The 52803-nt window shown below is 69.4% G+C and carries 61 protein-coding genes (1 of these 61 only partly in view); 29 read left to right on the top strand and 32 right to left on the bottom strand.

The genetic code is table 11. The features are described from left to right. The 11 genes from H531_RS0109715 to H531_RS0109665 all read left to right on the top strand — a co-directional run. Positions 1-35: the 3' end of an ABC transporter permease gene (locus H531_RS0109715; RefSeq protein WP_022799157.1), read on the top strand. Its footprint begins 949 nt before the window's first position; only the last 35 of its 984 coding nucleotides appear in the window; its start codon lies beyond the left edge, outside the window; its stop codon occupies positions 33-35. Between the two features lie 13 nt (positions 36-48). Further along, complete coding sequence (locus tag H531_RS0109710) at positions 49-1404, top strand: ABC transporter permease (RefSeq protein WP_028490786.1); 1356 nt, start codon at positions 49-51, stop codon at positions 1402-1404. Positions 1405-1476: 72 nt separating this feature from the next. Further along, positions 1477-2496 carry an ABC transporter ATP-binding protein gene (locus H531_RS0109705; protein WP_028490785.1) on the top strand — a complete coding sequence of 340 codons (1020 nt, stop codon included), beginning with the start codon at positions 1477-1479 and terminating at the stop codon, positions 2494-2496. After that, positions 2493-3476, top strand: coding sequence for an ABC transporter ATP-binding protein (locus H531_RS0109700; protein ID WP_022799154.1), 984 nt, complete (start codon positions 2493-2495; stop codon positions 3474-3476). Before H531_RS0109705 ends, H531_RS0109700 begins: the two co-directional genes overlap by 4 nt. Positions 3477-3521: 45 nt before the next feature. After that, positions 3522-4148 (top strand): acetoin utilization AcuB family protein, encoded by a 627-nt coding sequence (locus H531_RS0109695; protein ID WP_022799153.1) that lies wholly within the window; start codon positions 3522-3524, stop codon positions 4146-4148. Next, positions 4142-5269 carry an acetoin utilization protein AcuC gene (locus tag H531_RS0109690; RefSeq protein WP_022799152.1) on the top strand — a complete coding sequence of 376 codons (1128 nt, stop codon included), beginning with the start codon at positions 4142-4144 and terminating at the stop codon, positions 5267-5269. The genes H531_RS0109695 and H531_RS0109690 overlap by 7 nt, the downstream gene beginning before the upstream one ends. A 4-nt stretch (positions 5270-5273) precedes the next feature. Beyond that, positions 5274-5471: a sulfur carrier protein TtuB gene (ttuB, locus tag H531_RS0109685; protein WP_022799151.1), complete on the top strand. Its 198-nt coding sequence runs from the start codon at positions 5274-5276 to the stop codon at positions 5469-5471. Next, on the top strand, positions 5472-6437 hold the full coding sequence (gene ttuA, locus H531_RS0109680) for a tRNA-5-methyluridine(54) 2-sulfurtransferase (protein ID WP_022799150.1): 966 nt from the start codon (positions 5472-5474) through the stop codon (positions 6435-6437). A 46-nt stretch (positions 6438-6483) separates the two neighbouring features. Continuing rightward, positions 6484-8070 (top strand): alpha-amylase family glycosyl hydrolase, encoded by a 1587-nt coding sequence (locus tag H531_RS0109675; protein WP_022799149.1) that lies wholly within the window; start codon positions 6484-6486, stop codon positions 8068-8070. 4 nt (positions 8071-8074) lie between these two features. Further along, complete coding sequence (locus H531_RS0109670) at positions 8075-8713, top strand: class I SAM-dependent methyltransferase (protein WP_022799148.1); 639 nt, start codon at positions 8075-8077, stop codon at positions 8711-8713. Beyond that, positions 8704-9453: a class I SAM-dependent methyltransferase gene (locus H531_RS0109665; protein WP_022799147.1), complete on the top strand. Its 750-nt coding sequence runs from the start codon at positions 8704-8706 to the stop codon at positions 9451-9453. The genes H531_RS0109670 and H531_RS0109665 overlap by 10 nt, the downstream gene beginning before the upstream one ends. Here the strand turns inward: H531_RS0109665 and glyA are convergent. Then, positions 9450-10673 carry a serine hydroxymethyltransferase gene (gene glyA, locus H531_RS0109660; protein WP_022799146.1) on the bottom strand — a complete coding sequence of 408 codons (1224 nt, stop codon included), beginning with the start codon at positions 10671-10673 and terminating at the stop codon, positions 9450-9452. The two genes, H531_RS0109665 and glyA, sit on opposite strands and share 4 nt — an antisense overlap. A 46-nt stretch (positions 10674-10719) precedes the next feature. Here glyA and H531_RS0109655 point away from each other — a divergent pair, with 46 nt between their 5' ends. Together H531_RS0109655 and H531_RS15120 are read left to right on the top strand one after the other, a co-directional pair. Further along, the gene (locus H531_RS0109655) at positions 10720-10989 is read left to right on the top strand and encodes a hypothetical protein (RefSeq protein ID WP_022799145.1); all 270 of its coding nucleotides are present in this window, start codon (positions 10720-10722) and stop codon (positions 10987-10989) included. Beyond that, positions 10976-12577, top strand: a complete 1602-nt coding sequence (locus H531_RS15120; RefSeq protein ID WP_022799144.1) for a dynamin family protein — start codon at positions 10976-10978, stop codon at positions 12575-12577. Before H531_RS0109655 ends, H531_RS15120 begins: the two co-directional genes overlap by 14 nt. On the opposite strand, the gene purF is transcribed toward H531_RS15120, so the two are convergent. The 9 genes from purF to H531_RS0109605 all read right to left on the bottom strand — a co-directional run bounded on the left by purF (position 12574) and on the right by H531_RS0109605 (position 21126). Then, positions 12574-13965 (bottom strand): amidophosphoribosyltransferase, encoded by a 1392-nt coding sequence (purF, locus tag H531_RS0109645; protein ID WP_022799143.1) that lies wholly within the window; start codon positions 13963-13965, stop codon positions 12574-12576. The two genes, H531_RS15120 and purF, sit on opposite strands and share 4 nt — an antisense overlap. Further along, complete coding sequence (purL, locus tag H531_RS0109640) at positions 13958-16135, bottom strand: phosphoribosylformylglycinamidine synthase subunit PurL (RefSeq protein WP_022799142.1); 2178 nt, start codon at positions 16133-16135, stop codon at positions 13958-13960. The genes purF and purL overlap by 8 nt, the downstream gene beginning before the upstream one ends. Then, positions 16135-16848, bottom strand: coding sequence for an HAD family hydrolase (locus H531_RS0109635; RefSeq protein WP_022799141.1), 714 nt, complete (start codon positions 16846-16848; stop codon positions 16135-16137). Before H531_RS0109635 ends, purL begins: the two co-directional genes overlap by 1 nt. Next, positions 16845-17528: a phosphoribosylformylglycinamidine synthase subunit PurQ gene (purQ, locus tag H531_RS0109630; protein ID WP_022799140.1), complete on the bottom strand. Its 684-nt coding sequence runs from the start codon at positions 17526-17528 to the stop codon at positions 16845-16847. Before purQ ends, H531_RS0109635 begins: the two co-directional genes overlap by 4 nt. Next, complete coding sequence (purS, locus tag H531_RS0109625) at positions 17525-17779, bottom strand: phosphoribosylformylglycinamidine synthase subunit PurS (protein WP_022799139.1); 255 nt, start codon at positions 17777-17779, stop codon at positions 17525-17527. The genes purQ and purS overlap by 4 nt, the downstream gene beginning before the upstream one ends. Positions 17780-17789: 10 nt before the next feature. Further along, a complete protein-coding gene (purC, locus tag H531_RS0109620) occupies positions 17790-18497 on the bottom strand; it encodes a phosphoribosylaminoimidazolesuccinocarboxamide synthase (RefSeq protein WP_028490784.1) in 708 nt (235 codons plus the stop codon). A 165-nt stretch (positions 18498-18662) separates the two neighbouring features. Next, entirely contained in the window at positions 18663-19973 is a 1311-nt protein-coding gene (gene purB, locus H531_RS0109615) for an adenylosuccinate lyase (RefSeq protein WP_022799137.1), read from the bottom strand. Positions 19974-19987: 14 nt separating this feature from the next. After that, entirely contained in the window at positions 19988-20569 is a 582-nt protein-coding gene (locus tag H531_RS0109610) for an intradiol ring-cleavage dioxygenase (protein ID WP_022799136.1), read from the bottom strand. Further along, complete coding sequence (locus H531_RS0109605; RefSeq protein ID WP_022799135.1) at positions 20566-21126, bottom strand: YceI family protein; 561 nt, start codon at positions 21124-21126, stop codon at positions 20566-20568. The genes H531_RS0109610 and H531_RS0109605 overlap by 4 nt, the downstream gene beginning before the upstream one ends. A 78-nt stretch (positions 21127-21204) precedes the next feature. Between H531_RS0109605 and H531_RS0109600 the strand changes: the two genes are divergently transcribed. The 9 genes from H531_RS0109600 to H531_RS0109560 all read left to right on the top strand — a co-directional run bounded on the left by H531_RS0109600 (position 21205) and on the right by H531_RS0109560 (position 26116). Then, complete coding sequence (locus tag H531_RS0109600) at positions 21205-21864, top strand: HAD family hydrolase (RefSeq protein ID WP_022799134.1); 660 nt, start codon at positions 21205-21207, stop codon at positions 21862-21864. Continuing rightward, entirely contained in the window at positions 21861-22226 is a 366-nt protein-coding gene (locus tag H531_RS0109595; protein ID WP_022799133.1) for a carboxymuconolactone decarboxylase family protein, read from the top strand. The genes H531_RS0109600 and H531_RS0109595 overlap by 4 nt, the downstream gene beginning before the upstream one ends. Next, positions 22198-22878: a uroporphyrinogen-III synthase gene (locus H531_RS0109590; RefSeq protein WP_022799132.1), complete on the top strand. Its 681-nt coding sequence runs from the start codon at positions 22198-22200 to the stop codon at positions 22876-22878. Before H531_RS0109595 ends, H531_RS0109590 begins: the two co-directional genes overlap by 29 nt. Positions 22879-22920: 42 nt before the next feature. After that, positions 22921-24099 (top strand): glutamyl-tRNA reductase, encoded by a 1179-nt coding sequence (hemA, locus tag H531_RS0109585; protein WP_022799131.1) that lies wholly within the window; start codon positions 22921-22923, stop codon positions 24097-24099. Further along, positions 24096-24848 carry a cytochrome c biogenesis protein CcsA gene (gene ccsA, locus H531_RS0109580; RefSeq protein WP_022799130.1) on the top strand — a complete coding sequence of 251 codons (753 nt, stop codon included), beginning with the start codon at positions 24096-24098 and terminating at the stop codon, positions 24846-24848. Before hemA ends, ccsA begins: the two co-directional genes overlap by 4 nt. Before the next feature lie 62 nt (positions 24849-24910). Further along, positions 24911-25111: a hypothetical protein gene (locus tag H531_RS0109575; RefSeq protein WP_022799129.1), complete on the top strand. Its 201-nt coding sequence runs from the start codon at positions 24911-24913 to the stop codon at positions 25109-25111. Continuing rightward, positions 25111-25482: an SHOCT-like domain-containing protein gene (locus tag H531_RS0109570; protein WP_022799128.1), complete on the top strand. Its 372-nt coding sequence runs from the start codon at positions 25111-25113 to the stop codon at positions 25480-25482. Before H531_RS0109575 ends, H531_RS0109570 begins: the two co-directional genes overlap by 1 nt. Before the next feature lie 17 nt (positions 25483-25499). Beyond that, on the top strand, positions 25500-25751 hold the full coding sequence (locus H531_RS0109565) for a hypothetical protein (protein WP_022799127.1): 252 nt from the start codon (positions 25500-25502) through the stop codon (positions 25749-25751). Then, positions 25745-26116 (top strand): DUF2089 domain-containing protein, encoded by a 372-nt coding sequence (locus tag H531_RS0109560; RefSeq protein ID WP_022799126.1) that lies wholly within the window; start codon positions 25745-25747, stop codon positions 26114-26116. Before H531_RS0109565 ends, H531_RS0109560 begins: the two co-directional genes overlap by 7 nt. Here H531_RS0109560 and H531_RS0109555 read toward each other — a convergent pair. The 4 genes from H531_RS0109555 to H531_RS0109540 all read right to left on the bottom strand — a co-directional run bounded on the left by H531_RS0109555 (position 26070) and on the right by H531_RS0109540 (position 31170). Then, positions 26070-27476, bottom strand: coding sequence for a sensor histidine kinase (locus tag H531_RS0109555; protein ID WP_022799125.1), 1407 nt, complete (start codon positions 27474-27476; stop codon positions 26070-26072). The two genes, H531_RS0109560 and H531_RS0109555, sit on opposite strands and share 47 nt — an antisense overlap. Positions 27477-27568: 92 nt before the next feature. Further along, positions 27569-28243: a response regulator transcription factor gene (locus tag H531_RS0109550; RefSeq protein WP_022799124.1), complete on the bottom strand. Its 675-nt coding sequence runs from the start codon at positions 28241-28243 to the stop codon at positions 27569-27571. Positions 28244-28300: 57 nt separating this feature from the next. After that, positions 28301-29185 (bottom strand): AAA family ATPase, encoded by an 885-nt coding sequence (locus H531_RS0109545; protein WP_028490782.1) that lies wholly within the window; start codon positions 29183-29185, stop codon positions 28301-28303. Between the two features lie 8 nt (positions 29186-29193). Then, positions 29194-31170 (bottom strand): elongation factor G, encoded by a 1977-nt coding sequence (locus H531_RS0109540; RefSeq protein WP_022799122.1) that lies wholly within the window; start codon positions 31168-31170, stop codon positions 29194-29196. Between the two features lie 47 nt (positions 31171-31217). On the opposite strand from H531_RS0109540, the gene H531_RS0109535 reads away from it, so the two are divergent. Further along, complete coding sequence (locus H531_RS0109535; RefSeq protein ID WP_022799121.1) at positions 31218-31610, top strand: M67 family metallopeptidase; 393 nt, start codon at positions 31218-31220, stop codon at positions 31608-31610. On the opposite strand, the gene H531_RS0109530 is transcribed toward H531_RS0109535, so the two are convergent. Genes H531_RS0109530 through H531_RS0109515 form a run of 4 tightly spaced genes read right to left on the bottom strand, consistent with a single transcriptional unit; the run spans position 31598 to position 40139 of the window. Beyond that, complete coding sequence (locus H531_RS0109530) at positions 31598-32077, bottom strand: flavin reductase family protein (RefSeq protein ID WP_022799120.1); 480 nt, start codon at positions 32075-32077, stop codon at positions 31598-31600. The genes H531_RS0109535 and H531_RS0109530 overlap by 13 nt on opposite strands. Positions 32078-32081: 4 nt before the next feature. Further along, entirely contained in the window at positions 32082-32879 is a 798-nt protein-coding gene (locus tag H531_RS0109525; RefSeq protein ID WP_022799119.1) for an inositol monophosphatase family protein, read from the bottom strand. After that, positions 32876-33478 carry a phosphoribosylanthranilate isomerase gene (locus H531_RS0109520; RefSeq protein WP_022799118.1) on the bottom strand — a complete coding sequence of 201 codons (603 nt, stop codon included), beginning with the start codon at positions 33476-33478 and terminating at the stop codon, positions 32876-32878. Before H531_RS0109520 ends, H531_RS0109525 begins: the two co-directional genes overlap by 4 nt. A 43-nt stretch (positions 33479-33521) precedes the next feature. Then, the gene (locus tag H531_RS0109515) at positions 33522-40139 is read right to left on the bottom strand and encodes an intein-containing adenosylcobalamin-dependent ribonucleoside-diphosphate reductase (RefSeq protein WP_022799117.1); all 6618 of its coding nucleotides are present in this window, start codon (positions 40137-40139) and stop codon (positions 33522-33524) included. Positions 40140-40266: 127 nt separating this feature from the next. Between H531_RS0109515 and H531_RS0109510 the strand changes: the two genes are divergently transcribed. After that, on the top strand, positions 40267-41577 hold the full coding sequence (locus H531_RS0109510; protein WP_028490781.1) for a MiaB/RimO family radical SAM methylthiotransferase: 1311 nt from the start codon (positions 40267-40269) through the stop codon (positions 41575-41577). A gap of 10 nt (positions 41578-41587) precedes the next feature. Next, positions 41588-41911: a histidine triad nucleotide-binding protein gene (locus tag H531_RS0109505; RefSeq protein WP_022799115.1), complete on the top strand. Its 324-nt coding sequence runs from the start codon at positions 41588-41590 to the stop codon at positions 41909-41911. On the opposite strand, the gene H531_RS0109500 is transcribed toward H531_RS0109505, so the two are convergent. Together H531_RS0109500 and H531_RS0109495 are read right to left on the bottom strand one after the other, a co-directional pair. Continuing rightward, entirely contained in the window at positions 41892-42653 is a 762-nt protein-coding gene (locus H531_RS0109500; RefSeq protein WP_022799114.1) for a metallophosphoesterase, read from the bottom strand. The two genes, H531_RS0109505 and H531_RS0109500, sit on opposite strands and share 20 nt — an antisense overlap. 3 nt (positions 42654-42656) lie before the next feature. Next, positions 42657-43085: a bifunctional nuclease family protein gene (locus H531_RS0109495; protein ID WP_022799113.1), complete on the bottom strand. Its 429-nt coding sequence runs from the start codon at positions 43083-43085 to the stop codon at positions 42657-42659. 22 nt (positions 43086-43107) lie between these two features. Here H531_RS0109495 and H531_RS0109490 point away from each other — a divergent pair, with 22 nt between their 5' ends. Both H531_RS0109490 and H531_RS0109485 read left to right on the top strand, forming a co-directional pair. Further along, positions 43108-43644, top strand: coding sequence for a phosphoribosyltransferase family protein (locus H531_RS0109490; RefSeq protein ID WP_022799112.1), 537 nt, complete (start codon positions 43108-43110; stop codon positions 43642-43644). Positions 43645-43654: 10 nt separating this feature from the next. Then, complete coding sequence (locus H531_RS0109485; RefSeq protein WP_022799111.1) at positions 43655-44182, top strand: type I phosphoribosyltransferase; 528 nt, start codon at positions 43655-43657, stop codon at positions 44180-44182. On the opposite strand, the gene H531_RS0109480 is transcribed toward H531_RS0109485, so the two are convergent. Both H531_RS0109480 and H531_RS0109475 read right to left on the bottom strand, forming a co-directional pair. Beyond that, positions 44154-44765 carry an HAD family hydrolase gene (locus H531_RS0109480; protein WP_022799110.1) on the bottom strand — a complete coding sequence of 204 codons (612 nt, stop codon included), beginning with the start codon at positions 44763-44765 and terminating at the stop codon, positions 44154-44156. The two genes, H531_RS0109485 and H531_RS0109480, sit on opposite strands and share 29 nt — an antisense overlap. Before the next feature lie 27 nt (positions 44766-44792). After that, positions 44793-45314: a 5-formyltetrahydrofolate cyclo-ligase gene (locus H531_RS0109475; RefSeq protein WP_028490780.1), complete on the bottom strand. Its 522-nt coding sequence runs from the start codon at positions 45312-45314 to the stop codon at positions 44793-44795. A gap of 75 nt (positions 45315-45389) precedes the next feature. Here H531_RS0109475 and H531_RS0109470 point away from each other — a divergent pair, with 75 nt between their 5' ends. Next, a complete protein-coding gene (locus tag H531_RS0109470) occupies positions 45390-45617 on the top strand; it encodes an FmdB family zinc ribbon protein (protein ID WP_022799109.1) in 228 nt (75 codons plus the stop codon). 415 nt (positions 45618-46032) lie between these two features. Here the strand turns inward: H531_RS0109470 and H531_RS13015 are convergent, their stop codons facing one another. The 4 genes from H531_RS13015 to H531_RS0109450 are packed head-to-tail and all read right to left on the bottom strand — an operon-like array spanning position 46033 to position 48297. Then, complete coding sequence (locus H531_RS13015) at positions 46033-46512, bottom strand: DUF192 domain-containing protein (RefSeq protein ID WP_022799108.1); 480 nt, start codon at positions 46510-46512, stop codon at positions 46033-46035. After that, positions 46485-46964 (bottom strand): DUF192 domain-containing protein, encoded by a 480-nt coding sequence (locus H531_RS0109460; protein ID WP_022799107.1) that lies wholly within the window; start codon positions 46962-46964, stop codon positions 46485-46487. The genes H531_RS13015 and H531_RS0109460 overlap by 28 nt, the downstream gene beginning before the upstream one ends. A gap of 7 nt (positions 46965-46971) precedes the next feature. Further along, entirely contained in the window at positions 46972-47568 is a 597-nt protein-coding gene (tmk, locus tag H531_RS0109455; RefSeq protein ID WP_022799106.1) for a dTMP kinase, read from the bottom strand. Beyond that, positions 47569-48297 carry a Nif3-like dinuclear metal center hexameric protein gene (locus H531_RS0109450; protein ID WP_022799105.1) on the bottom strand — a complete coding sequence of 243 codons (729 nt, stop codon included), beginning with the start codon at positions 48295-48297 and terminating at the stop codon, positions 47569-47571. It lies immediately after the preceding gene. A gap of 91 nt (positions 48298-48388) precedes the next feature. Between H531_RS0109450 and H531_RS0109445 the strand changes: the two genes are divergently transcribed. After that, positions 48389-50194, top strand: coding sequence for a S9 family peptidase (locus H531_RS0109445; protein WP_022799104.1), 1806 nt, complete (start codon positions 48389-48391; stop codon positions 50192-50194). A 2-nt stretch (positions 50195-50196) separates the two neighbouring features. Here the strand turns inward: H531_RS0109445 and H531_RS0109440 are convergent, their stop codons facing one another. The 6 genes from H531_RS0109440 to H531_RS0109410 all read right to left on the bottom strand — a co-directional run. Beyond that, positions 50197-50463, bottom strand: a complete 267-nt coding sequence (locus tag H531_RS0109440) for a DUF3467 domain-containing protein (RefSeq protein WP_022799103.1) — start codon at positions 50461-50463, stop codon at positions 50197-50199. Further along, positions 50460-50807 carry a roadblock/LC7 domain-containing protein gene (locus tag H531_RS0109435; RefSeq protein ID WP_022799102.1) on the bottom strand — a complete coding sequence of 116 codons (348 nt, stop codon included), beginning with the start codon at positions 50805-50807 and terminating at the stop codon, positions 50460-50462. The genes H531_RS0109440 and H531_RS0109435 overlap by 4 nt, the downstream gene beginning before the upstream one ends. 8 nt (positions 50808-50815) lie before the next feature. Continuing rightward, on the bottom strand, positions 50816-51145 hold the full coding sequence (locus H531_RS0109430; protein ID WP_022799101.1) for a roadblock/LC7 domain-containing protein: 330 nt from the start codon (positions 51143-51145) through the stop codon (positions 50816-50818). Positions 51146-51424: 279 nt separating this feature from the next. Beyond that, complete coding sequence (gene recR, locus H531_RS0109420) at positions 51425-52009, bottom strand: recombination mediator RecR (protein ID WP_022799100.1); 585 nt, start codon at positions 52007-52009, stop codon at positions 51425-51427. A gap of 3 nt (positions 52010-52012) precedes the next feature. Then, entirely contained in the window at positions 52013-52330 is a 318-nt protein-coding gene (locus H531_RS0109415; protein ID WP_022799099.1) for a YbaB/EbfC family nucleoid-associated protein, read from the bottom strand. 97 nt (positions 52331-52427) lie between these two features. After that, positions 52428-52803, bottom strand: a 376-nt coding sequence (locus H531_RS0109410) for a DUF5602 domain-containing protein (RefSeq protein WP_022799098.1), incomplete at its 5' end; no start/stop codon positions are given.

The raw sequence follows: 52803 nt of genomic DNA, 5'->3' as shown, positions 1-52803 counted from the left end.
TTGCCTGGGTGGACCCCAGGATCCGCTACGAGTAGGGGGTGGAACGTGGTGCCCGCTTCGGCTTCCCCCACCCGGACCCGCCTGGTCCTGCGCCAGTTCCGCAAGCACCGCCTGGCGGTCTGGGGCGGGCGCATCCTAATGGTGCTCTACCTGATGGCCGCTTTCGCCGGCTTCTTTAGCCCCTACGACCCCAACTTCTACGAGCTCTACCCGCCCAAGGGCAACCACCCGCCCACCCCCATCCACTTCGTGGACCCGGAGACGGGAAGGCTTACCCGCCCCTTCGTCTACGCCACCAAGCGCACCATAGACCCCGTCTCCCTCCAGCCCAAGTACGAGGAGGACCCCAGCCAGGGGAAGTTCTACGTCCGCTTTTTCGTGCGGACCCCCGAACACCCCTACACCCTCTTCAAGGTCTTCCGTTCGGACCTCCGCCTCTTCGGCGTGGACCCGCCCGGGCGCATCTTCCTCATGGGCACGGATAACTTTGGCCGGGACCTCTTCAGCCGGGTGGTCTACGGGGGCCAGGTGTCCCTCACCATCGGCATCCTTTCCGCCCTGGTCTCCTTCGCCCTGGGGCTTCTTCTGGGCGGGATCGCGGGCTACTTCTCGGGCCGCCCCTTTCGCCTCTCCCTGCCCCCTTCCCGGTGGCGGGGCCTGGGCCTGGTCCTAGGCCCCTTGAGCCTCCTCCTCTGGCTCGGGGTGGCCGCCCTGGCCCTCTTCCTCGCCTTCTCCTTCGCCCGCTTAAGCCCGGGCAAGGACCCCTTCTCCTTGGGGATAGACGCCCTGGTGGTCCTCCTGGGGGCCCTGGCGGCGGGGGCCATCCTCTATAGGCTCTTCCGGGAGCCCATCCGCCTGGACCCCGACGACCTCATCATGCGCACGGTGGAGATCATCGCCGCCATCCCCTCCCTCTTCCTCCTCATCTCCTTGCGGGCGGTCTTCCCCGCCAACATGGACCCCCTCCTCACCTTCTACCTGGTGGTGGGGCTTCTGGGCTTCATCGGCTGGGGAGGGCTCGCCCGGGTGGTGCGGGGGATTGTGCTTTCCGTGCGGGAGATGGACTACGTGCAGGCGGCCAGGGCCCTCGGGGCCTCGGACGGGCGCATCATCGCCCGGCACGTGCTTCCCGCCACCGCCAGTTACGTGATCGTGAGCCTCTCCCTCACCATCCCCGGCTTCATCCTGGGGGAGAGCGGCCTTTCCTTCCTGGGCCTCGGGGTTACCGAGCCCTACACCAGCTGGGGGCTCCTCCTGCAGGCGGCCCAGCAGGGGGGGTTCGCCTCCTTCACCGACCGGCCCTGGGTCCTTTGGCCGGGGTTTTTCATCTTTCTTGCGGTGCTCTCGTGGAACTTCCTCGGGGATGGCCTGCGCGACGCCCTGGACCCCAGGCGAAAGGCTTAGGCCCTTCTCTTTTGACCGGGTATGGCGTATAACGGGTGAGGTGTTTTTGGGGTGGTGCCCGAAGGAGTGCCCATGGACGAGAAGCGGCTTTTGGAGGTGAGGGACCTCAAGGTCCACTTCTTCACCGACGACGGGGTGGTGAAGGCGGTGGACGGGGTTTCCTTCCACGTGGAGAAGGGGGAGACCCTAGCGGTGGTGGGGGAGTCGGGGAGCGGGAAGAGCGTGACCTCCCTGGCCATCATGCGGCTGATCCCCACCCCCCCTGGGCGCATCGTGGGGGGGCAGGTTCTCTTTCGGGGGAAGGACGGGCAGGTGAAGGACCTCACGCGGCTCTCCGAGGCGGAGATGCGCCGGGTGCGGGGGAACGACATCGCCATGATTTTCCAGGAGCCCATGACCTCCCTGAACCCGGTGTACACGGTGGGGGACCAGATCGCCGAGGCCATCATGCTCCACCAGGGGAAAAGCCGCAAGGAGGCCATGGAGCTCGCGGCCCACATGCTGGAGCTGGTGGGGATTCCCGAGCCCAAGAAGCGGCTTAGCAACTACCCGCACCAGATGTCGGGGGGGATGCGGCAGCGGGTGATGATCGCCATGGCGCTTTCCTGCAACCCTTCGCTTCTCATCGCCGACGAGCCCACCACGGCCTTGGACGTGACGATTCAGGCGCAGATCCTGGAGCTGATGAAGAGGCTGCAGGAGGAGCTGGGGATGGCCATTCTCTTCATCACCCACAACCTTGGGGTGGTGGCGGAGATGGCCGACCGGGTGGTGGTGATGTACGCGGGGCGGGTGGTGGAGCAGGCGGACGTGGTGCCGCTTTTCAAGGATCCCCTCCACCCCTACACCCGGGGGCTTTTGCACTCGGTGCCCCGGCTGGACCTGGCGGCGGAGCACCGGGAGCGCCTCGAGGCCATTCCCGGGAACGTGCCCAACCCGTTGTACCTGCCTCCGGGCTGTGCCTTTCACCCCAGGTGCAAGCACTACGTGGAGGGGCTTTGCGACCGGGAGGTGCCGCCTTTGGAGGAGGCGGGGGAGGGGCGGCAGGTGCGGTGCGTGCGTTGGCGGGAGATCCGGGAGGTTAGGGCGTGAAGGGGGAGCGGGTTCTCCTGGAGGTGCGGGACCTGAAGAAGCACTTTCCCATCCGGGGCGGGGTGCTTTCCCGGGTGGTGGGGAGCGTGAAGGCGGTGGACGGGGTTTCCTTCGCCATAAGGCGGGGGGAGGTGTTGGGCCTGGTGGGGGAGTCGGGGAGCGGGAAGACCACGGTGGGGCGGACGCTCCTCAGGCTCATTGAGCCCACGGGGGGGCGGATCCTCTTTGACGGGGAGGACATCACGGAGCTTTCCCGGGAGCGGCTCAGGCCCTACCGCCGGCGGATGCAGATCATCTTCCAGGACCCCTTCAGCTCCCTGAACCCGCGGATGACGGTGGGGGACATCATCGCCGAGCCCCTGATCATCCACGGGATCGGGAAGACGCCCAAGGAGCGCACGGAGAGGGTGGCGGAGCTCCTCAAGCTGGTGGGGCTTTCCCCGGATCACATGCGGCGCTATCCCCACGAGTTTTCCGGGGGGCAGAGGCAGCGCATCGGGATCGCCCGGGCCCTGGCCGTGGCCCCGGAGTTCATCGTGGCGGACGAGCCGGTTTCGGCCCTGGACGTTTCCATCCAGGCCCAGGTGGTGAACCTTCTCCAAGACCTGAAGGAGGAGCTCGGGCTCACCATGCTCTTCATCGCCCACGACCTGGCGGTGGTGGAGCATATCTCCGAGCGGGTGGCGGTGATGTACCTGGGGAAGGTCATGGAGATCGCCTCTTCCCGGGAGCTTTACCGGAACCCCAAGCACCCCTACACGGAGGCGCTGCTTTCGGCGGTGCCCATCCCGGACCCCACGGTGAAGCGGGAGCGGATCGTGCTCCAGGGGGACATCCCCTCGCCCATCAACCCGCCCTCGGGGTGCGTCTTCCGCACCCGGTGCCGCTACGCCCTGCCCGAGTGCGCCCACACCGTGCCCGAGCTCAAGGAGGTCTCTCCGGGCCACTACAAGGCCTGCATCCGGGACGACATCCTCTGAGGCCAGCCGGGATCGGACCGGATCCTTTCGCCGTATACTGGCCCCATGCTGGTCAAGGACGTGATGCGCCATCCCGTCCTCACCGTGGGGCCGGAGACCCCCCTCGAGGCCGCCTACCGCCTCCTCCTGGAGCGGGGCATCCGCCACCTCCCCGTGGTGGAGGGGGGGAGGGTCGTGGGGGTGGTCACGGACCGGGACCTCCGCCTGGCCATGAGCCACCTCCACCCCGGGGGACCCCGGCCGGGGACCACCCCGGTGGCCGAGGTCATGGCCCGTCCCCCCCTCACCGCCCACCCCTTTGACCCCGTGGAGGAGGCGGCCCGGCTCATGCGGGAGCGGAAGATCGGCTGCCTCCCGGTGCTGGAGGAGGAGCGCCTGGTGGGGATCATCACCGGGATTGACCTCCTGGACGCTCTCCTTAAGCTCACCGGGGTCACGGAGCCCTCGGGCCGCCTCGAGGTGCGCCTGCCCGACCGCCCTGGGGAGCTCGCCCGCCTCACGGGGTTTCTGGCGGGGCGGGGGGTGAACATCCACTCCCTCCTTTCCTACCCCGAGGAGGAGGACGTGGTGCGGGCGGTGGTGCGGGTGAACACCCTGGAGACCCACCTCCTGGCGGAGGACCTGAGGCGGGAGGGGTTTGAGGTCCTCTGGCCCCCCAGGAAGCCATGGTGATCTACCGGGACGCCTACCGCCTCTACGACTTCGGCCCCGGCCACCCCTTTAGCCCCGTGCGGCTGGAGATGCTCATCTCCCTCCTAGAGGCCCTCGGGGTGTGGCGGGAGCCCCTAGCCCCTCCCGAGGCCACGAGGGAGGAGGTGCTCACGGTCCACTCGGAAAGGCTCGTGAAGCGGGTGGAGGCGGCGAGCCGGGGGGAGCGCTACCCGGACCTCCCGGAGTACGACCTGGGCACGGGGGACACCCCGGTCTTTCCCGGCATGGACCGGGCGGCCCGGATCCTGGTGGGGGGGACCCTGGAGGGGGCGAGGAGGATTTTGGCCGGAAAGAGGCGGGTGCTGCAGCTCGGCGGCGGCCTCCACCACGCCCAGTACGACCGGGCTTCCGGGTTTTGCGTCTACAACGACCTTTCCGTGGCCATCCGCCACCTGGTGCGCTCGGGGCTGCGGGTGGCCTACCTGGACCTGGACGTCCACCACGGGGACGGGGTGCAGTGGATCCACTACGAGGAGAAGGAGGTCCTCACCCTAAGCCTCCACGAGTCGGGCCGCTACCTCTTCCCGGGCACGGGCCAGGTCTACGAGCTGGGCCGGGGGGAGGGCCTGGGGAGGAAGCTCAACCTGCCCCTCGAGCCCTTCACCGAGGACGAGGGCTACCTGGAGGTCTTTGAGGCCCTGGTGCCTTGGGCCCTAAGGGCCTTCCGGCCCGACGTCCTCGTGGTCCAGGCGGGGGCGGACGCCCATTTCCTGGACCCCTTGGCCGACCTCCTCCTCACCACCCGGGCCTACGAGCGCCTCTTCCGCCTGGTTCTGGAGTACGCCGAGGCCTACGCCGGGGGCAGGGTCCTCTTTACCTTAGGGGGCGGGTACAGCCTGGACGCGGCGGTCCGCGTCTGGGCCCTCCTCTACCACCTCTTCCACGGGCTTCCCCTCCCCGGGCGCCTGCCCGAGGGGTGGCGGGAGCACTGGGAGGCCCGGCTCGGCCAGCCCCTCACCCCCACCCTGCACGATCCCGAAGGGGCCTACCCCGAGGTTCCCCGGCGGCGGGAGATCGCCGCCTACAACCGGCGCACCCTGGAGAGGCTCATGGAGCTCGCCGCTCCCCACCTGCTACACTAGCGGGGTGAGGGTCATCCTGCGCCTGCCCGAACGGAAAGAGGTGGAGGTGAGGGGGGACAGGCCCCTCCGGGAGGTCTTGGAGGAGCTCGGCCTGAACCCCGAGACCGTGGTGGCGGTGCGGGGGGAGGAGCTCCTCACCCCGGACGAGCGGGTGGGGGAAGGGGAGGTCGTAGAGGTCCTCTCGGCCATCTCCGGAGGCTAGATGGTCTGCAAGGTCTGCCAAGCCAAGGCCCAGGTGGAGCTGCGGAGCCGGGGGTTCGCCCTCTGCCGGGAGCACTACCTGGACTGGTTCGTCAAGGAGACGGAGAGGGGCATCCGCCGCCACCGGATGCTCAAGCCCGGCGAGAAGGTATTGGTGGCGGTCTCGGGGGGGAAGGACTCTTTGGCCCTTTGGGACGTGCTCCACCGCCTGGGCTACGAGGCCGTGGGCCTACACATCCACCTGGGCATCGGGGAGTACTCCCAAAGGAGCCTCGAGGTCACCCGGGCCTTCGCCGAGGAGAGGGGCCTGGAGCTCTGGGTGGTGGACCTGAAGGAGGCCTACGGCTTCGGGGTGCCGGAGCTCGCCGGGCTTTCCGGGAGGGTGGCCTGCTCCGCCTGCGGCCTCTCCAAGCGCTACCTCCTCAACCAGGTGGCGGTGGAGGAGGGCTTCCGCGCGGTGGCCACGGGCCACAACCTAGACGACGAGGCGGCCGTCCTCTTCGGCAACCTCCTCAATCCCCAAGAGGACGCCCTCGCCCGCCAGGGGCCCGTCCTGCCCGAAAGGCCCGGCCTCGCCGCCCGGGTCAAGCCCTTCTACCGCTTTAGCGAGCGGGAGGTCCTCTCCTACACCCTCCTCAGGGGGATCCGCTACCTCCACGAGGAGTGCCCCAACGCCAAGGGGGCCAAAAGCCTCCTCTACAAGGAGGCCCTGAACCTGGTGGAGAAGGAGATGCCCGGGGCCAAGCTCCGCTTCCTGGAAGGCTTTCTGGAGAAGATCCAGCCCCGCCTCAAGGCCGAGGGGGAGGTGGCCCTGAAGGAGTGCGCCCGCTGCGGCTACCCCACCACCGGGGAGACCTGCTCCTTCTGCCGCATGTGGGAAGCGGTCTACCGCCGGGCCAAGAAGCGGCGCCTCCTCCCCGAGGAGGCCCAGTTCCGCCCGCGCGCGGAGCCCCAGCGTGCCCGTTAGGCGGAGGGGCTGGAAGAGTTTCCAGCCCCGGGTGTAGACTCCGGGCATGTGGTGGAAGGAAGCGGTCATCTACCAGGTATACCCCCGAAGCTTTCAGGACACCAACGGGGACGGGGTGGGGGACCTGGAGGGCGTGCGGCGGAGGCTTCCTTACCTCAAGGCCCTGGGGGTGGACGCCCTCTGGCTTTCCCCCTTCTACAAGAGCCCCATGCGGGACTTCGGCTACGATGTGGCCGACTACTGCGACGTGGACCCCATCTTCGGCACCCTCGAGGACTTCAAGGCCCTCCTCGCCGAGGCCCACGCCCTGGGGCTTCGGGTCCTCATAGACCTCGTCCCCAACCACACCTCCAGCGAGCACCCCTGGTTCTTGGAGTCCCGCGCCTCCCGGGATAACCCCAAGCGGCTCTGGTACGTCTGGGCGGACCCCGGGCCCGGAGGCGGCCCCCCCAACAACTGGCAGAGCTTCTTCGGCGGCCCCGCCTGGACCCTGGACGAGGCCACGGGCCAGTACTACCTCCACCAGTTCCTCCCTGAGCAGCCCGACCTCAACTGGCGGAACCCCGAGGTGCGCCAGGCCATCCACGAGGTGATGCGCTTCTGGCTCCGCCTCGGGGTGGACGGCTTCCGGGTGGACACCCTCTGGCTCCTCGCCGAGGACCTCCTCCTCAGGGACGAGCCCGGCAACCCCGACTGGCGCCCGGGGATGTGGGACCGGGGGCGGCACCTCCACATCCACATGGAGGACCAGCCCGAGACCTACGCCTACGTGCGGGAGATGCGCCAGGTTCTGGACGAGTTCTCCGAGCCGGGGCGGGAGCGGGTCATGGTGGGGGAGATCTACCTCCCCTTTCCCCAGCTCGTGCGCTACTACCAGGCGGGCTGCCACCTCCCCTTCAACTTCCACCTCCTCTTCCGGGGCCTCCCCGACTGGCGCCCGGAGAACCTGGCCCGCATCGTGGAGGAGTACGAGAGCCTCCTCACCCCCTGGGACTGGCCCAACTGGGTCCTGGGCAACCACGACCAGCCCCGCCTCGCCTCCCGCCTCGGGGAGGCCCAGGCCCGGGTGGCGGCCATGCTCCTCTTCACCTTGAGGGGTACCCCCACCTGGTACTACGGGGACGAGATCGGGATGCCCAATGGCGAGATCCCCCCGGAGAAGGTGCAGGACCCAGCGGCCCTAAGGCAGAAGGGCCGCCTCGCCGAGCACGGCCTGCCCCCGGGGCGCGACCCTTGCCGCACCCCCATGCAGTGGGACGCCTCCCCCTTCGCGGGGTTTTCCACGGTGGAGCCCTGGCTTCCCGTCAACCCCGACTACCCCCGAAGAAACGTGGCCCTCCAGGAGAAGGACCCCCGCTCCACCCTCCACCTGGTGCGGCGCCTCATCGCCTTGAGGAAAGACCCCGGCCTCCTCTACGGGGCCTACCGCACCTACCGGGCGCGGGACGGGGTGTACGCCTACCTCCGGGGAGAGGGGTGGGTTGCGGCGTTGAACCTCACGGACAAGGAGAGGGTCTTGGAACTGCCCCGGGGGGGCCAGCTCGTGCTCTCCACCCACCTGGACCGGGAGGAGCGGGTGGGGGAGAGGCTTCTCCTCCGCCCCGACGAGGGCGCGGTGGTGCGGCTAGACTGAGGGCGTGGACCCCTTCGCCGGCCTTGCCGAGGCCTACGAGGACTGGTACCGGACCCCCTTGGGGGCCTTCGTCATCTCCGAGGAGGAAAGGGCCTTACGGGGGCTTCTTCCCGAGGGGCAACGCCTCCTCGAGGTGGGGGCGGGGACGGGCTACTGGCTTAGGCGCCTCCCCTACCGGGAGAGGGTGGGGGTGGAGCCCTCGGCGGCCATGCGCCGGGTGGGGGAGGCGCGGACGCCCGAGGCCCGCTGGGTGGCGGGGAAGGGGGAGGCGCTCCCCTTCGGGGACGGGGCCTTTGACGCCGTCCTCCTCTTCACCACCCTGGAGTTCGTGGAGGACGTGGAGCGGGTCCTCCAAGAGGCGAGGCGGGTCCTCCGCCCAGGCGGGGCCCTCCTGGTAGGGATCCTGGACGCCCTCTCCCCCTGGGCCGCCCTCTACCGGAGGCTCGGGGAGAAGGGGGTGCGCCCCTGGACCCATGCCCGCTTTCTCGCCCGCGAGGACCTCGCCGCCCTGCTCGGCCCCCCGGAGGCGGAGGGCGGGGCGGTCTATCTGGCCCCGGAGGCCTCTTTGCCCTTTCCCGAGGCCGACCTCGCGGGGAGGCGTGCGGGTAACCGCCCGGCGCTATACTTGGGAAGATGGCGGTAAAGGCCCTTTTCGCCCTCTACCCCCTGCTCCAGGGGGACTACCGGGCGGTGGAGAAGGCCCTCCTGGCCCTGGAGGGAAGCGGGGTGGACTACCGGGTTTTGCCCACCCACTCCGAGCTTTGGGGGGGAGAGGAAGAGGTCTTTCGGGCCCTTAAGGAGGCCTTTGCCCGGGGGGCAGAGGAGGGGGCCTTGGTCATGTGGGCCCTCCTCACCAACGCCTGCGAGGCGGGGGATCCCTTTCGCAAGGAGGACCGCCTCCGGCGCTTTCCCCCCTTGGAGATCGCCCGGAAGGCCCTGGAAGGCCTAAAGGCCAAAAGTGCCCTGGACATCGGCACCGGGACGGGGGTCTTCGCCGAGGCCTTCGCCCAGATGGGCCTCTTCACCGTGGGCCTGGACCCTCGGGCGGACCGCCTGGAGGTGGCCCGATCCCGGGTCCAAGGGGCCCGGTTCGTGGAGGGGCGCGCCGAGGCCCTGCCCTTCCCCGACGGGAGCTTTGACCTCGCCTTCTTCGGGCTTTCCCTCCACCACCTGGACGCGGAAAAGGCGCTTAAGGAGGCCGCCCGGGTGGCGCGGCGGGTGGCTGTCTTGGAGTGGCCCTACCGGGAGGAGGCGGTAGGTCCGCCCCTGGAACGCAGGCTCGCCCCTGAGGCCCTGGCTGCCCTCTTCGCCCGGACCCTCGGCAGCCCTCCCCGGGTCCACGCCGAGGCGGGGTATACCTTGGCCGTTTGGCCTTCGGGCTAGGGCATGGGGTGCTCCAAGGCCAGCCGGCGCACCTCCTCCCGTAGGGCTTCCGAGGGGCCCTGGGTCAAGGCCCGGTCCATGAGCTCGGCCACGAGGGGCATCTCCTCGGGGGTGAAGCCCCGGGTGGTGAGGGCCGGGGTGCCGATGCGGATGCCCGAGGTAACCCGGGGGGGCTTGGGGTCAAAGGGGATGGCGTTCTTGTTCACCGTGATCCCCACCTGGTCCAGCCTTTCCTCCGCCTCCTTGCCCGTGAGGCCCTTGGGACGGAGGTCCACGAGGAAGAGGTGGTTGTCGGTGCCCCCGGTGACGATGCGGTAGCCCCTTTCCGCAAGCTCCGCCGCCAGGCGCTTGGCGTTTTCCACCACCAGGCGGCTATACTCCTTGAACTCGGGCTGCAAGGCCTCAAAGAAGGCCACCGCCTTGCCGGCGATGACGTGCTCCAGGGGCCCTCCTTGGATCCCCGGGAAGATGAGCTTGTCTATCCTCTTGCCGAGCTCGGCGTCGTTGGCGACGATGAGGCCGCCCCGGGGGCCCCGTAGGGTCTTGTGGGTGGTGCTGGTGACCACGTGGGCGAAAGGGACGGGGTTCGGGTGGAGGCCCGCCGCCACGAGCCCGGCGAAGTGGGCCATGTCCACCACCAAATAAGCCCCCACCTCGTCGGCGATCTCCCGGAAGGCCTTAAAGTCCCAGAACCGGGGGTAGGCGCTGGCCCCGGCCACGATCACCTTGGGGCGGTGCTCTAGGGCCAGGCGGCGCACCTCGTCCAGGTCTATCAGCTCCGTGTCGGGGCGGACCCCATAGGAGACCACCCGGTAGAGCCTCCCGGAGAAGTTCACCCGGGAGCCGTGGGTGAGGTGGCCGCCCGCGGCCAGGTCCATGCCCATGAGGGTGTCCCCCGGCTCCATCAGGGCCATGTAGACGGCCATGTTGGCCTGGGAGCCGGAGTGGGGCTGGACGTTGGCCCAGGCGGACCCGAAGAGGGCCTTGGCCCGCTCTATAGCCAGCCCCTCCACCTGGTCCACCACCTCGCACCCCCCGTAGTACCGGGCCCCCGGGTAGCCCTCGGCGTACTTGTTGGTGAGGACGCTGCCCACCGCCTCCCGCACCTGCTTGGAGACGAAGTTCTCGCTGGCGATGAGCTCCAGGCCTTCCCGCTGCCTTTTCTCCTCCAGGGCGATGAGCTCAAAGAGGGCCTCATCCCGCAAAGCGGCCGTGACCATAGGCTGATTATAGGCCCGAAGCCCAGGAAACTGGTAAGCTAAGGCCATGAGGGCCAATCCCTGGACCTTCCTCAAGTGGGGCCTCCTCTTCGTCCTGGGAGTCCTCCTCCTCGTCCTTCTCCTCGTCAACTTCACCAGCATCCGCGACCTGCCCGAGCTGGTCCGTGTCCAGGTGGAGCGGTATGCGGTGTGCAGCTACTGGTTTTTCGGCTGGCACCTGGTCTCCACGGGCGCCTTCGCTTTCGCCTTTTTGCTGGTGGGCTTCCTTATTGGCCTAGCCGCAAGCCTCCTGTTGAGGCGGCATGCTCGAGGCTGAGGCCAAGCGGAGGAAGGAGGCGGTGCGGGCCGTGCTGGCCCAGGGGCTTGAGCTTCTGGCCCGTACCCCGGTGGATACGGGCCCCCTGCGCCAGGCCCTTTTGGACCTGGAGGGCCCCTTCCTCCTCGTGGTGGTGGGGGAGTTCAACTCGGGCAAATCCACCCTGGTGAACGCCCTTTTGGGGGAGGACCTCCTCCCCGAGGGGCCTACCCCTACCACGGAGCGCATCCAGCTCCTGGCCTACGGGGAAGGGGGGGAGGAGAGGGGGGAGGGCTTCCTGCGCCTATGGCGGCCGCACCCCCTTCTTCGGGAGCTCAACCTGGTGGACACCCCCGGCACCAACGCCCTTTTGCAAAGCCACCAGGTGCTCACGGAGGGGTTTTTGCCCCGGGCCGACCTGGTGCTCTTCGTCACCAGCGCCGACCGCCCCCTCACCCGTTCGGAGGCGGAGGTCCTGCGCCTCATCCGGGCCTGGGGGAAGAAGGTGCTCCTGGTGGTGAACAAGGTGGACCTCCTCGCCCCCGAGGACCAGGAGGCGGTGGCCCGTTACGTGGCCCAGGGGGCCCGGGAGGTTTTGGGGGAGGAGGTGCCCCTGTTCCTCGTCTCCGCCCGCCGGGCCAAGGGGGGCGGGGACCCGGGCCTCGAGGCCCTGAGGGCCCACATCGCCAAGACCCTGGCGGAGAGGGCCCTTCCCCTCAAGCTCCGGGGGGCCCTGGGGGTGCTCTCCCGCCTTCTCCAGGAGGGCAAGGGGGCCTTAGGGGCCGAACGGGAGGAGCAGGTGAAGGCCCTCGCCACCTGCGAGGCCCTGGAGGACCTCCTCCGGCGGCACACCGCCCGGGTGCGGCGCGACTTCGCCGGACAGGTGGCCCTGGTGGCCCAGGTGTTCCGGGAGGTGGAGGGGCGGGGCCACCGCTTCCTGGAGGAGACGGTGCGCCTGGCCCGCCTGCCGGACCTGCTGAACGCCCGGGCCTTTCGGGAGGCCTTCCAGAGGGAGGTGGTCCAGGACGCGGGGGCGAGGCTGGAGCGGGCGGTGGGGGAGGCCCTGCGGTGGCTGGCCCGCAGGGAGGAGGAGCTCCTTCTGGACGCCCTGGCCTACCTGAAGGAGGCCCGCCCGCTCCCCCGGGGGGAGGAGCCCCTCTTCGCCTCCCTCGAGGAGGCGCTCGGGCGGTTCAACCCCGAGGAGGAGGCCGCGAGGCTTTCCGGCCTGGCCCAGGAAGCCGTGGTGCGCACCCTGGCCGGGGGGGCGGGGGGGCTTGGGCTGGGGGCGGCCCTGGCCCTGGTCCTCAAGGGGCTTTTGGCCGACCTGACGGGGCTTCTGGCGGGTTTCTTCGTGGCCTTCCTGGCCCTCTCCATCCTGCCAAGGCGGAAGGAAAGGGCCAAGAGGCTCCTTTCCCAGCGGCTGGAGGAGGCTTTCCTCGCGGTGCGGCGGGCCCTGGAGGAGGCCCTGGAAGCGGGCCTTGCCCGGGGGGCGGAGCGCTTCCGGGCCCTCTACCGGGACCGGTGCGAGGCCCTGGCCCAGCGCCTGCGGGCCCTGGAGGACCACCTCGAGGCCCTGGGCCGCCTCGAGGCGGAGGCCTCTGCACTCTAGCCCAGCTCTAGGGCGAGCTTTTCCCCCTCCACGGGCACGCCGGCAGGGTAGCGCCCGTTGAAGCAGGCGAGGCAAACGGACCGGCCGATGGCCCGCCTGACCCCTTCCTCGGAGAGGAAGGCCAAGGAGTCGGCCCCGATGTAGGCCCGGATCTCCTCCACGCCCTTCTCGGCGGCGATGAGCTCCTTGCGCGCCGCGGTGTCTATGCCGTAGTAGCAGGGGAAGCGGATGGGGGGGCTACTGACGCGGAAATGCACCGCCTTGGCCCCGGCCTCCTTGAGCATCTGGACGATCCGCTTGCTGGTGGTGCCCCGGACGATGGAGTCGTCGATGAGGACCACCCGTTGGCCCCGCACCGCTGAGGTAGGGGAGAGCTTGAGCCTGGTCTTCAGGTCGCGGAGCTCCTGGGTGGGCTGGATGAAGGTGCGCCCGGCGTAGGGGTTCTTGTAGAGGCCGTACTCCAGGGGGAGGCCGCTTGCCCGGGCGTAGCCCACCGCGGCCCCGATGCCGGAGTCGGGCACGGGGACCACGATGTCCGCCTCGGCGGGGGCCTCCCGGAAGAGCTCCTCCCCCATCTTGACCCGGGCCTGGTAGGCCTCTACGCCGTCTAGGAGGCTGTCGGGGCGGGCGAAGTAGATCCACTCAAAGGCGCAGGGGGTGGGGTCTGGGGGAAGGACCCGGAGGCTTTGGAGCCTGCCCTCCTCCACCCACACCACCTCCCCGGGGTGCACGTCCCTCAGGTACTCGGCCCCGAGCAGGGCCAAGGCCGGGGGCTCGGAGGCGAAGACGAAGCCCCAGGGGGCCTTCCCAAGGACCAAGGGGCGCACCCCGTGGGGGTCGCGGAGGGCGAGGAGGGTCTTCCGGTCCATGAGGAGGATGGAGTACCCCCCCTCCAGGAGCCGCATGGCCTCCGCCGCCGCCTGGGGCAGGGGGAGGTGGGCCAGCCGGGCGAGGAGGAGGAGCATGACCTCGGTGTCCGAGGTGCTCTGGAAGGTGGCCCCCTCCCGGAGGAGGCGGTCGCGGAGGGGCTTGGCGTTGGTGAAGTTGCCGTTGTGGGCGATGGCCAGCACCCCGTGGGCGGTCCTTGCCGTGAGGGGCTGGGCGTTGAAGCGGAGGTTGGAACCCGTGGTGGAGTAGCGGGTGTGGGCGATCCCAAGCCGGGCCCCCTCGAGGCGGAGCTTGCCCAGGCGCTCCTCGCCGAAGACCTGGTTCACGAGCCCCAGGTCCTTCTCCACCAGGAACTCCTTGCCGTCCGTGACCGCGATCCCTGCGGCCTCCTGGCCCCGGTGCTGGAGGGCGAGGAGCCCCAGGTGCAAAAGGCCCGCCACGTCCAGGGGGGTCTCGCTCCAGAGCCCCAGGACCCCGCACTCCTCCTTGGGCTTATCCATCCAGCACCTCCCGCAAGGGGGCCTTCCAGGCCGCGAGGAGTTCTTCCACGCCCCACTCTAGCACCCCCTCCGGGGTCAGGACCGTGAGGCTTTGCCCGCCCGTCTCCCCCAGAACCCGGTAGGGGAGGCCCGCCTCCTCCAGGAGGAAGGTGGCCTCGCGTAGGTCCTCCTTGGCCACGGTGAAGAGGACGCGGCTCGGGGCCTCCCCGAAGAGGGCCTCGAGGCCCTGGGAGCGCACCTCCACCGTGGCCCCCACGCCGTAGGGGAAGGTCATCTCGGCAAGGGCCACCAAGAGCCCCCCCTCCGCTAGGTCGTGGGCGGTCCGGGTGAGGCCCCTTTGGATGAGCTCCCGGATGGCCTCCTGCACCGCCTTTTCCCGCTTGAGGTCCAGGGCGGGGGGGTGGCCCACCTCGAGGCCCGCGAGAACGTAGAGGGCCTCGCTCGCCCCGAGGCTTCCCCTTTCCTCCCCGATGAGGAGGATGGCCTCCCCCGGGCGCCTAAAGCCCATCTCCGCCCGCTTGTCCACCTCTAAGACCCCCACCACCCCCACCATGGCCGTGGGGGGGATGCGCCGCCCCCCGCTTTCGTTGTACAGGGAAACGTTCCCCGAGACCACGGGGATCCCCAAGGCCTCGCTCGCCTCCTTGAGGCCCTCCACGGTTTCCTTGAGCTCGTAGTAGCCCTCAGGGGTTTCGGGGCTTCCCAGGTTGAGGCCGTCGGTATAGGCGAGGGGCCTCGCCCCTACCACGCTCACGTTCCTTGCCGCCTCGGCCAGGGCGTGCATGGCCCCGAGGCGGGGGTGGAGGCGGCTGTACCGGGGGTTATGGTCCACCTTGGCGGCCACGCCCAGGCGGGTGCCCTTCACCCACAGAAGGGCGGCGTCCCCTCGCCCAGGAAGGAGGACGGTGCGGGTCCCCACCTGGTGGTCGTACCGCTCGTAGACGGCCTCGCGGCTTGCGAGGTTGGGGGAGGCGAGGAGCCTCTTGAGGGCCTCCCTAGGGTCAGCGGAAAGGGGCGGGAGGGGGGCCTCCCTTTGCGCCCGAATCTTGGGGTCCTCCCGGGCCAGGCGCACGTAGGTGGGGGCTTCGGCCAGGGCCTCAATGGGGACCTCGGCCACCACCTCCCCCCGGAAGAGGACCCGGAAGACCCGTTCGGGGAGGGTGCGGGCCACGGGGACGCAGTCCAGGCCCCACCTCCGGAAGACCTCCTCCAAAGCCCCCTCCCTCCCCTCCTTGGGCACCAGGACCATGCGCTCCTGGCTCTCCGAGAGGAGGAGCTCCTCAGGGCGCATCCCCTCCTCCCGGGTGGGGACCAGGTCCAGCTGGAGCTCCACCCCGAGGCCCGATTTGTGGGCAAGCTCCGAGAGGCTGGAGGTGAGCCCTGCCGCCCCCATGTCCTGGACGCCTTCCACCAGGTCCCGCTCTATGGCCTCGAGGGTGGCCTCCATGAGGAGCTTGCCCAGGAAAGGGTCCCCCACCTGCACCGCGGGGCGGTCCTCGGCCTTCTCCTCCTTGAGCTCGCGGCTCGCGAAGGCCGCCCCACCGATCCCGTCCCGGCCCGTCTTGGCCCCGGCGTAGTAGATGGGGCGGCCCAGGGAGGCCCGGCTCCGCCTCAGGGCCTCCTCCCTCAGGAGGCCCAGGCACATGGCGTTCACCAGGGGGTTTTCCCGGTAGCCCTCGTGGAAGTAGAGGTCCCCGCCCACCGTGGGCACCCCGATGGCGTTGCCGTAGAAGCTGATCCCCGAGACCACCCCCTTGAGGAGGTAGCGGCTTTTCGCCTCCTCCGGGGGGCCGAAGCGGAGGGAGTCCAGGAGGGCGATGGGGCGGGCCCCCATGCTCAGGATGTCCCGGAGGATCCCCCCCACGCCCGTGGCCGCTCCCTGGAAGGGCTCCACCGCCGAGGGGTGGTTGTGGCTCTCTATCTTGAAGGCCACGGCCCACCCTTCGCCGATCCGGACCACGCCCGCGTTTTCCCCGGGGCCCTGGAGGACGGCCTCGCCCTCCTTGGGGAGCTCCTTGAGGAGGGGGCGGGAGTTTTTGTAGGCGCAGTGCTCGCTCCACATCACCTTGAAGAGGAGGAGCTCCACCCGGTTCGGCTCCCGCCCAAGCCGCCGGGTGATCTCCCGGTACTCCTCCAGGGGGATGCCGATCTCCTGGGCTAGGGCCTCCATCACTCTAGGAGGGCGAGGAGCTCCCGGTGGTCCTTCACCTTGGCCGTGGGCCGCACCTCCCCGTTCACCTCCCTAAGGCCCACGTACTGGAAAGCCCAGGGGTAGCCCGCCCCAAAGGCCCCCTTGATGTCCGTCTGGGGCAGGTCCCCCACGTGGAGCGCCTCCTCGGGGGCTACGCCCAGGGCCTCCAGGGCCACCCGGAAGGCCTCGGGCCTGGGCTTCACGAAGCCCGTCTCGTCGGAGAAGCTAAAGGCCTGGAAGACGTCCAGGCCCTGCCGCTTCAGGTGCTCCCGGAGGAGGCGGCCCGGGGTGAGGCCGGTGTCCGAGACCAGGGCCAGGGGATACCGCTTGGCGAGGGCCTTCAGCGCCTCCACCCCCGGGAGCGGTTTGAGGTCGGCGAGGAGGGAGCTCTCCTCCAGCTTCCTGGCGGTGAGGGCGATGAGGCCGGGGTCGTGGGGGGCGCCGAGGAGGGCGAAGATCCGGGCCACCCGATCGTAAACGGACATGTGCTCCCCCGCCCGCCAGGCCTCCTCAAAGGCCAGGGTGGCCTGGCGGTAGGCCTCCCGCACCTCGGCCTCCTCCGCGGGGTGGCCCGCCTCGGAGAGGGCGTCCAAGAGGATCTCGTACCGGGCGGGCATGACCCTTTCCAAAAACGCTTCCCCCTCGGTGAAGAGGGTCCCCCAGAAGTCAAAGGTAATGGCCTTAGGCTTCATCCGACCACCTCCCGCACGAGCCCCAGGAAGAAGGGCAGCCCATCTTCCCCCCCCAGAAGCCCGTCCACCGCCCGCTCGGGGTGGGGCATCATCCCGAGGACGTTGCCCCTCTCGTTCACGATGCCCGCGATGTCGTGCAGGCTCCCGTTCGGGTTGTAGTCGGCCTCCCCCTTGAGGGGGGCGTAGCGGAAGACCACGAGCCCCTCCCCCTCGAGGCGGGCCAGGGTCTCGGGGTCGGCGTGGTAGCGCCCCTCGGCGTGGGCGATGGGGAGCCTGAGGACCTGCCCCTTCCCGTAGAGGCGGGTGAAGGGCAGGTCGTTCCGCTCCACCCGCACCCCCACCTCCTTGCAGGTGAAGTGGAGGTTGAGGTTGGCGAGAAGCGCCCCCGGCAGAAGCCCCGCCTCGGTGAGCACCTGGAAGCCGTTGCAGACCCCCACCACGTACCGCCCCTCCTCGGCGAAGCGCCGCACCGCCTCCATCACCGGGCTCTTGGCGGCGAGGGCCCCCGCTCTCAGGTAGTCCCCGTAGCTGAACCCCCCGGGGAGGAAGACCCCGTCAAAGCCCTTGAGGTCCCTTTCCGTGTGCCAGACGTATTCCGCTTGGATCCCCGCCTTCTTTAGGGCGAAGCGGGCGTCCTCGTCGCAGTTGGAACCGGGGAAGCGGACGATGGCCCACCTCATGGCAGCTCCTTCAGGGCCTCCAGGGCCCAGGTTTCCATCACCGGGTTGGCGAGGAGCTGGGCTAGCTCCTTGGCCTTGGCCTCGGCCTCCAGGGGGCCTTCCGCCCGGAAGACCACCTCCAGCACCTTGCCTACCCGGACGCCCTCCACCGGGTGGCCGAGGTCCCTTAAGACCCCCTCCACCGCCCGGCCCTGGGGGTCTAGGATGCCCGCCTTCAGCTCTATGAGCAGGGTGGCTTGGTATCTCGGCATGGCTTGGCCCTCAGGACCGGGCTTGGGGCTCGCCCAGGACGCGCCGCAGCACCTCTTGGTAGGCCTCCTCCACTCCGCCCAGGTCCTTGCGGAAGCGGTCCTTGTCCCAAGGCTCTCCCTTCTCGTCCCAAAGCCGCATGGTGTCGGGGCTGATCTCGTCGGCGAGGAGGACCTCCCCGCCCCGCCGGCCGAACTCCAGCTTGAAGTCCACGAGTTCCAGGCCCCTTTCGGCGAAGAAGGCCTTGAGGAGCTCCCCCACCCTAAGGGTCGTGGCCTTCACCGCCTCAAGCTCCGCCTCCTCCGCAAGCCCTAGAGCGAGGACGGCGTTCTCACAGAGGAGGGGGTCGCCGAGGGCGTCGCTTTTCAGGGAGAACTCCAGGAGGGGCTTCTTTAGGGGCGTGCCCTCCGCCACCCCGTAGCGCTTGGCGAAGCTTCCCGCCGCCCTAAAGCGGAGGATCACCTCCAGGGGGAGGATCTCTACCCGCTTCACCCGCATCTCCCGCTCGGAGACCTCCTCCAGGAAGTGGGTTCTCACCCCATGGGCCTCGAGGTAGCGGAAGAGGGCCGAGGAGACCTTGTTGTTCACCACGCCCTTACCGGGGATCACCCCCCGCTTTTGCGCGTTAAAGGCGGTGGCCTCGTCCTTGAAGTAGACCCTTAGGGTGTCCGGGCCTTCCTGGTAGAGCACCTTGGCCTTGCCTTCGTAAAGCTTCTCCATGCCTCTCCTCAGGGGCGCGGGGCCCTTTGCCCTCATTGTAGCGGCCGCCATGTCCACCAGGACCTTCACGGGCTCAAAGCCCGCCACCGTGAGGCGCATCCCCCGGAGGGTGGCCTTACCGCTGAAGAGGCGGGGATCGTGGGTGAACCGGGGCATGTCCTCATGCTAGAGCCCGAACCGGGCGTAAATGGCCTCCACGTGCCGGAGGAAGGGCTTTGGGTCAAAGAGGGCCCTTAGCTCCTTCCCCTTCAGGGGGTTTTTGGGGTCTTCTTCCAGAAGCTCCAGGAAGCTTCTCTCCTCCTCCCAGCTCCTAAGGGCGTTCCGCTGGACCAGGGCGTAGGCCGCTTGCCGGGGAAGGCCCCTTTCTATGAGGGCGTTCAGGACCCGCTGGGAGTAGACGAGGCCCCGGGTGAGGTCCAGGTTCCGCTTGAGGTTCCTCTCGTAAACCACGAGGCCCTCGAGGATCCCCTTGAGCCGCCTTAAGGCGTAGTGGGCCAGGGTGGTGGCGTCGGGGAGGATCACCCTCTCCACCGAGGAGTGGGCGATGTCCCGCTCGTGCCAGAGGGCGATGTCCTCCAGGGCGGGCCCCAGGTAGCCCCTTAGGAGCCTCGCCACCCCGGTCAGGTTCTCCAGGCCCACGGGGTTTTTCTTGTGGGGCATGGAGGAGCTTCCCGTCTGGCCTTCGTGGAAGGGCTCCTGGGCCTCGAGGACCTCCGTCCGCTGGAGGTGGCGTAGCTCCACCGCCACCCGCTCCACGTTCCCCCCCAGGATGGCGAGGGCGGAGAGGACCTCCGCGTGCCGGTCCCGGGGGACCACCTGGGTGGAGATGGGTTCGGGCTCGAGGCCAAGCCTAAAGGCCACATGGGCCTCCACCTCGGGGGGGACGTGGGCGTAGTTGCCCACCGAGCCCGAGAGCATGGCCACCCCGATGGTCCCCTTGGCCCGCCTAAGCCGCCCTTCGTCCCTCTGGAAGGCTGCCAGGAAGGAGAGGAAGCGGAGGCCGAAGCTGGTGGGCTCGGCGTGGACCCCGTGGGTGCGGGCGATGGCGGGGGTGTACTTGAAGCGGAGGGCGAGGGCCTTAAGGGCCTCCTCTACCCCCTTGAGCTCCTCCAGGATGAGGTCCAGGGCCCTGACCAAGAGGGCGTTTTGGGCCGTGTCCACCACGTCCGAGCTGGTGAGGCCCAGGTGGAGGTAGCGGCCCACCTCCTCGTCCTCCGTCCACTCGGTGAGGGCTCGGGTGAAGGCCACGAGGTCGTGCCGGGTCTCGGCCTCCAGCTCGGCCACCCTCCGGGCGAAGGCCTCGTCCAGGGGCTTTCCCTCAAGCTTCGCTAAAAGCCTCGCCGCAAGCCCCTTCGGTACCTCCCCCCGCGCCTCCCAGGCCTCGAGGGCGTAGGCCTCCACCCGGGCCCACATCCGGTAGCGGCTTTCCTCCGACCAGAGGCGGGCCATCTCCGGCGTCTGGTAGCGGGCGATCATGCCCTAAGGGTAGCCTAAGAGGGTAAGGTGAGGACGAAGGTTCCCCGAAAGCCCTCCCCCTCCCTTTCCAGGGGAAGAAGGAGGTCCGCCCGGAAGAGGCCGTCCTGGCGGTTCTTCACCCGGGGCATCCCCCTTTCCCGGTAGGGCGGGAGGGCGTAGACCTGGCGTTGGACCTCCTCGGGGAAGAAGAGCTGGGTGGCGAAGACCTGAGCTCCCGCCTCCACCCGAAGGTGCAGGTGGGGGGTGCGGCCTGGGTACCAGCCGGGAAAGAGGGTGAGGAAGGCCGCCCGGCCCTCCCCGTCCGTGCGCCGGAAGCCGCGGCAGAAGACCCCGGGGGCGTTCACGCCCGAGTAGCGGCCCAGGGCGTCCGCGTGCCAGAGGTCTACCCGGGCGCCCGCCACGGGCCTGCAGGCCCGGTCCTGCACCCGGAGGAGGAGCCTTAGGGGCACCCCGGGAAGCCCTTCCCTCAGGTCCTCCCGCTCGGGGACCTCCCGGAGGTAGTAGGGGCCTTGGGTCAGGGCCGGGGTGGGGGCGCAGGCCCCTTGCCCCCGGGCCAGGGGGAGAAGGAGCATTCCCAAAAGCGCGCGCCGCCTCATTTGCGCCTAAGGAGGAGTTCCACCTCCAGCCGGATGCGGTTTTCCACGCTCAGGACCACGGAGACCCGGGGCTGGGTGAGGCGGAACTTCTCAAAGGGAAACTCCGTCCTGAGGAAGACCCGCACCTCCTCGCCCCGGAACTCCGCTTCCCCCTCCCAGACTACCTCCTGCGTCACTTCTTTTAGGGTGAGGTCCCCGACCACCTGAAGGGGCACCCGGCCGCTTTGGGGCAGGGGGTTCGGGAGGCCCCTCACCTCCTTGGGGCGGAAGGTGGCGAAGGGGTAGCGGTCCGTCTCCAGGGTTCGTTGGCGCAGGTAGCTGTCCCGCCGGGCCTGGTCGCTCTTAAGCTCCCTCAGGTCCACCACGAACTCCCCGCTTGCCCGCCCGCCTTGGAGCCGGACCTCCCCCCGCACCGCCTTGGTGGTGCCCACGGCCTCGGCGAGGCCCACCTGCAGAAGCTCCTCCCGCACCCGGTAGCGAGCCTCCCCCGAGGCCACCTCAAAGGTCTGGGCTAGGGCCGGAAGGCAAAGGGTCAGCGCCGCTGCCAACCATCGCATCGTTCCACCCCTTGTGCACTACGAAAAGTGTAGCATGCCGGGGTTAGGCCTGGGTTAGAAAGGGTATAGACTTAGGCCATGGTCCGGGCCCTGACCTTTGACGTGGGGAACACCCTGATCCTGGCGAGCCCCCGCTTCTGGCTCCTGCCCCTTTTGGAGGAGCGGGGCCTGCGGCCACGGGGGGATGTGCGCAAGGCGGCCCTCGAGGCCTTCCGCTTCTACGAGGACCACCACTTGGAGGCCCGGGACCTGGAAACCGCCCTCGCCCTCTGGCGGGCCTTTCACCGGCGGCTTCTGGAGGGGATGGGCCTCGGGGAGCACGCGGAGGCCGTGAGCGCCGAGCTCGTGGCCCGCTGGAAGGACCCCGCCCTCTGGCCCCTCACCCCGGGGGCGGAGGAGACCCTAAGGGCCCTAAAGGCGCAGGGGTACCGCCTGGCCGTGGTCTCCAACTGGGACGCCACCCTCCCCGAGATCCTGGAGGTGGTGGGCCTAAAGCGCTACTTTGACCACCTCGCGGTAAGCGCCCTCTCGGGCCACGCCAAGCCCGATCCCAGGCTCTTTAAGGAGGCCCTCTCCGCCCTCGGCGTGGCCCCGGAGGAGGCGGTCCACGTGGGCGACTCCGAGGCGGACCTCCTGGGGGCGGAAGCCGCCGGGGTCCGGGCCCTCCTCTTTGACCCCCTGGGGGAAAACCCCAAGGCCCTTTCCCGGCTTCCTGCGGTGCTAGACTACCTCCCATGAGCGTCCGGGAGGCCCTCTGGGGGGAGAAGCGGGAGGCCATTGAGGAGGCGCTGAAGCAGGTGGACGAGGACCTCTTCCGCTACATCCGGGACTTCGCCTACGAGGAGGTGCTGGCGCGGCCGGGCCTGGACCTGAAGACCCGGGAGCTTCTCGCCATCACCGCCCTCGTCGCCCTGGGAAGCCCTAAGGAGCTCGCCACCCACCTCGAGGGGGCCTTGCGGGTGGGGGCCACGGAGCGGGAGGTGCGGGAGGCTATCCTCCAGGCAGCCCTCTTCCTGGGCTTTCCCCGGGCCCTCGCCGCCATGAGGCTCTTGCAGAAGGTGCTCCAGGGCCGTGGTGCTCCTCACGCGGGGGAAGGATAGGGCGCTTCTTGCGAGGCTCGCCGCCCTGGGCCTGGAGGCGGCGGAGGTGGCCCTCCTGGAGCAGGTGGACCTCCCCACCCTTGCCCTCCTTCCGGGGAGGCTCAAGGAGGGGTGGGACTTCGTGGCCGTCACCTCCAAGGAGGGGGCGAGGAGGCTCCTTTGGGCCTGGGAGGAGGCGGGGCGCCCCTCCCTCCAGGTGGCGGCGGTGGGGGAGGGGACGGGGAGGATCTTGGCGGAGGGGGGGCTTCCCCCCGCCTTCGTGCCGGAGAGGGCCACGGCCCAGGACCTGGCCCGGGGCTTCCCCGAGGCGAGGAGGGTCCTCTTCGTGGCCGGGGACCTGGCGGGGCGGGACCTGGAGGAGGGCCTTCGGGCCCGGGGGGCTTGGGTGGAGCGCCTTCCCGTCTACGCCACCCGGGAAAGGGCCCTCTCCCCCGAGGAGGTGGCCCTCCTGGAGCGGGCGGAGGTGGCGGCCTTCTTCAGCCCGAGCGGGGTTCGGGCCTTCGCCCGCTGGACCAGGAGGCGCCCGAAGGCGGCCTGCATCGGACCGAGCACGGCCGAGGAGGCGGAGAGGCTCGGTTTTTCCCCTTACGAGGCGGAACGCCCGGGCCTCGAGGGCCTCTTTGGGGCCATCCTCCGGGCCTTGGGGGCGTAGGGCATCTGTCCCTATCCCCATGGGGTATACTCCGGGAGGCGTATGGCCCTGCCCCTCTACCTGGTGGGCCTTTCCCACAAAACCGCCCCGGTGGGGGTGCGGGAAAGGGCCGCCCTGGACCCCGCAGCGGGCGTCCCCGCCGCCCTGGCGGCCCTGGGCAAGGCGGTGGTCCTCTCCACCTGCAACCGCACGGAGGTTTACGGGGTGGGAAGCCCCCATCGGGCCCAGGCCCTCCTCCTGGAGAGGGGGGTGGCGCCCCGGCACCTCTACGTGAAAGAGGGCCCAGAGGCCCTGCGCCACCTCTTCCGGGTGGCCGCGGGCCTGGACTCCTTGGTGGTGGGGGAGGCCCAGATCCTGGGCCAGGTGCGGGAGGCCCTCTTCCTGGCCCGCAAGCACGGGGCCACGGAGAGCCTTCTAGAAAAGGCCTTCCAGTCGGCCGTGGCCCTGGGCAAAAGGGCCCGGAGCGAAACGGGCATCGGCGCGGGGGCGGTGAGCGTGGCCTACGCCGCCTTGGACCTGGCCCTGGCGGTGTTTGGCGACCTTTCGGGCCTGGTGGTGGCGGTGCTGGGGGCGGGGGAGATGGCGGAGCTCTTCCTCCAGCATCTTCGGGGCGAGGGGGTGGGGCGGGTCCTGGTGGTGAACCGCACCGAGGAGAGGGCCAGGGCCTTGGCGGCCCGCTTCGGGGGGGAGGCCTACGGCCTTTCCGCCCTGCCCTGGGTGCTCAGGCAGGCCGACGTGGTGGTGGCCTCGGCCGCCGCCCCCCACTACCTGGTGGGCCCCGAGGACCTGCCCCGCCGGGTCAAGCCCCTCTTCCTCATGGACCTCGCCCTCCCCCGGAACATTGACCCCCGGGTGGCCCGCCTCCCCTACGCCTACCTCTACAACCTGGACGACCTGGAGCGGGTGGTGGAGAAGAACCTGAGGGCCCGGGAGGGGGAGATCCCCAAGGTGGAGGCCCTCATAGAAAAGGCCCTGGCCGACTACCTGGAGTGGTATGCGGGCCACCGGGTGCGGGAGGCCATCCGGGCCCTCAGGATGAGCCTTCTCCGGGAGGTGGCCCGGGAGCTGCCCCAGGCGGATCCCGGTCTTTGGCACAAGGAGGCGGGCCGGAGGGCCCACCCCTGGATCCTGGACCTGAAGGCCCGGGCCCGGGACTTCCTCGAGGGACCCCCCTGCCCCCAGGACTGCCCCCTCCTCGCTTTCCGTCCCCCCGGGCTATGACCTGGAGCGCGCTTTTGGCCCTGGGAGGCGTGGTGGCCGTGGCCCTGGGCCTCTTCTCGCCCCGGGGGCTTCCCTGGGGGGCCCTCCTCTACCTGGCGGGGGCCGCGGTGGACGCCCTGGCCAAGGGCCCCTTCGCCGGACCCGCCCAGCCCGCCCTGGTCCTGGGGGCGTTTCTGGCCCTGAGGGGGGAAAGCCTCCTGCAGAGGCCCGGGCTGGCTCCCCTGAGGCGCTACCTCCTCCTCCTTGCCCTCCTCCTCGGCCTCTTCGCCCTCAAGGCCCTGCCCCACCCCCGGGCGGACCTGCCCCCCGCCCTGGCGCTTCTCCACGGGGGGGCCTTCCTGGTGGCCTACCTGGCCTTGAGCGTGGGGGTGGGGGCGGGGGTGATGTGTGCCTTCCAGGACGCCCGCCTCCGCCAGGCTCCGGAAAAGGCGGTGGGGAGCGCTCCCCTCTGGAGCCTCAAGCGCCTGGAGCGGGGCTACCTGCAGGTGGGCTACCTGGCCGCGACCCTGGGCCTGGGGAGCGGTATGGCCTGGGCCTTCGGCTACTTCGGGAGCCCCCTGGCCCTGGACCCCAAGGAGCTTTCCACCTTCTTGGGCTGGCTCCTCCTCACCCTCTACTTCCTCCTGCAGGAAAGGCTTAGGGGCCTCCTTCGGGCCGGGCTCCTCGCCCTGGCCTATGCCCTTCTCCTCTTCGCCTTCCTAGGGGCTCCCTTCCTGGGCCCCCGGCACCCCTCGAGGCTCCCTTTTTGAATATGTAAAGCGGCCCTTGACAATCTGTAAAAGATGAGTTACCTTTTTCTCAGGAGGGAGCCGTGGAGTTTGGAACCTGGGACCGGGAGCTCCTCCTGGAGCCCTGGCGGGAGCGCCTGAGGGAGGCGGAGCGGGAGAGGCTTCTTCTGCCCCTGCGCCGGCCTTGGCGCAGGCGGCTCGCCGAGACCCTCCTCCGCCTGGCCGAGGCCCTGGCCCCCGAGGTGCGGCGTGGGAATCTGGAGCTTGACGCGAAGGAGGCGTGATGGAAGAGAAGCGGAGGGTTTTGGAGATGGTGAGGGCGGGGGAGATCGGGGTGGAGGAGGCCCTTTCCCTCCTCGAGGCCCTGGAGGAGCGGCCTAAGGCCAAGGGACCTACCCAGATTCTGAGGGTGCGCGTGCACGCCTACGACGAGGAGGGTAAGCCCGTGCGCATCCACGTGAACCTGCCCCTGGCCCTGGCAGAGCTTGTGGAGGCCTTCCTTCCCCAGGAGGCCAAGGCCACCCTGGCGGGAAAGGGGGTGAACCTCAAGGAGCTCCTCATGGCGGTGCGGGAGGGGATGTCCGAGGGGAAGCTCGTGGAGATCGCGGCGGAGGAGGAGGGGAAGCCGGTGGAGATCCTGGTGGAGGTGGCGTGAGGCCCGGGCGTCCCCCTTTGCGTCTCAGGTTCCTCTACCTGAGGGTGCGGGGGCCTTTCCCCTTGCCCTTCTTCCTGGGGCTACCCCTCTTTGCGTTGGAGTGGGGTCTTCTCCTTGCTCTCTTCCTCCGCAAGACCCAGGCCCTCCTTCGGGGGAAGGCCGCCTCGGGGATGCCCCTGGGAGCGGTCTTTGCCTTTAGGAGGCTTCCCCCTCTGGTTCTTTTGGAGCTAGAGGGGGAGGGGATGGGAGTAAAGGTGGGAGTATGGTGATCCGGCTCCTTCCCACGCGTTGCCCGGCCTGCGAGGGGTCCTTGGCGGTGAAGGCCCTCTTCTGCCCCGCCTGCGGCACCGAGGTGCATGGGCGCTTCGCCTTGAACGAGTTCGCCCTCCTCCCCAAGGAGCACCTGGACTTCCTGAGGCTCTTCGTTAAGGCCCGGGGGAACCTCAAGGAGGTGGAGCGGATCTTAGGGGTCTCCTACCCCACGGTGCGGGCCCGGCTGGACGCCCTCCTCAAGGCCCTGGGGTACGAGGAGGAGGACGGGGGGGAGGAGCGCCTACAGGTCCTCGAGGCCCTGAGGCGGGGGGAGATCAGCGTGGAGGAGGCGGTGGCCCGCTTGCGGGAAGAGAGAAGCTGAAGGCGGAGCCCTTGCCCACCTCGCTTTCGGCCCAGATCTCCCCGCCGTGGGCCTCGAGGATGGCCTTGGCGATGGCCAGGCCGAGGCCTGACCCGCCCCTTTCCCGGTCCCGGGCCTTGTCCACCCGGTAGAAGCGCTCAAAGAGGTGGGGGAGGTGCTCCTCGGGGATCCCTTCCCCGTCGTCCTCCACCCGCACCACCGCTTTGTCCCCCAGGTCAAAGGCGCGAAGCCACACCCGCCTGGCCCCGGCCTTGAGGGCGTTGGAGACCAGGTTGGCGAGCACCTGATGGAGCCGGTCGGGGTCCCCGCGCACGTAAAGCCCCTCGGGGGCTTCCACCCGGATCTCCCCCTCAAAGCTTTTGGCGAACTCCTCTTTCACCTCTTCCAGGAGGTCCAAGACCCTTAGGGGCACCGGCTCTATGCGCCAGGTGCCGCTTTGGGAGAGGTCCAGGAGGTCCGAGACCAGCTTGCCCATCCGCTCCGCCTCCCGCTTCACCACCTCGAGGCTTTCCCTCTGGGCCTCGGTGAGGGGGGTGCGGCGGAGGAGGTAGCCCACGTGGCCCAGGATGGCGGTGAGGGGGGTCCTGAGCTCGTGGGAGGCGTCCTGGAGGAAGCGGGTTTGGGCTTCAAAGGCCTCCTGCAGGCGGGAGAGCATCCCGTTCAGCGCCTTGACCAAGGCGGCCACCTCGTCCTCGGTCTCGGGCTCGGGGAGGGGCTCGGGGCGGGCGCTCATGGCCTCGGCCTTCCGCGCCACCCACTCCAAAGGCTCCAGGGCCCGGGCCACCAGGCGCCGGGCCAGGAGGAGGGCGAGGAAAAGGACGAGGAGGGCCGTCCCCGCGTAGATGCGGGCGAACTGGGCCAGGGTGGCCTCGAGGTCCTCCGTGGGCTTGCCCACCAGGAGAATCCCCTTCCAGACCGTGCCCCCCAGGCTCACCTCCACCTTCCGCCCGTAGACCAAAAGGGAAAGGGGCCGCCCCTCCCGGGGAAGCCCCACCTCCGTCCAGACCTCCCCCGCCTGGAGAAGGGTCCGGTAGTCGGGCTCCTTCAGGACCAGGCGCTGGCTCCCCAGGGCCGGGCTTCGCTGCAGGCTGATGCCCCCTTCCCGGGCGAGGAGGGAGGGGTTCTCCTCGGGGAGGAGCTGGACCTCGGCGTAGAGGCTCGGGGGAAGCCCCGCCTCCAGAAGGGCCTGCCCCCCCAGGTTGAGGAGGCGGACCACCTGGTTGCTGGCCTCTAGGAGCTCACCCCGGAGGTTCCGGTAGAGGAAGCTCCTTAGAAGCCCCTCCAGGGCGAAGCCCAGAAGGAGGAGGGTGACGAAGAGGAGGCCCGCCGTGAGGAGGGTGATCCGGGTCCTGAGGGTCATGCCGGGGGGTTATACGGGCTTGGGCCCTTGGCTAGGGTAGGCGAAGGGGCCTTTTGGGGGCCCCCGCTCTGGCTTTGGCCAGAGCGGGGTAGCTAGTCCTCCCGCAGCACGTACCCCACGCCCCGCACCGTGTGGATGAGGCGGCGCTCCCCACCCGCCTCCAGCTTCTTGCGCAGGTAGCCGATGTAGACGTCCACCACGTTGCTTCCGCCCTGGTAGCCAGGCCAGACCTTCTCCTCAATCTCGTAGCGGCTGAAGACCTTGCCCGGGTTCTTGGCCAGGAGCTCCAGGAGCTCAAACTCCTTGTTGGAGAGCTCTATCCGGCGCCCCCCCCGGAAGACCTCGCGGCCCTCGAGGTTGATGATGAGGTCCGCCACCCGGATCTCCCCGGTGATGGCCGGGGTTACCCGGCGCAGGTGGGCCCGCACCCTGGCCAGGAGCTCCTCTATGGAGAAGGGCTTGACCAGGTAGTCGTCCGCCCCCGCGTCCAAGCCCACCACCTTGTCCTCAATGCGGTCCTTGGCGGTGAGGATCAGGATGGGCACGTTGGAGGTCTTGCGGATGCGCTTGGCCACCTCAATCCCGTCCATGACGGGGAGCATCAGGTCCAGGATCACCAGGTTGGGGTTGACCTCCCGGAACCGGGAAAGCCCGGTGATGCCGTCGTGGGCCACCTCGGTGCGGTAGCCTTCCGCCTGCAGCTCCAGCTCTATGAAGCGGGCGATGTCCTTCTCGTCCTCCACGATAAGGATCAGGGGAGGTTCCATACCCCCATGGTACGTACTTTCTCATGAGAAAGCTAGGCGCGGGGGCCGGGGCGGGCCTCAGGGGATCCCCCCCTTGCGCAGGGCCTCCTGGAGGATCCCCTCCGCGCTTTCTCCCTGGTAGAGGGCCTCTTCCGTGAGGAAGAGGCGGTGGGGGAGGGCGAGGAGGGCAGCGTCCTTGAGCTCCTTCCAGTCCACCAGGGGCTTCCCCCGGAGGTAGGCCAGGGCCCGCGCGAGGGCGAGCCAGGCCTTGGCCCCCCTAGGGGAGAGGCCCATGCGGAGCCTTCGGTCCTCGGCGGTGAGGAAGGCCACGTGGGTGATGGCCTCCAGGGCCTCCTTCGCCACCCGCACCGCCTTCGCCTCCTCCTGGGCCTTCAAGAGGTCCACCTCTTGGGGCTCTGGGACCCTGGGCTCCTCGGTGAGGATCCGGAGCCACACCTCCCTCCTCGGGGGGCGGAAGGGGATCTTGGCGGCAAAGCGGTCCAGCTGGGCTTCCGGCAGGGGGTAGGTGCCCTCGAGCTCCAGGGGGTTCTGCGTGGCCACCACGAGGAAGGGTTCAGGCAGGGGGTAGCGCATGCCCCCTGCGGTCACGGCCCTTTCCTGCATGGCCTCGAGGAGGGCCGACTGCACCTTGGGCGGAGCCCGGTTGATCTCGTCCGCCAGGACCACCTGGGCGAAGATGGGCCCCTTCACGAACTGGAAGGTCCCCTCCCTGTAGACCTCGCTCCCCGTAAGGTCCTGGGGCAGGAGGTCCGGGGTGAACTGGACGCGCCTGTAGCTCAGGCCGCTGGCCCGGGCGAAGCTTTCGGCAAGAAGGGTTTTCCCGAGGCCGGGAACCCCCTCCAGAAGGGCGTGTCCCCGGGCCAGGACCGTGGCCAGGAGGGCTTCTATGGCCCCTTCCTGGCCGAAGAGGGCCTGTGCCAGGGCCTCGCGCAGGCGCCAAATCCCCTCCACTACCCCTCCTGCCGCCTCTCCTGGACGATCTTCTGGGCCAGATGGGGGGGCACCTCGGCGTAGTGGCGGAACTCCAAGGTGTAGGCCCCGGCCCCGCCTGTGAGGCTGGGAAGGCTTTTGTAGTACTCCAGGACCTCGGCCAGGGGCACCTCGGCCCGTACGATGGAGAGGGCCCCCTCCTGCTCCATGCCCAGGATCCGCCCCCGCCTGGCCTGAAGGTCGGCGAGGATGTCCCCCACCCGCTCCTGGGGGGCAAAGACCTTGATCTCGTAGATGGGCTCCAGAAGGACGGGGCCCGCCTCGGCCATGACCTTCTTGAAGGCGAGGCTCGCGGCGATCTGGAAGGCGAGGTCCGAGGAGTCCACCTCGTGGTAGGAGCCGTTGTAGACGATGGCCTTGAACCCCATGACGGGGAAGCCCGCCAACACCCCCTTCTTGGCCGCCTCCTTGATTCCCGCCTCTATGGCCTCCTGGTACTTGCTGGGGATTACCCCGCCGGTGATCCGCCACTCAAAGCCGTACTCGGGGGCGGGCTCGAGCCTAAGCCACACGTCCCCGTACTGGCCGTGGCCCCCGGTCTGCTTCTTGTACTTGCCCTGGCCCTCGGCTACCCTTTTGATGGTCTCCCGGTAGGGCACCTTGGGCACGGTGAACTCCACCTCCACCCCGTAGTCCCCTAGGCGCTCCCTGGCCGTGGTGAGGTGCAGCTCCCCGTGCCCCCAAAGGAGCATCTCCCCGGTCTCCTCCTGCCTTTCCAGCTTCAGGCTCGGGTCCTCCTCCAGTAGCCGCCTCAGGGCCTCCCCCAGCCTGGCCTCGTCCGTGCGCCCCTTGGGGTGGAGGGCTACGGGCACGTTGGGCTCGGGGAGGCGGGCGAAGGGGACCTCCTCGCTTTCGGGCCTAGGCCCTTGCCAGAGCACCATGCCGCGGTGGAGGCTCTCCGCCTTGGGAAGGCCCAGGATGTAGCCCGCCTCCGCTTCCTCCACCTCCAGGAGGTCCTTCCCCATGGGCACGTAGAGGTGGGGGAGGCGGACCGGCCCGGCCTCGCTTTGGAGGGTGTCCCCGGGCTTGAGCCTCCCCCGGTAGAGGCGCACGTAGGCCACCTGCCCCATGAAGGGGTCCACCTGGACCTTGAAGACCTTGGCCAAGGGGGGGCCTTCCCCGAAGCGCTCCTCTGGGGAAGGGAAGGCCTCCAGGAGGAGGTCCAGAAGGGGCAGGACCCCGATCCCCGTCTCCCCCGAGGCCAGGGCCACGGGGAAGAGGAGGCCCCTCCGCACCGCCTCGTGGAAGGCCTTCTCCAAGGCCTCCCCCGTCACCTCCTCCCCCTCCAGGTACTTCTCCAGGAGGCCCTCGTCGGTCTCCACGATGGCTTCCAGGACCTCCTGGCGGAAGCGCTCTGCCCTTTGCCGCTCGGCCTCGGGGACCGCCACCTCCCGTTCCTCACCCCCCTCGTAGCGGTAGGCCTTCCCGTGGAAGACATCCATCAGGCCCACCCAGCGCCCCTCTTCATAGAGGGGGAGGCCTATGGGGAGGATGGGGCCCAGGGTGCTCCGCAGGTCCTCCAGGAGGGCGTAGTAGTCCCCGCCCCGGTCCAGCTTGGTGACCACCACCATCCGGGGCAGGCCCAGCCTTTCCGCCACGGTCCAGGCCCTCTCCGTGCCCACTTGCACCCCGCTTTCCGCCGAGACGGCCACCAGAGCGGCGTCCGCGGCCTCGAGGGCCCCCCGGATCTCCCCCACGAAGTCCCCGTAGCCCGGGGCGTCCAGGAGGAAGATCCGGTGCCCCCGATGGCGGAGGGGGGCGACCCCGGTGCGCACCGTGGTCCGGTGGAGCCTGGCCTCGGGGGTGTAGTCCGTGGTGGTGGTGCCCTCCTCTACCCGGCCCATGCGCTCCTTGGCCCCGGTCCGGTAGAGGAGGGCTTCGGTCAGGGTGGTCTTGCCGCTTCCCGCGTGGCCCACCAGCGCGACGGTTCGGATCATGGCGCCTCCTTCTTGGTGCCCCTAGTATAGGGCCAAGGAGGGGGTGGTTGGCCCAGGTCCTCTACGTGCCCATAAGGCTCCTTCGGGAAACCCAGGCCCACCTGGAAAGGGAGGCCCCCCGGGAGGGGGTGGGGCTTTGGGCGGGGAGGCGGGAGGTGGAGCGGGTCATTCCCCTGCCCAACGTCCACCCGAACCCCCGCACCGGCTACCTGGCCGAGCCCCTGGCCCTCCTCAGGGCGCTCAAGGAGATGGAGCGGGAGGGGCTTTCCCTCCTCGCCATCTACCACTCCCACCCCGCAGGCCCCGCCCTTCCAAGCCCCACGGACCGCAAGGAGGCCCGCTGGCGGGTCCCCTACGTCATCTTCGGCACCGACGGCTTCCGGGCCTTCCTCCTCCCCGAGGGGCGGGAGGTGGAGGTGGTCCCCCTTTACCCTCCGTAGAACCATCCCGTGTCCCACATGACGAGGGGCCTGGCCTCATAGCGCACCCCGGCCTCCACCACCTCGGCCACCACCAGGCTGTGGTCCCCGCCCTTGTGGAGATGGCGCACCTCGGCCTCCAGCCAGTAGGGAAGCTCCGTGAGGAGGGGCAGGCCGAAGGTGGGGGAGGGGACGAAGGGGTGGCCGTTGAGCCGGTCCCCCTCCCGCACCGTGGGCTTGAAGAAGTCCTGGGCGATGGTCTTCTGGTCGTGGGCCAGGGTCATGAGGGCGAGCCTCCCCGTGCGCTCAATGAGGGCGTGGAGGTGGCTGTCCCCCTTGACCCCCAGGGCCACGAGGGGGGGCTTGAAGGAGGCCTGGGTCACCCAGTTGACCGTGCCGGCGGCGTACTCCTCGCCCTCTTTGGCGGTCAGGATGTAGAGCCCGTAGGTGAAGCTGCGGAGGACCTTCTTTTTGGCCTCGAGGTCCATGCTCCTATTCTACGTCGGTAAGGAGGGCCTCCAGGAGCGCCCCGTGGATCAGGCCGTTGGTGGCCACGATGTAGCGGCTCCCCAGGCGGTAGGGCCCGCCCGCCAGGTCCGTGACCCTGCCCCCCGCCTCCTCCACCAGAAGCCACCCCGCCGCCACGTCCCAGGGGTTCAGCTTCACCTCCCAGAAGCCCTCCAGGCGGCCCGCGGCCACGTAGGCCAGGTCCAGGGCGGCCGCCCCGGGGCGGCGCACCAAAAGCCCCCGCCTCAGGGCCCGGGCGAAGTAGGTGAGGTTCTCCGGATCCCTGGCCACGTCGTAGGGAAAGCCCGTGGCGAGCAGGCTTCCCAGAAGCTCCCGCCTCCCGGTAACCCGGATGGGCCTTCCGTCCAGGTAGGCTCCCTCGCCCCTTAGGGCGTAGAAGGTCTCTCCCCGGGCCGTGTCCATGACCACCCCCGCCTGGACGACCCCCTCGGCCTCCAAGGCCAGGGACACCCCGAAGAAGGGGAAGCCGTGGGCGTAGTTCACCGTGCCGTCCAGGGGGTCCACGATGAAGCGAAGGGCCTTTCCCCCTTCGCTTCCCCCCTCCTCTCCTAGGAAGCCTGCCTCGGGGAAGCGCTGGAGGAGGAAGTCCTTCAGGGCTGCTTCCGACTCCCGGTCCGCCTGGGTGACGAGGTCGGTGGGGCCGGACTTGGTCCCCTCGGTGAAGCCCTTTTCCAAGTAGTAGAGGTGGATGCCCCGGGCCAGCCGGGCGGCCTCCAGCATGGCGGCAAGGTGGGGAAAGAAGGGGTGCTTCCTGCCGATCACCCTCCCATCATAATCCGGGCGAAGAGGGCCCGCATCCTGGCCTCGCTCTTCACCCCGGGGGCCTCCTCCACCCCGCTCGCCAGGTCTACGGCGTAGGGCCTTAGGGCCAGGGCCTCCCCCACGTTTTCCGGGGTGAGGCCCCCCGCCAGGATGACCCTCCGCCCGCTCGCCAGAAGGGGCCCTGCCCACGCCCGGGGGTAGGCCTCCCCGCTTCCCGGGCGCTTGCCGTCCAGGAGGAGGGCTTGGGCCGGGTAGTCCGCCCACTCGGGCCTCGCGGGGCCTTCCAAGGGGAAGGCCTTGATCACGGGGTAAAAGCGCCCCACGGCCTCGGCCCACTCCGGAGGCTCCCCCCCGTGGAGCTGGGCCACCTGGAGGCGGGCCCTTTCCATGAGGCGGAGGACCTCCTCCGGCTCCTGGTCCCGGAAGACCCCCACGCGGACCACGAAGGGCCCGAGGGCCTCGGAGATCTCCCGGGCCCTTTCGGGGGGGATCCGCCTCTGGGAGCCCGGGGCCAGGACGAAGCCCAGGGCCCAGGCCCCCAGGGCTTCCGCCAGGAGGGCGTCCTCGAGGCGGGTGAGGCCGCAGATCTTGACCCGCACGGGCCCAGTATAAGGGGCCGGGCCCTCTGGGCTTAGGGGAGGCCTAGCCGCACTTGCTGTAGCCGCACACCTGGCACTTCCAGCACCCCTCCTCCCGAACCAGGGCCTTTTCCCCGCAGGAGGGGCAAGGGCTCGCTCCGGCGAGGGCGATACCCCCTCCCGAAAGGGCCGGGGCGGGGGCTTCCCCTTCCACCTCCGGCCTCTCGGTGGGACCTTTCAGCGAGGCCGGGATGGTCTCCAGGGCCACGGCGATGAGGTCGGCCTTGCTGGAGACGAGCCTTCCCTGGTAAGTGCCGTAGAGCCCTCCGTTGATGCCCCTGAGCGTGCGGATGAGGGCCTCGGGGGGCACCCCGTACTGAAGGGCGATGGAGACCACCCGGCCCAGGGCTTCCGAGTCGGCGTTCGCCTCGTCCCCTGCCTTGCCGGAGGTGAGGATCACCTCCACGGGGTGGCCGTCCAGGACGTTCACCGTCACCAGGAAGCTCCGCTTCGCCCCCTCAGGGGTCATGAGCTTCACCATGTCGGTGAAGCCCATGAGGCGGCCCGGGCGCTCGTACAGGGGCTCTCCCGGCGTGCGGACCTTTGGGGAGGCCTCCTTGACCTCCACCTTTTCCTCGCTGGCCTCTTTAACCTCCTTTGCCTCTTTTTTCACGGTGAGTACCTGGAACTCCCGGCTCCCGTCCCGGTAGACGGTGATCCCCTTGCACCCCGTGCGGTAGGCCTCGAGGTAGGCAGCCTCCACGTCCTCCACCGAGGCCTCATGCGGGAGGTTGATGGTGTTGTGGGAGATAAGGCCGTTGACCACGTAGCGGTGGACTTCCTCCACCTCAATGTCGTACATCTCTACCTCGCCCACTTCCTCCACCTCCACGACCCGGTGGGCCAGGATGTCTGTGGGCCAGCCCAGACGGTCGGCGGTGGTGTTGTAGACCACCTGTACACCCCTGTTGCGCACGGACCTCAGGTTGGAATATCCAGGGTGAGCGGTGTTCACGTGGGTGGCTGCGAGGATTTCCTCCGGGATGAAGACTTTGTAGCGGGTAGCCACCTTGGCTCGCTTGTGGGCTTCTATGGGCTGAAGGAGTTCCTGGAGAGGCCCGGCCACAGCTATGGAGTAGACGTGATAGGTTTCCTTGGGGGTGAGGACCTTTTTCCGCCCTTGGTAGACCTTGGGCAAGCCGAAGCTGCGGGCAAGCTCAGCCCCCTCATAGGCCAGGCGCTGGCTCCTTCCCTCATAGACCACAAGCCCCATGTTGGGGTGCACGTAGCCGTCTAGGGTGAGGCCGCGGAGGAAGGCCAGTTTCTCCTCTGGGCTTCCCTGAAGGATCTGCCTGGGAATCCGTTTCTGGGCTGCTCCCTTGCCGATCAGGTTTTCCACGAACCGGGCTAGACGCCGGGAGGTAAGGTACAGGTTTTTCACCCCCGTGCGCTTGTCCATCGTGCACTTGGGTTCTACGCCGAAGAGCTTGGCCACCACCCTCTTGAAAATCTCTTCCACCTCAGGGTCCTTGGTGGCGATGCCCACAAAGCCCGTGGCTTCCACCGTGGACCCGTCTGCCGCCAGCATCCCGAGGAAGAGGGCCAGGTCCTCGGACATCCTTTCGGGAAGGGGCAGGTTACGGGCATTGGTTCTCAGGGGGAACCCCGAGGCTTCGGGAAGGGGTAGCCCGCCGGGCCCGTGGGAGGGAACGAGCTTACCTAGTACCACGTCCCCGGGTTTCAGCTCGCGCATTAAGCGCCAGCCCTCTGGGGTGAGGAGGCGGTGGCTTTCCCAGGCCCCCACGAGCTCGGACCCATTGTCCAAGCGTACCCTCACGCCCCGCTTCTTCCCGGCGTAGTAGTGGGCAGTAATGCGGTACCCCTCGGCGGTGTAAAGTCCTTCCACCGGAGCGAAGGTGTCCTCAGGGTGGGGCAGGGCGATCTCCTCTATGGGGATGAGGCCCTTGGAGGTGGGAATCAATGTGCCCTTGGCGATGCACTTGGACAGGGAGTTGGCGGCGTACCCCTCGGCGTCAAAGGCCCGCTGGACCACCCCCTGCATGCGCACGTGGTCCAAGGGGTGGATGTCGTGGGCGCACTGGAAGACCCGCCGGATGGGCTCGGGGACGAAGGGGAGGCCCTGGACCGAGCCGTGGCCGTCCTTCTGGATCTCCTCCACGATCTTCTCCCAGTCCCACTTCCCGTCCTTCTCATACCCAGGGGCGGGCGGATAGGCCTCCATGAGCTCCACGAAGAGGGGGTGGAGGAGGGGCTTGTACTCCCCGCCGATCCTGCGCCAGACGAAGGGGCTGAAGACGGGCTCAATCCCCGAGGAGACCCCCATGAGCATGCTGGTGGTCCCGGTGGGGGCCACGGTGAGAAGGGCCACGTTGCGCCTCGGGCGGACGCCTAAGGCCTGGAAGTACTCCCGGTGCTCCTCGTAGAGGGGGAAGACGCCCCGCTCTTTGGCCAACGCCTCCGAGGCCCGCACGGCCTCCTCCCGCATGGCGGACATGATCTCGTAGACCTTCTTGCGGGCCTCTTCCGAGGCGTAGGGGAGGCCCATCTTGATGAGGGCGTCCGCCAGGCCCATGACCCCGAGGCCAAGCCTCCTGAGGCGCTTCGCCGCCTCCTCGTTGTCGGGGAGCGCGAACTTGTTCACCTCCAGGACGTTGTCCAGGAAGCGGATGGCGGTGTGGACGTCCTGGCGGAAGGCCTCCATCTGGAACTCCCCGTCCTTCACGTAGGCCGCGAGGTTCAAAGCGCCCAGGTCGCAGGGCTCGCCCACGGTGAGCGGGATTTCACCGCAATTGTGTGCAATGATTCCATTTGCTATGAGGCTGTGGGTGACGGGCTCGGTCAGGTCGTAAACGGGAGCTTCCCCAGCAGGTTCCACGCTGGTCACCGTGGCCAGGAAGGGCTTGCGGTAGCTTCCCCGGGGCCTGTGGCGCAGGAAGGTCAGGAGCTTGGACTGTTTTTCCTCCTGCAGGAAGCCTACGGCCTCGGCGAACCGATCCCGGTTTTCGCCTCCCAGGATGAGCTCGTACTGGGGTGCCACCGGGTACGGTTTGAGGCCGCCCTTGCCGTTGGGTAAGACCTTGGTAGCGGCTTCTCGGCGCTTGTGGATCTTTCCGAGAATCCCTAGGTTGAGGAGGAGGAGTTGGACGTCCTGGAGGAGAGCTGGACTAGAGGAGGCTAGACGGATGGTGGCGTTCTGCTTTTTCTCGTTGATCTGCACCGAACCGTCGGCGCTGAAGAGGCCCTGAAGGAAGCCCACTACTGCCTCCCGGGGGGCGCGGAAGAGGCTTTCCGGGACCCGCTTTTCCGTGGCCCTGGCCGCCTTGACCCCCAGGGCTTGGAAGAACTCAGCGGGGATACGGTTGAAGTGGAGGTGGAAGGTGTTGGAGCGGGTTTCCTGGAGGGTGCCCGGGCCGAACCAGTCCCGGAGGAGGTCGGGAAGCCAGGCGAGGGCGGCGAAGTCTTGCCGGGAGAAGTAGAAGCCTACCCCATCCTCCCGCAGGTAGCCGTCCCCCAAGAGCCAGCCCAAGGCCACCCCGAGCTCCCGGCTCCAGCGGGTGGGGAGGTGGCTGTACTGGGCCCGGACGTCGGCGCGGCCTCGGCCTCCCCGGCCTCCCGCGGTGGCCACCCGCTCCTGGGCCACGGCCAGGGCGGGGGCGGGCAGGCTCTCCTCCTTGGGGAAGAGCCCCTCGCCGCTTTGCACCAGGATCTTCTCGCCCGGCCTGAGCTTCCCCGCTTCCCGGTAGCCCTCCGGGGTCAGGAGGAGGTGGTCCGGGGTGAGGGTGACCTCGAGGCCCTCCCGGGTGCGGAGGCGGACCACGGGCTTGACGCCGGTGAAAAAGGCCCGGACCGCCCTCCGCACCGCAGTGCCGTGGGTGGGTAAGGGGGCGCCCCCGCCCCCAAAGGGGGCCCGGTTGTCCGTGACCAGGTAGAAGCTCCCCCCTTCGCGTGCGAGCTCCTCAATGGGCACAAGCCCCCGTTCGGTGGGGATTCTTGTAGACCCCACGAAGCAGGGATTGGTGGAGCGGATCTGGTAGCGTTCGCCGAGCCCCTTCAGGGCCGAGAGCTCGTTGACCCGGTCCACGAAGATGAGGCCCGGCTCCCCCGTGGCCCAGGCGTGCCAGGCGATCTCGTGCCAGAGCCACCGGGCAGGGACCTTGCCCCCGTAGAGGGGGATGGGTTTGGCCCCGTCCGCCCGCTCGGGGAGCTCGGGGAGCCTACCCGTGTAGGGGCCCTCCAGGGGGTAGGGGTAGTACTTCCCCGGCACCTCCACGGGAGTTACGGGCCAGAGGGCGTCCTCCTCCAGGGCCTTCATGAAGGCCTCGGTGACCAGGACGGAGATGTTGAAGGTGGAGATGTCCCCCTCCGCCTTCTCCCGGTCCAGGTCCTTGGCGGTGAGGAAGTCCAGGAGGTCGGGGTGGTCAATGGAGAGGGTGGCCATCCCTGCCCCGCGGCGGGTGTTGTGGCTCACCAGCCCGTTGGCGAGGTAGGTGTGGTTCTCGTCCACGGAGAGGTCCAGGGTGAGAATTGCCCCGCCTGGCTCCACGGAGGCCACCCGCACGTAGTACTCGTTGAAGGGGAAGGGTTCAGCCTCCAGGCCCAGGTCCTGCGCCTTTTCCAGGACCATGGCGTACCCCGTGGCGGTGAGCCGGCGCTCGCCCCGGAGGTACCGGAGGAGGTCCTTCCGCAAGGGGGTGTGGGGGGAGGCGTAGCCCTTCTTGCCCCTTTCCGTCACCGCCAGGAGGGGCTTCAGCAACCCCTCGGCGTGGGGCAGGGGCCAGCTGGACTCCCTCCGGGTATCGGGTTGCCTCTCGTAGAGGGATTCCAGGCGGGAGCCCTTGGGTACTCCGATCCTCTCCAGGTAGCGCTCCAAGCCCTTGGCAGTGACCACCCGGATCCGGCAGTGCTCGGCCTTGGAAAAGCGCCCCGGCAGGGGGTTGTAGCGGAGGAGCTTGGAGGGGATGCCAAGCCCCCCCAGGAGGACCATCACGTCCTGGGCCAGGCGTTTGGAGGCGGTGGTCAGCATGGGGTAGCCCGCGGTAAGGGTGCCATCGGCCTCAAAGAGGCCCCGAAGGAAGGCGGCGAGGACGGGGCGGGGGCTTTGGCGGATGGCCCTAGGGACCTCCAGCTCCTGGGCCTTCCCCTTAAGAAGGCCGTTCTTCCTGAGCCAGGTGACCAGGGGACGGCTTCGGACCACTAAGGTGACGCTCCGGTCCCCCGGCTTCCGCTCTTCCCGGAGCTTCAACCCGAAGAGCTCGCGGAAGAGGCGCTTGGCCTCTTCCCGCATGGGCTCCTCCTCGTGGACGGAGAGGCCGATCCGGTCCCCGCTCACGAAGCCCTCCCCGAAGAAGAACCCCAGGAGGAAGGCCAGGTCCTCGGTGAGCACCTCCGGGGTGCGGATGGGGGTGGCGTTGGGGTGGAGGGCCTCGTCCAGGGGGGCGAGCTGGACCGGGGTCCCCGTGTGCTCGTCCAGCACCCAGATCACCCAGTCCCCCGGCTTGAGGTCCTGGAGTTCCACCCAGGCCCGGGTCCCGTCCTCCCGGAGAACCTTCAGCTTGTGGTTGGGGGTCCCTTGGACCTCGAGGCCGTTTTCCAGGACCACCCGCAGGGTGGGGGCTACGCCGTTGTTGTACCCCTCGGGGCTTCGCCGCCAACCCTCGTCGGTGGCCACGCTTAGGGCGTGGGGCTGCCAGCCCCGAAGAAAGGGGTCCACGATCTCCCGAAGGCGCAGGGTACCCCGGTCGGTGTGGACCAGGGTGTCGGGGTGGAGGCACCCCCCCTGCCGCACCACCCTAAGGACCGGGGCGTACACGTAGCGCAAGGTGGCCACAGGGCCCGCCCCTTCCGCTCCCAGGGCGGCCCACTCCAGGAAGTGGTCAAAGATCTCAAAGAGGAAGCTCACGGGGCCCGAGCTTGTCCCCCCGCTGCCCCGGATGGGCGCCCCCTCGGGGCGGAGGAGGGAGAAGTCCACGTGGGGGGTGAGGCCCCGCCGGGCCAGGTCCGCGGCCTCCCGGGCGGCCTCCACGATGCCCCCCATGTCGTCGGGGATCAGGATGCGCTCCTTAGGGGGCTCCTTGACCAGGTGCACCCCCCGCTCTTCCGCCAGGGCCTTGAGCTCAGGGGGTAGCTCCCCGTAGACCACCCGGGTGAAGTTCTTGAGCCGGATCTCCTCCTTGGGCCCATCGGGGTTGATGGGGGGGCGCATGAGGCCAAGGAGGAAGTCCTCGAGGTCGGGGTGCTGGGCGGACAGGTAGGCCACGCCCCGGACCTCTCGGCGCTTTCCCGCTCCCTTGGAGCGGTAGGGGTCCAGGTTGACCCCGTTCCCCCCGCCCACCTTGGTGACCAGGGCGAGCTTCTTGGCCACCTCCATGATGCCCTCAAAGCTCTCCGGGGGGTTCTCCGTGGCCCCCTGCACGAAGCAGTTGAGGAGGTTGCCGTGGGCCGTGCCCGCCCCGGCGAGGATCCTGCCCCCCGGGGAGAAGCGCTTTTCGCTCATGAGCTCGTAGAACTTCTCCTCCCAGTAGGCCCTTTCCTCGGGCTTCTCGGGCTTGGCGATCTCCCGCGCCACCCGGCGGAACATGCCCAGGATATCCCCGTCCCCCTCCTGAAGGTACTGGCGCTTGGCGATGGCCTGCGCATGCTCGTCAAAGAAATGGCGTTCCATACATCCTCCCCTGCCCCCATATCTTGGGGTTGGCGGACTAAATAGTACAACGTATTGGGCTCCCGGGGCAAGGGGGTCCTGCCCACCCTCCTTGACGGGGCTCCTAGAGCCTAACAGAATGGAAAGGATGCGCGCGGCCTTCCGCACCCTGGGCTGCAAGGTCAACCAGGTGGAGACCGAGGCCCTCCTGGGCTTCCTCAAGGCGCTGGAGCCGGAGGTGGTGCCCGTGGAGGCCGGGGGGGCCGACCTTGTGGTCATCAACTCCTGCGCCGTCACCACCACGGCGGAGGCGGACACCCGCAAGGAGGTGCGCCGCGCGAGGCGGTACAACCCGGAGGCCTTCATCGTGGTCACGGGGTGCTACGCCGAGCTCGCCCCGGAAGCGCTCAAGGAGCTGGGGGCGGACGCCGTGGTGCCCAACGCCCGTAAGGCCGAGCTCCCCCGGGTGATCCTGGAGCGCTTTGGCCTCCCCTCTGACCCCATCACCACCCCGCCCAACGAGTTCTGGGGGGCGGGGGAAAGGGGGTTTTTAAATAGCCGGGTCCGGGCCTTCCTCAAGGTGCAGGATGGCTGCCAGGCGGGGTGCGCCTACTGCATCATCCCGAGGCTAAGGGGCAAGGAGAGGCACCGGGACCACCGGGAGGCCCTGGCCGAGGCCGAAGCCCTTCTCCGCATGGGAATCCAGGAGATCGTCCTCACCGGCGTGCGCCTCGGGAGCTACCGGGGGCACCCCCGGGGCCTGGCGGGGCTGGTGGAGGACCTCTACCACCTGGGGGCCAAGGTGCGGCTTTCCTCCATAGAGCCTGAGGACACGGGGGAGGACCTCCTGAGGACCATCGGCCGCTACGCCCCCGCGGTCAGGCCCCACCTCCACCTCTCCCTGCAGACTGGCTCGGACCGGCTCCTCAAGCTTATGGGCCGCCGCTACGACAAGGCCTACTACCGGGACCTGGTCCAGAGGGCCTACCACCTCATCCCCGGCTTCGCCCTCACCACCGACGTCATCGCCGGCCTGCCCACGGAAACGGAGGAGGAGCACCGGGAGACCCTGGCCTTCCTGGAGGAGCTCCGGCCCACCCGGGTCCACGCCTTCACCTACACCCCGAGGCCCAAGACCCGGGCGGCCTCCCTGCCCCAGGTGCCCCCGGAGGTGAGGCGGCGCCGCACCCGGGAGCTCATCGCCTTGGCCCAGCGCCTGGCGGAGGAGAGGATCCGCCCCAAGCTCGGGGAGCGGGTGGAGGTCCTGGTGGAAAGGGTCCAGGACGGGAGGGCCCTCGGCCACACCCCCGACTACTACGAGGCCCGCCTCGAGGGCCCCGCCCGCCCCGGGGAGACGGTCTGGGCCCGGGTGTTGGGGGTGGAGGGGTACACCCTTCTCGGCCAGGTGGAGGGGGTGAAGGAGAGGGCCCGTGCGCCCTTGGAGCTTCCCATGGGATAGGATGCCTTCCATGGGGTGCGTGTTCTGCCGCATCATCGCCGGGGAGCTTCCTGCGAAGAGGGTTTACGAGGACGAGGGCTTCGTGGCCTTCCACGACATAAGGCCCAAGGCCCCCGTGCACGTCTTGGTGGTGCCCAAGGAGCACGTGGAGAAGCTCTCCGACTACCCCGACACCGAGGAAGGGGAAAGGAAGCTTGGGGCCCTCTTCCGCACCGCCAACCGGGTGGCCCGGGGCCTGGGCCTCGAGGGGTACCGCGTCCAGGTGAACGTGGGGGCGAAGGGGGGGCAGGAGGTCTTCCACGTGCACGTGCACGTCATGGGGGGCTGGGCCTGAGGAAGCGGTCCAGGACCCTCCCCTCGGGGTCCAGGGCGTAGCCCAGCAGGCCTTCCTGGCGGACCTCCAGGAAGAGGGCGTGGTGGGCCACGGCCAGGGCCCGGCTCCAGGGGAGGGGCGGCCGGGTGGGGTAGAGCCCCGCCCCGCCTCCTCCCACCACCAGGTGGGTGGTGGGGCCCACCTCCAAGCGCTCGTAGTGGTGGTCGTGGCCCGCGAGGACCAGGGCCACGCCGTGGCGGCGAAGGAGGGGCTCTAGGAGGCTCCTTAGGGCCGGGCTTCCCCCGTGGAGCCCCGAGGAGTAAAGGGGGCGGTGGAGGAGGAGGGCTTTCCAGCGGGCGCTGGAGCCCTTCAGGGCTTCCTCCAGCCAGGCCCGCTGGGCCGCGAGGTCCGCCTCGGTGTAGAGGACGAAGACCTCGAGGTCCCCGAACCGGACCCGGTAGTAGGGCCTTTCCAGGCCGAAGCGCTCAAGCTGCGCCCTAAGGCTCGGGGCGTCGTGGTTGCCGAAGGCCGGGTAGAGGGGGACGGGAGGGAGGTCCTCCAAATAGGCCTCCACCACCCTCCCTTTGGGGTAGAAGTTGTCCCCGGCGGTGAGGAGGGCGGCGAGGGGGCTATGGGCGTGCTCCCGCTGGAGGAGGGCCGCCACCTGGGCCCGCCCCGCCGTGGGTGCCCCCCAGTCCCCGATGACCGCAAGCCGCTGGCCCAGGGCCAGGGAGAAGAGGAGGAAGGGGAGAAGCCAGCGCAAGGCCTAGGCTTCCGCAGCGCCGTGGGGCTTGAGGCTGGCCTCCTCCACCCCCGCCTTCTCCACCACCTCCTCGGCCACCAGGATGGGGGCCTGGGCCCTCAGGGCCAGGGCCATGGCGTCCGAGGGGCGGGCGTCCACCTCCAGCTCTATCCCCCGGTGCTCCAGGATGAGGCGGGCGTAGAAGGTGCCGTCTCGGAGGTCTATGATCTCCACCCGCTTCAGCTTGGCCTGGAGCATTTCCATCACCGAGAGGAGGAGGTCCGGGGTGAGGGGGCGTGGGGGCTTCTCCCCCTGCAGGGCCACCACGATGTGGTGGGCCTCGAGGGGCCCGATGACGATGGGAAGGAGCTTTTCATTCTCCGCCCTGAGCAGGACCACCACGCTCCCGTTCTGGGGGTCCACGCCCAGGGTCTCAATCTTGGCGCGCAGCATACCTTGAGTATAGACTGACGGCGTGAGGACCTACCCTGTGGAGATCGCCGGGGTGAAGAGGGAGCTGCCCATTGTCCGGGTGGGGCCGGACGTGGCGGTGGCCCTTCTCAACCTCCTGGGGGACACCGAGCTCACCGAGGCCGCGGCCGAGGCCTTGGCCCAGCGCCTCCCCCCGGAGGTGGAGACCCTGGTCACCCCCGAGGTCAAGGCGGTGCCCCTGGCCCACGCCCTCTCCCGCATCACTGGGAAGCCCTACGTGGTGGCCCGCAAGACGGAGAAGCCCTACATGATCAACCCCATTAGCCGCCAGGTCCTCTCCATCACCACGGGTAAGCCCCAGCTCCTGGTGCTGGACGGGGCCGACGTTCCCCTGATCCGGGGGAAGAAGGTGGCCATCGTGGACGATGTGGTCTCCACGGGCTCCACCCTGGCGGGCCTCAGGGAGCTCATAGAGAGCGTGGGCGGCCAGGTGGTGGCGGTCCTCACCGTCTTCACCGAGGGCACGCCCCGTCAGGACGTGATCGCCTTGGGCCATCTTCCCCTGTTTAAACCCGAGTAGGAGGGCGTTTGTGGAAACCTATCCCATCAGCATCGGCGGCGTCACCCGGCACGTCCCCCTCATTGAGCCCCTGCCCGGGCGGCGTATCCCCCTAGTGGAGTTTTTGGGCGATCCGGAGCTGGTGCGGGCCGCGGCCCAGGCCCTAAAGCCCCTGGTGCCGCGCGAAACCGAGGTTCTCTTCACCACGGAGACCAGCCCCATCCCCCTCACCCACGTGCTGGCGGAGGAGATGGGCCTGCCGTACGTGGTGGCCAGGAGGCGCCGCCGGCCCTACATGGAGGACCCCATCATCCAGGAGGTGGAGACCCTGACCCTCGGGGTGGGGGAGGTGCTGTGGCTGGACCGGCGCTTTGCCGAGAAGCTCCTGAACCAGAAGGTGACCCTGGTTTCCGATGTGGTCTCCAGCGGGGAGACCATGAAGGCCATGGGGCGGATGGTGCTCCGGGCCGGGGGGCACGTGGTGGGCCGGATCGCCGCCTTCCGGCAGGGGAGCCCTGCCCTCGAGGTGGTCACTGCGGCCGAGCTCCCGGTGCTCTGACCGCGTAGACCTCTGCCCGGAGGCCCAGCCTCCGGGCGGCCTCCACGTTCTCCGGGTCGTCGTCCAGGTAGAGGGTTTCCTCGGGCTTTAGGCCCAGGCCCTCCAGGGCCAGGAGGAAGGCCCGGGGGTCGGGCTTGGCCACCCCCAGGGCGCAGGAGGCGAAGAAGCCGTCCACGTACCCGTCCAGCCCGTGGTGGGCCAGGCTTTCCCGGAGGCTCGGCAGGGTGTTGGAAAGCACCCCGATGCGGAGGCCCATGGCCTTTAGCCCCATAAGCAGGGCCTCCGCCCCCGGGGCCGGCTTCATGAAGCGGTAGTAGCGCCAGGGGAGGAGGCGCTCCTCCGGCACGCGAAGCTCCCGGGCGGCCTCGAGGGCCAAGGACCGCCACAGGGCCTCCTCCTCCTCCAGGGTGCGGACTTTAAGCCCGCCCACCGCCTCGTTCAGGACCCGGACCGCGCGCGCCAGGACGGCCAGGCTCCGCTCCAGGCCCGCCCCTTGGGCGGCGAGCTCCAGGGCCTTCTTGTACAGGGCCTCCTCGTCTAGGAGGAGGAGGACCCCGTCCCGGTCCAAGAGGGCGCCCCGCATGGGCCGAGTGTACCACCCAAGGCGCCCTCAGCCCGCCCGCCGCACCCCCCGCTCCGTGGCGAGGTAGGCCACGGGCACGTCCCAGGGGTCGCGGGGCAGGCGGGGAAGGAGGAGGGCCTCTGGGGCCACCCCTACCGTCTCTGCGGCCACCGAGGCCAGGAAGCGGTCGTAGAAGCCCCGGCCCCGGCCCAGGCGGAAACCCTCCAGGTCAAAGGCCAGGCCCGGCACCAGGACGAGGTCCAGGACCTTAGGCTCCACCGCCGGGGTGGCGGGCTCCAGGAGGCCGAAGGGCCCCGGGACCAGGGGGCCGAAGGGGTGGACGCCCAGACCTTCCCCCACCACCTTGGGCAGGTAGTAACGGGCGGGGTAGCGCTCCAGGAGGGGGGTGAGGTCCAGCTCCAGGGGCAGGGGGTGGTAGAGGAGGATGTCCTGGAACCCCCTCTCCCTGAGCCAAGGGAGGAGGGCCTCCACCACCCCTCGCCCCAGGGCCTCCCGGTCCAGGCCGCGCCAGACCTGGCGGGCGAAGCGCCTCAGGGCCAGCTTGTCCACGAGAGGAGGCTACCATCCCCCGGTCTTGACACTCAAGGTACTAAAGTGTCAAACTGCTTCCCGGGAGGGAAGGCTATGCCGGTGTACGTGTACAAGGGGCTGCACACCGGAAACTACTACGAGTTTGAGCAAGGCTTCCACGAGGATCCCCTCGAGGCCCACCCCGAGACGGGGGAGCCCTTGAAGCGGGTCATCACCCCCCCGGCCATCATCTTCAAGGGCTCGGGCTGGCACGTGAAGGACTACGCCAAGAAGGACTCCGGGACCAAGTCCGAGGGCGGGGAGGCCGACGCCAAGGAGTAGGCGCGGGCCCCGCTGAACCTGGCGGGGCTCACCTCTCGCCGCCCCCCAAGGCGGCGCCTGGGGGCCGCTTTCCTCCCTTTGGCCAACGGCTTCGTGGTGGTGCCACGTGGGGGTGGTCTTCCACGGGGCAGGAGCGCCCCTTGCGCGAGGGCGTCCACCTCGTGCCGCCTAGCCTGCAGCAGGCGGTCCCCTACGATGCCCGGGTCAAGGAGGCCGCCCTCTCGGCCCCCCAGGAGGGGAAGCGCCGGGCGGGCACCTCCATCCGCGCCCGCTCCAAGGAGGGGCTGGAGATCGGCGCAGTACCGCATCCTCCCGGACGAGGCCCCCAGGCTGCCCCGGGAGGTGGGGCCGGGCCCTCATCGTGTCCAAGGTGCGGGAAGTACAACGCCGCCGACCTCCTCAGCACCCTTGGACCTCAGGGGCCTTGCCCAGGGGCAGCCGGCTCGCTGAGGAGCACCCGGTCCCCGGGCCGGAGGGGGAGGAGGCCTTCCCGCACCTCCAGCACCCCCCGGTAGGCGGTGCCGGGGGCCACGGCCTCCCCCGGCCTGAGGTGGGCCACCTTGAGCACCCGGCCCTCCCCGTCCAGAAAGGCCACCGCCACGGGGAAGCGGTACCCCCGGGCGCTGAAGGGGGCGTCCGTGGCCTCGGGAAAGAGGTAAAGGAGGGCCTCCAGGGGCTCCTGCCTCACCCCCAGGCCCCGGGCCCAGGCCTCGGGGGTACGGGCCAGGCGGCCCTTGAGGAGGCGGGGGCCTTCCCGGGTTTCCACCAGGAGGCCCGTGAAGGGGGGTGGGCTCGGCAGGCGCCGTTCGGCCAGGAGGTAGCCCAGGAAGCCGAAGACGGCGAGCAGGATGAGGAGGCCAAAGGCGGTCAGGGGGAAGAGGGGGTTCCGTTCCACGGCTTCGGCCAAAGCCTCAGGGCCTCGCCCCCCACCCGGGCCCCCTCCTTAAGGCTCCGGCGGCGGAACCAGCCCTGGTTGACCTCGAGGGCCCCCTGGTAGACCACGCCGGGGTAGTAGACGGGGCAGGGATCGGCCCGGCAGGGCTCCATGTCCAGGATGCGGAGGATCACCCCCTCCCGGTTGAAGAAGGCGATGGAGAGGGGGATGAGGGTGTTCTTCATCCAGAAGCCGCCGGCCGAAGGCTCCGGGAAGAGGAAGACCATGCCCTCGTCCTCGGCGAGGCCTTTCCGGAACATGAGGCCCTGGGCCTGGCGCTCGGGGGTGTCGGCCACCTCCACCTTGAGGGGGTAGCGCCGGCCGTTACCCTCCACGTAGAGGGTGCTTTTGGGAAAGGTGAGGGCCAGGGCCAAGGGAAGGAGGCCCAGGACCCCCCAAAGCCAAAGGCGCATGGGCCCATTATGGCAGAAGGGGCAGGAGGTGGGCCTGGATGGCCCGCGCCACCTCCTCCTCCGGGCGGGTAGCGTCCAGGACCACGAAGCGCTCGGGCTCCGCCTGGGCGAGGGCCAGGTAGCCCTCCCGGACCTTCTGAAAAAAGGCGGGGCCAAGCCTCTCCAGGCGGTCGGGGTCCTTGACCCGGGCGAGGGCGAGCTCGGGGGGAAGGTCCAGGAGAAAGGTGAGGCGGGGCTTGAGGCCCAGGGTGGCCCCCTTGGCCACCTCCAGAAGCCAGGGGAGGGGGAGGCCGCGGCCGAAGCCCTGGTAGGCGAGGCTAGAGTCCAGGTAGCGGTCCGAGACCACGGCCTGGCCCCGCCTTAGCCCGGGAAGGAGGACCTTCCGCACGTGCTCTGCCCGGTCCGCGCTCAGGAGGAGGTACTCCGCCTCGGGGGAGAGGGCCTCCTTGAGGACCAGCTCCCGCACCCCAGGAAGCCCCCCGCCGGGTTCCCGGGTGAGGAGGACGGGAAGCCCCCGGGCCTCCAGGAAGGCGGCGAGGCGCCCGGCCTGCGTGGTCTTGCCCGCCCCGTCCAGGCCCTCGAGGGTGAGGAAGAGCCCCGGCATCTAAAGCCCCGTGGGGTGGTCCAGGAAGACCCAGGGGAGGCCGAAGCGCTCCTCTAAGTGCGCGGCCAAGGCCTTCACCCCGAAGGTCTCCGTGGCGTAGTGCCCGGCGTAGAGGACGTTCAGTCCCCGTTCCAGGGTTTCGTGGAAGACGCTGTGCTTGGGCTCCCCGGTGATGAAGAGGTCGGCGTCCACCTTGGGGAGGAGGCTCGTTCCCGAGCCCGAGACCACGATGGCCGTCTCCACGGCCTCGGCCCCGCCCTGGTGCACCAAGGGCTCCACCCCGGTGAGCTCGCCCAGCCGGTCCGCCACCTCGAGGAGGGGGGTAGGCCCGGGGAACCGTCCCTTCGCCCCCACGTCCCAGGGCTCGAGGTCCAATAGCCCAAGCCCCCGGGCCAGGACGAAGTTGTTCCCCACCTCCGGGTGGGCGTCCAGGGGCAGGTGGGCGGCGTAGAGGCTCACCCCTCCCCGGAAGAGGAGCTCCAGGCGGCGCTTGTGGTGGCCCACGAGGGGGAAGGGCTTCCCCCAGAAGAGGCCGTGGTGGACGAGGAGGAAGTCCACCCCCGCCTCGAGGGCCTTCCGGAAGATGGCCTCCCCTGCGTCCACCGCCGCCCCCACCCGGTGCACCCGTCCCTTCCCCTCCACCTGGAGGCCGTTCAGCGAGGGGTCGTGGGGAAAGTCCCCTAGGCGTAGGTACCCGTCCAGGTAGCGCACCAGCTCCTCCCGCTCCACGGGCCTAGCTTACCGGAAATCCCCTGCGAGGTGTTGGCTGGGAGCGCAGGAACCAAAAGCAAGGGAAATGACCGGTCAGTATTATGGCGGTATGGAGCCAGAAGTCCTCTTTAGGTTGCGCTTCCTCTCGGACCTGACCCCGGGCCCCGGGGGCCTGCCCCTCTTCGTCCTCACCGACATCCTGGAAGGGGACCCTCCCCGCTACCGCTCCCGCCTTGCCCTCTTTGACGGGGGGTTGCGCCTCCTTACCCAGGAGGAGGCGAAAAGGCCTTCCTTTCGCGCCCCCTTCCTCTACTTCCTGCGCCGGGTGGGGGAGGGGGACGAGCTTTTCCGTCTGGACCTCCGGGGGGGCGAGGCGGAGAGGCTCACGGAGACGGCCGGGGTCCTGGACTACGCCCTGGGCCCCGGAGGGGAGGTGGCCTTTCTGGCCCTGAAAGAACCCCAAAAACCCGGGGCGCCCCGCGTGTTTGAGGGCTGGCCCTTCAAGATGGACGGGCGAGGCCTCCTCCCCGAGGGGAACGTGGCCCTCTACGCCCTGGAGGACGGCAAGCCCCGCCTCCTCCTGGACCGTTACCCCGCCCCCAAGGAGATGGCCTACACCCCGGAAGGCCTCTACCTGGTCATGCCCGAGGACGTCCGGGCCCAGGCCGAGGGCCGGGACACCCTCTTTCTCCTACGGGAGGGGCGGCTGGAAAAGGTCTACGGGGGCGTTGGGCCCATCTTCGGCCTGGAGTGGAGCCCCGAGGGCCTCTTCTTCCTGGGGCACGCCTTTGAGCGGGGCGGGGGGACGGAGGCTAGGCTCTACCACCTCCAGGAGGGGAGGGCGCGGGTGCTCTTTGAGGGGAGCCTGGGGAACTCCTTAAACTCGGACCTTCGCTTCGGCCGGCACCTCCAGGGGCCCAAGTGGGGGGAAGGGGGGGTCTACCTGGTGCGCACGGAGGCCGGCACGGCGAGGCTCTACCGGGTGGGCCTGGACGGGAAGGCGGAGGCCCTCACCGAGGGGGGAAGCGTCCTCGCCTTCGCCCTCACGGAGGGGGGGCTTTTCCTCCTCAAGGAGGGCTTTACCCACCCCGCCCGCCTCGAGGGGCCCTTGGGCACCTTTGACCCCAACGCCGGGGTCTTGGACCTGGCCGAGCCCCTCTACACCGAGTGGACAAGCCCCGAGGGGCACAAGGTCCCGGGGTGGGTCCTTCTGCCCGAGGGGGAGGGCCCCCACCCGGTGATCCTCTACATCCACGGGGGGCCCCATACCGCCTTCGGCGAGGCCCCCGTGCTGGAGTTCCAGCTCTACCGGGCCAGGGGCTATGCCGTGGCCTTCGCCAATCCGCGGGGTTCCACGGGTTTTGGCCAGGACTTCGCCCTTCTGGAAGGGGAGTGGGGGGAAAGGGACGAAAGGGACCTCCTGGGCTTTTTGGACCACGTCCTCGCCCGCTTCCCCCTGGACCCAGGCCGGGTGGGGGTGGCGGGGGGAAGCTACGGGGGGTTCATGACGAACTGGCTCACCGCCCGCCACCCGGAGCGCTTCCGGGCCGCCGTCACCGACCGGAGCATCTCTAACTGGCTGAGCTTCTTCGGGGCAAGCGACATCGGCCCCCGGTTCACCTACCTGGAGCTCGGGGCGAAGCCCTGGGAAAGGCCCGAGGTCCTCTGGGAGAAAAGCCCCCTAAGCCTCGTCCACCGGGTGCGCACCCCCACCCTGGTGGTCCACGCGGAGGCCGACCACCGCTGCCCCGTGGACCAGGGGGAGACCTGGTACACAGCCCTCCTCCACCTCGGGGTCCGGACCCGCTTCTTCCGGGTGCCGGAGGAGGGGCACGAGCTCTCCCGCTCGGGAAGGCCCGACCGCAGGGTGGCCCGGCTTAGGGCCTACCTGGACTGGTGGCGGGAAAACCTATAGAATCAGGCCTGGTTTTCCGCCACGGGCTCGGGAATGGGGCCGAAGGCCTCCTCGTAGCGGGCCACGTTCTCGGCCAGGCTCCGGAGGAGGGCCTTGGCGTGCTGGGGGCTGGTGACGATGCGGCTCACCACGATGGCCCCGCCCTGGGGTTGCAGGAGGGCGAAGTCCAGGATGAACTCGTTCTTGGTGTGGGCGATGAGGGCGAGGTTGGTGTAGCGGCCTAGGGCGGTATCCCGGTCAATCTGGATGTCCAACTTGAGTTCGTTCATGTTAAGGCCTCCGCGATCTGGGGCAACCACCGCTTTAGGGCGAGCCGGACCCGTCCCAGGCTCCGCACCCCGTCCAGGAGGAGGAGGAGGTGATGGCCCGGCAGGGGCACGAGGAGGAGCGCCCCCTCGGGGTACTCTACCATGACCTCCTCCAGCCCTTCCTGGCCCAGGGTCTGGCCCAGGGCCTTGGCCGTGCCCAGGACCGTGGCCGCCCGGGCCGAGAGGAGGCCGGGCTCCGGGGTGTCCTCCTCCCGCACCTCTTCCACCACGAAGCCGTCCTCGCTGAGAAGGGCGGCTACCCGTACCCCTTGGGTGGCCTTCAGCGCCTCCAGGGCTTCTCGCATGGTTCCTCCTAGAGGTTTTGCAGCCTGAGGGCGATGCGGGAGAGCTCCTGACCGATGGCCCTACGGTCCATGCCCCGCTCCACCACCGCCCCCAGGAGGTACTCCCCCACCTTCAGGGCCAGGACCTCGTGGGTCTCCGTGGCCAGGGAGAAGCGGCGCACCTCCCCCGAGAGGGCCTGGGCCAGGGGGGCGAGGTGCCGGGCCAAGGAGGCGAGCTCCGCCGCCAGGACCTCGGCAGGGGGGGTTCCCCGGCCCAAGGCCTCAATGACCAGGCCGTCCAGCCCCGTCAGTACGGCCCGCTTCACCCCTAAGGGGGCAAGGGTCTCTAGGTAAGCCATCCCGTCACCTCCCCCCGGGCTGCGCCCAACCTTCCCGCCTGGAGCCGGGCCTGGCCCAGGCTAAGTACCCCGGGGCCCCAAAAGGGCCTCCTTACCGCCCTAGTTGGGGCATCCCATGTTGCGAAACCAAGGTGGGGCCACTTAGCCCCGGGCTCCAGGAGGAGGTCCTCCCGGGGCCTGGGCTTAGAGGGCGCTCCCCGCATCCGGGCATAGCCTACCACAGGGCTTCCTCCCACGAGGAGCTCCGTGGCCTGGGGAAGGTCCTCGGCGGGCGGCATGCTAGAGGGGCTTCCGCCCTTCCAGGGCCCGGCCTAGGGTCACCTCGTCCACATACTCCAGGCTACCCCCCACGGGCAGGCCGTAGGCCAGGCGGGTGGCCTTCACCCCCCGCCGCTTCAGCTCCTCTGCGAGGAAGAGGGCCGTGGCCTCTCCCTCCACGGTCATGGAGGTGGCCAGGACCACCTCCCTCACCCCCTGGAGCCTGGCGAAGAGGCCTTCCAGGTTGAGCTCCTTGGGCCCCACGCCCTCCAGGGGGTTTAGGGCCCCCCCCAGGACGTGGTAGCGCCCGGAGAACTCCCCGCTCCGCTCCAGGGCGTAGAGGTCGGCCACGGTCTCCACCACGGCGAGGACCGAGGGATCCCGGCTTTCGTCCTGGCAGATGGGGCAGAGCCCCCCCTCCGAGAGGTTGCCGCAGGCGGGGCAGACCCCCAGGCTCCGAAGCCCTTCCAGGGCCTCGCGGAGCCCTTCCGCCTCCTCCTTCTGGAAGGCCAGGTGCAGGGCCAGCTTCTGGGCCGTCTTGGGGCCGATCCCCGGCAGGCGGGAGAGGGCCCGGGTGAGCCTGAGGAGGCTTTCGGGATACCTCATGGGCTAAAGGAGCTTCCCCAGCACGTCCCCCACGCCCCCGAGCTCCCGGGCCATCTCCTTTTCCGAAAGCTCGCGGGCCTTGTTCTGGGCGTCCTGGATGGCCACCAGGAGGAGGTCCTCGAGGCCCTCGGGATCGTCCTGGAAGGCTTGGAGGGCCTCGGGCTTGAGCCTTAGGGCGAGGATCCTCCCGTGGCCGTTGGCCTCCACCTCCACCAGGCCCTGGGCGGCGCCCACCACGGTCATGGCTTCCAGCCTCTCCTGGACCTCGGCGGCCTTCTTCTGGGCCTTCTGCGCTTCCTTCAAGAGCCTTTGCAGGTTCATGCTCCCTCCCCTACCATCCTACCCGCAGGACCTGGGGCGGGCCTAGGGTCCGTGGGAAAGGGGCGGGGCTCAGGCCCCGCCCCTTCCTCGAGGCCCCTTAGTAGGGCTCGCCCTCCAGCACCTTCCGCTCCTGGTCCACGGAGACCAGGACCAGCTCAATGTGGTAGTGGGGCTCGTTCACCCCGGGGTGGGGTCCCGAGGGGATGAGGTTCACGTGGTCCACGCGGGTGATCCCCAGGGCCCGCAGGGTCTGGGTGCCGATGTCCACGTACTTCTGGCTCTCGTTGAGCTTCTTGAGGGGGACCATGAAGACCACCTTTACCAGGTTCCCCGCCTTGTCGTAGGCCAGGAAGGGCCCTTCGGGGAGCTTGGAGGGGTCCACGTAGAGGGTGCCGAGGCCGGGGATGAAGTTGGGGAGCGCCCCCTTCAGGGCCTCGCTCACGTTCACGTAGGGGGCCGGGGGCGGGGCCTTG

This window comes from Thermus islandicus DSM 21543 (genome assembly GCF_000421625.1).
Classification (GTDB): Bacteria; Deinococcota; Deinococci; order Deinococcales; family Thermaceae; genus Thermus; species Thermus islandicus.
The sequence above is the reverse complement of the archived record's forward strand: the minus strand, read 5'-3'. Positions and strand labels throughout refer to the sequence as shown.

Excerpts from the sequence above, each read along its gene's own strand:
- H531_RS0109435 (WP_022799102.1), bottom strand. The coding sequence starts at position 50,807 with ATGCGAGAAGCCCTGGAGGCGCTGAAGGCCACCCAAGGGGTACGGGTA.
- H531_RS0109655 (WP_022799145.1), top strand. The coding sequence starts at position 10,720 with ATGAGGGCCAATCCCTGGACCTTCCTCAAGTGGGGCCTCCTCTTCGTC.
- tmk (WP_022799106.1), bottom strand. The coding sequence starts at position 47,568 with ATGCCGGGGCTCTTCCTCACCCTCGAGGGCCTGGACGGGGCGGGCAAG.
- purQ (WP_022799140.1), bottom strand. The coding sequence starts at position 17,528 with ATGAGGTGGGCCATCGTCCGCTTCCCCGGTTCCAACTGCGACGAGGAC.
- H531_RS0109550 (WP_022799124.1), bottom strand. The coding sequence starts at position 28,243 with ATGGAACCTCCCCTGATCCTTATCGTGGAGGACGAGAAGGACATCGCC.
- purS (WP_022799139.1), bottom strand. The coding sequence starts at position 17,779 with ATGCCGAGATACCAAGCCACCCTGCTCATAGAGCTGAAGGCGGGCATC.
- glyA (WP_022799146.1), bottom strand. The coding sequence starts at position 10,673 with ATGGTCACGGCCGCTTTGCGGGATGAGGCCCTCTTTGAGCTCATCGCC.
- H531_RS0109610 (WP_022799136.1), bottom strand. The coding sequence starts at position 20,569 with ATGAGGCGGCGCGCGCTTTTGGGAATGCTCCTTCTCCCCCTGGCCCGG.
- recR (WP_022799100.1), bottom strand. The coding sequence starts at position 52,009 with ATGAGGTATCCCGAAAGCCTCCTCAGGCTCACCCGGGCCCTCTCCCGC.
- H531_RS15120 (WP_022799144.1), top strand. The coding sequence starts at position 10,976 with ATGCTCGAGGCTGAGGCCAAGCGGAGGAAGGAGGCGGTGCGGGCCGTG.
- H531_RS0109495 (WP_022799113.1), bottom strand. The coding sequence starts at position 43,085 with ATGCTGCGCGCCAAGATTGAGACCCTGGGCGTGGACCCCCAGAACGGG.
- H531_RS0109695 (WP_022799153.1), top strand. The coding sequence starts at position 3,522 with ATGCTGGTCAAGGACGTGATGCGCCATCCCGTCCTCACCGTGGGGCCG.
- H531_RS0109440 (WP_022799103.1), bottom strand. The coding sequence starts at position 50,463 with ATGAACGAACTCAAGTTGGACATCCAGATTGACCGGGATACCGCCCTA.
- H531_RS0109515 (WP_022799117.1), bottom strand. The coding sequence starts at position 40,139 with ATGGAACGCCATTTCTTTGACGAGCATGCGCAGGCCATCGCCAAGCGC.
- H531_RS0109690 (WP_022799152.1), top strand. The coding sequence starts at position 4,142 with ATGGTGATCTACCGGGACGCCTACCGCCTCTACGACTTCGGCCCCGGC.
- purL (WP_022799142.1), bottom strand. The coding sequence starts at position 16,135 with ATGGAGGCCCTAGCCCAGGAGATCGGCATCCCCCTGGAGGAGTACCGG.
- H531_RS0109505 (WP_022799115.1), top strand. The coding sequence starts at position 41,588 with ATGGGGTGCGTGTTCTGCCGCATCATCGCCGGGGAGCTTCCTGCGAAG.
- H531_RS0109415 (WP_022799099.1), bottom strand. The coding sequence starts at position 52,330 with ATGAACCTGCAAAGGCTCTTGAAGGAAGCGCAGAAGGCCCAGAAGAAG.
- purB (WP_022799137.1), bottom strand. The coding sequence starts at position 19,973 with ATGATCGCCCGCTACCAGACGCCGGAGATGGCCCGCCTCTGGTCGGAG.
- purC (WP_028490784.1), bottom strand. The coding sequence starts at position 18,497 with ATGGAGAAGCTTTACGAAGGCAAGGCCAAGGTGCTCTACCAGGAAGGC.
- H531_RS0109605 (WP_022799135.1), bottom strand. The coding sequence starts at position 21,126 with ATGCGATGGTTGGCAGCGGCGCTGACCCTTTGCCTTCCGGCCCTAGCC.
- H531_RS0109635 (WP_022799141.1), bottom strand. The coding sequence starts at position 16,848 with ATGAAGCCTAAGGCCATTACCTTTGACTTCTGGGGGACCCTCTTCACC.
- purF (WP_022799143.1), bottom strand. The coding sequence starts at position 13,965 with ATGGATAAGCCCAAGGAGGAGTGCGGGGTCCTGGGGCTCTGGAGCGAG.
- hemA (WP_022799131.1), top strand. The coding sequence starts at position 22,921 with ATGGCCCTGCCCCTCTACCTGGTGGGCCTTTCCCACAAAACCGCCCCG.
- H531_RS0109705 (WP_028490785.1), top strand. The coding sequence starts at position 1,477 with ATGGACGAGAAGCGGCTTTTGGAGGTGAGGGACCTCAAGGTCCACTTC.
- H531_RS0109595 (WP_022799133.1), top strand. The coding sequence starts at position 21,861 with ATGAGCGTCCGGGAGGCCCTCTGGGGGGAGAAGCGGGAGGCCATTGAG.
- H531_RS0109460 (WP_022799107.1), bottom strand. The coding sequence starts at position 46,964 with ATGCGCCTTTGGCTTTGGGGGGTCCTGGGCCTCCTTCCCTTGGCCCTG.
- H531_RS0109510 (WP_028490781.1), top strand. The coding sequence starts at position 40,267 with ATGCGCGCGGCCTTCCGCACCCTGGGCTGCAAGGTCAACCAGGTGGAG.
- H531_RS0109470 (WP_022799109.1), top strand. The coding sequence starts at position 45,390 with ATGCCGGTGTACGTGTACAAGGGGCTGCACACCGGAAACTACTACGAG.
- H531_RS0109665 (WP_022799147.1), top strand. The coding sequence starts at position 8,704 with ATGGCGGTAAAGGCCCTTTTCGCCCTCTACCCCCTGCTCCAGGGGGAC.
- H531_RS0109570 (WP_022799128.1), top strand. The coding sequence starts at position 25,111 with ATGGAAGAGAAGCGGAGGGTTTTGGAGATGGTGAGGGCGGGGGAGATC.
- H531_RS0109480 (WP_022799110.1), bottom strand. The coding sequence starts at position 44,765 with ATGCGGGGCGCCCTCTTGGACCGGGACGGGGTCCTCCTCCTCCTAGAC.
- ccsA (WP_022799130.1), top strand. The coding sequence starts at position 24,096 with ATGACCTGGAGCGCGCTTTTGGCCCTGGGAGGCGTGGTGGCCGTGGCC.
- H531_RS0109530 (WP_022799120.1), bottom strand. The coding sequence starts at position 32,077 with ATGGACCTCGAGGCCAAAAAGAAGGTCCTCCGCAGCTTCACCTACGGG.
- H531_RS0109445 (WP_022799104.1), top strand. The coding sequence starts at position 48,389 with ATGGAGCCAGAAGTCCTCTTTAGGTTGCGCTTCCTCTCGGACCTGACC.
- H531_RS0109540 (WP_022799122.1), bottom strand. The coding sequence starts at position 31,170 with ATGATCCGAACCGTCGCGCTGGTGGGCCACGCGGGAAGCGGCAAGACC.
- H531_RS0109555 (WP_022799125.1), bottom strand. The coding sequence starts at position 27,476 with ATGACCCTCAGGACCCGGATCACCCTCCTCACGGCGGGCCTCCTCTTC.
- H531_RS0109560 (WP_022799126.1), top strand. The coding sequence starts at position 25,745 with ATGGTGATCCGGCTCCTTCCCACGCGTTGCCCGGCCTGCGAGGGGTCC.
- H531_RS0109600 (WP_022799134.1), top strand. The coding sequence starts at position 21,205 with ATGGTCCGGGCCCTGACCTTTGACGTGGGGAACACCCTGATCCTGGCG.
- H531_RS0109675 (WP_022799149.1), top strand. The coding sequence starts at position 6,484 with ATGTGGTGGAAGGAAGCGGTCATCTACCAGGTATACCCCCGAAGCTTT.
- ttuA (WP_022799150.1), top strand. The coding sequence starts at position 5,472 with ATGGTCTGCAAGGTCTGCCAAGCCAAGGCCCAGGTGGAGCTGCGGAGC.
- H531_RS0109430 (WP_022799101.1), bottom strand. The coding sequence starts at position 51,145 with ATGGCTTACCTAGAGACCCTTGCCCCCTTAGGGGTGAAGCGGGCCGTA.